Consider the following 55,870-nt stretch of genomic DNA (forward strand, 5'->3'; position numbering starts at 1 on the left):
CCGCGTCGGTCGTCGCCGACGCGGCCACCAGCCGCAGCTCCGGCCGCAGCGTCTCGCGCACGTCCCACAGGAACGCCGCCGCCGTGTCCGCGTCGAGGTGCCGCTCGTGGCACTCGTCGAGCACCACCACGTCCACCCCGGCCAGCTCCTGGTCGCGCTGGAGGCGCTGCAGGAGCACACCGGTCGTGACGACCTCCACCCGCGTGCGCCGGCCGACCGCGCGCTCCCCGCGCACGGTGAAGCCGACCGACTCCCCGACCCGCTCGCCCAGCAGCCACGCCATCCGCCGGGCCGCCGCGCGGACCGCGATCCGCCGCGGCTCGGCCACCAGCACCCGCCGCGCGGGCCCCGCACCGAGCAGCCCGGCCAGGACCAGCGGTACCAGGGTCGTCTTGCCGGTCCCGGGCGGCGCCACCAGCACGGCGGTGCCGTGCGCGTCGAGGGCGCCGGTCAGCCCGGGCAGGGCGTCGCGTACGGGAAGGGCGTCCAGGGCGTCGTGACGGATCACGCACTCAGTCCCGTTCGCACACGAAGATCGCCGTACCCGGGATCAGGTTGCCGCGCAGCGGGGACCAGCCGCCCCACTCCGAGGTGTTCCACACCGGCCACTCCGGCTCCACCAGGTCCACCAGACGGAACCCCGAGGCGACGACGTCGCGCACCCGGTCGCCGAGCGTCCTGTGGTGCTCCACGTACACCGCGCGGCCGTCCTCGTCCTGCTCCACGTACGGCGTGCGGTCGAAGTAGGAGCCGGACACGCTCAGCCCCTCGGGGCCCGGCTCGTCCGGGAACGCCCAGCGGATCGGATGGGTCACCGAGAACACCAGCCGGCCACCGAGCCGCAGCACCCGCCGCACCTCGCGCAGCACCAGCCGCGGATCGGCGACGAAGGGCAGCGCCCCGTACGCCGAGCAGGCCAGGTCGAAGGAGCCGTCGGCGAACGGCAGCGCGCCCGCGTCGGCGCACACCAGCGGGAACGGCCCGCCGATGCGCAGCGCGTGCTGCAACTGCCGGTGCGAGATGTCCAGGGCCACCGGGCGCGCCCCCTGGGCGGCCAGCCAGCGCGAGCACTGCGCCGCGCCGGCGCCCAGCTCCAGGACGTCCCGCCCCTTCAGCTCCTCCGGCGGGCCGAGCAGCTCGGCCTCCACCTCGTCCAGCCCCTCGGGCCCCCACACGAAGCGGTCGTCGCCGAGGAACGTGCCGTGCTCGATCTGGTACTCGTCCGCATTGCGGTCCCACCACCCCCGGTTGGCTCGTGAGCTTTCCGTGACTCCGGCGTCCCGCCGGGTCGCCTCCGGTTCGGGCGCTTCGGGCTCTTGGATGATCGGCTCCCTCGTCGTACTCTTCCGTCCAGCCGGCCCCCGGCGTGTCGCCGAAGGGCGCCACGGGCCCCTACATGGCCTCGGGAGACGGGAATTGTGCCGGTTATGCGGCGATCCGCCCCGGGTGGGCGGCTTCGCGCATTGACCCTGCCCGGCTGCCCCCGTATGCTACAAGTTGCGCTGCGGGCCTGCGCACCTCAGACGTAGCAGGCTGCGCTCGCATCTGTTGTATGTCCCCTCGGTTCTCGAGGCGTCATCACCAGTTCGACTGGTTCGACGCTTCCTTGGCTGTCCGGCTTCTGCAGAGCGAAACGGGCTCCCGGCGTAGCAGTACCTACGACTTCAATGTCCGTACCGGAGCCCTTTCCCACATGACGAGCAGCACCGAGACCACCGCCACCACCCCGCAGGTAGCGGTCAACGACATCGGTAACGAGGAAGCATTCCTCGCCGCGATCGACGAGACGATCAAGTACTTCAACGACGGCGACATCGTCGACGGCGTCATCGTGAAGGTCGACCGGGACGAGGTCCTGCTCGACATCGGTTACAAGACCGAAGGTGTCATCCCGAGCCGCGAGCTCTCGATCAAGCACGACGTCGACCCGAACGAGGTCGTCGCCGTCGGTGACGAGATCGAGGCCCTGGTCCTCCAGAAGGAGGACAAGGAAGGCCGCCTGATCCTCTCGAAGAAGCGCGCCCAGTACGAGCGTGCCTGGGGCACCATCGAGAAGATCAAGGAAGAGGACGGCATCGTCACCGGTACCGTCATCGAGGTCGTCAAGGGTGGTCTCATCCTCGACATCGGCCTCCGCGGCTTCCTCCCGGCCTCCCTGGTCGAGATGCGCCGTGTCCGCGACCTCCAGCCCTACGTGGGCAAGGAGCTCGAGGCGAAGATCATCGAGCTGGACAAGAACCGCAACAACGTGGTCCTGTCCCGCCGTGCCTGGCTGGAGCAGACCCAGTCCGAGGTCCGCCAGACCTTCCTCACCACCCTCCAGAAGGGTCAGGTGCGGTCCGGCGTCGTCTCCTCGATCGTCAACTTCGGTGCCTTCGTGGACCTGGGTGGCGTCGACGGTCTGGTCCACGTCTCCGAGCTGTCCTGGAAGCACATCGACCACCCGTCCGAGGTCGTCGAGGTCGGTCAGGAAGTCACCGTCGAGGTCCTCGACGTCGACATGGACCGCGAGCGTGTCTCCCTGTCGCTGAAGGCGACCCAGGAAGACCCGTGGCAGCAGTTCGCCCGCACCCACCAGATCGGCCAGGTCGTGCCCGGCAAGGTCACGAAGCTGGTTCCGTTCGGTGCGTTCGTCCGCGTGGACGAGGGCATCGAGGGTCTGGTCCACATCTCCGAGCTGGCCGAGCGCCACGTGGAGATCCCGGAGCAGGTCGTCCAGGTCAACGACGAGATCTTCGTCAAGGTCATCGACATCGACCTCGAGCGCCGTCGCATCAGCCTCTCGCTGAAGCAGGCCAACGAGGCCTTCGGAGCCGACCCGTCGACGGTCGAGTTCGACCCGACCCTCTACGGCATGGCCGCGTCGTATGACGACCAGGGCAACTACATCTACCCCGAGGGCTTCGACCCCGAGACCAACGACTGGCTCGAGGGCTACGAGACCCAGCGCGAGGCGTGGGAGACCCAGTACGCCGAGGCGCAGCAGCGCTTCGAGCAGCACCAGGCGCAGGTCATCAAGTCCCGCGAGGCGGACGAGAAGGCCGCTGCCGAGGGTGGCGAGGCCGCCGCTCCGGCCGCGTCCGGTGGTGGCTCGTACTCCTCCGAGGGCCCGGACAACTCCGGTGCGCTGGCCTCGGACGAGGCGCTCGCCGCGCTCCGCGAGAAGCTGGCCGGCGGCCAGAGCTGATCGCTCGCCGCTGAGGCCTGGCCCGTAACCGAGGGGCCGCACCTTTCGAGGTGCGGCCCCTCGGTGCTGCCCGGAAGACCCCCGGGCGGGCCGGGCGCCTGCCGCGAGCGGCGGTCGCGCCACGAGGCGGACACCGCACAGCGATACGCCCCCGCCCCTCGGGAGTGATTCCCGGGAGTTGCGCCGCGCCCGGGAATGCCGGTGCCGCATGCCACGTTGTGCAGTACGGACACGAGGAGGAGCGGTCACTGTGCTTGATCCGCAGGGTTTGTACGCATGGGAGCCGAAGGGACTCGGCGTCGTCGACATGGCGCTCGCCCAGGAATCGGCCGGACTTGTCATGCTCTACCACTTCGACGGATACATTGACGCGGGCGAGACCGGGGACCAGATCGTCGACCGGCTGCTCGACTCGCTGCCCCACCAGGTCGTCGCCCGGTTCGACCACGACCGGCTCGTCGACTACCGCGCCCGGCGTCCGCTGCTGACCTTCACCCGCGACCGCTGGACCGACTACGACGTCCCCGCCATCGAGGTGCGCCTCGTCCAGGACGCCACGGGGGCGCCCTTCCTGCTGCTGTCCGGGCCCGAACCGGACGTGGAGTGGGAGCGCTTCGCCGCCGCCGTGCAGCAGATCGTGGAGCGGCTCGGCGTCCGCCTGTCGGTGAACTTCCACGGCATCCCCATGGGCGTCCCGCACACCAGGCCCGTCGGCCTCACCCCGCACGGCAACCGCACCGACCTCGTCCCGGTGAGCAGCAACGTCTTCGACGAGGCCCAGGTCCCGGGCAGCGCCGAGGCCCTCGTCGAGTACCGGCTCATGCAGGCCGGGCACGACGTCCTGGGCGTCGCGGCGCACGTGCCCCACTACATCGCCCGGTCCCCCTACCCGGACGCGGCCCTGACCGCCCTGGAGGCCGTCACCGCCGCCACCGGACTGGTCCTGCCCGGCGTCGCCCACGCCCTGCGCACCGACGCCCACCGCACCCAGACCGAGATCGACCGCCAGATCCAGGAGGGCGACGACGAGCTCACCGCCCTCGTCCAGGGCCTGGAGCACCAGTACGACGCCGCCGCGGGCGCGGAGACCCGGGGCAACATGCTCGCCGAACCGGTCGAGATCCCGTCGGCGGACGAGATCGGCCGCGAGTTCGAGCGCTTCCTGGCGGAGCGCGAGGGAGACGGCTAGGCGGTTCCGGCCGGATGCGTCGGACGGACGAGGTGCCGGGACGAAACCCGGAAACCGACGACAACGCGGCAGACACGGGTACCGGATCCCGCGACCGAGGCAGGCAGGCGTACCCGGTCCCCCGACCGCGGCAGGCAGGCGCCGGGCAGGCCGCACCGCCCGGAGCCTGCGCCCGCCGCCGGGCGGGGTCGACCGGTGCGCCTAGGGTCTGTCGTTCGGATCAGGTCGGCTGACAGAGGCTGCGCCTCTCAGCCCACCCGCCCCGCGACGCCGACATGATCCGAACGACAGGCCCTAGGTCGTGTCCGCAAAGTGCCTCGGTCGTTGTTCTGTTTGTGGTGCGTCGTCATGAGCTGACTGATGAGTCGTGGGCGGTGATCGAGCCGTTGCTGGCTCCGCCGCGGATGGGTCGTCCGGTGCGGGATCGCCGGCAGGTGGTCAACGGGATCCTGTGGAAACTGTCCACCGGGGCTGCCTGGCGGGACCTGCCCGAGCGGTATGGCCCGTGGAAGACGGTCTATGAACGTTTCCGCCGCTGGTCTGCAGACGGCACCTGGGACCGCCTTCTGGCCCACGTCCAGCAGCACTCGGACGCGGTCGGTGCGGTCGACTGGACCGTTGTCTGCGTGGACTCCACGACCGTGCGGGCCCATCAGCACGCTGCGGGAGCCCGAAAAGGGGGCAGGACTGGCCGGGCGAGGCACTCGGCCGGTCCCGTGGCGGGCTGACCACGAAGATCCACCTTGCCTGCGACGGTGAAGGCCGCCCCCTGGCCTTCACCCTCACCGCCGGCAACGTCAACGACTGCACCCAGTTCGAGCAGGTCATGGCCCGCATCCGCATCCAGCGGTGCGGACCCGGCAGACCGAGAACCAGGCCCGAGCGGGTCGCGGCGGACAAGGGCTACTCGTCCATGAAGATCCGCACCTACCTGCGACGTCGCGGCATCAAGGCGGCGATTCCCGAGCGGATCGACCAGATCAACGGCCGCATCCGCAGGGGCGAAAGCCTCTGCCGACTCGACCGGGCGGCCTACCGGCGACGCAACGTCGTCGAGCGCTGCTTCAACAAGCTCAAGCACAACAAAGCCCTGGCCACCCGCTACGACAAACGCGCCCGCCACTACCAGGCCCTGGTCACCCTGGCCTGCCTCAGACTCTGGCTGCCCTGACTTTGCGGACACGACCTAGGCTTCCTTCCATGCTGACAGTGGGCCTGACCGGCGGGATCGGCGCCGGCAAGAGCGAGGTGTCGCGGCTGCTCGTCGAGTGCGGAGCCGTACTGATCGACGCCGACCGCATCGCGCGTGAGGTCGTCGAACCGGGGACCCCCGGCCTGGCGGCGGTCGTGGACGCCTTCGGGGAGGAGGTCCTCGCCGCGGACGGTCGTCTCGACCGGCCCAAACTGGGCTCCATCGTCTTCGCCGACCCCGAGAGACTGGCCGTCCTGAACGCGATCGTCCACCCGCTGGTGGGCGCCCGCTCCAGGGAACTGGAGCAGGCGGCCGCCGCGGACGCCGTCGTGGTCCACGACGTCCCCCTCCTCACGGAGAACGGCCTCGCCCCCCTCTACGACCTCGTGATCGTGGTCGACGCGAGCCCCGAGACACAGCTCGACCGGCTCGTGGGCCGGCGCGGCATGAGCGAGGAGGACGCACGGGCGCGGATGGCCGCCCAGGCGACACGCGAGCAGCGCCGGGAGATCGCCGACATCGTCATCGACAACGACGTCCCCCTCGACGAGCTGGAACGGCGTGTCAAGGACGTGTGGGCCGAGCTCGTCCGCAGGGCACGGACGCCCCGGGAGTCCCCGCAGGAATAGCGGCCCCCGGACGGCGCGTTGAACCCCTTCAGCAAGGGAAGGATGTCGCCGTGCCCGAGACCAGTGGTTCGACCGGACGTACGCCGGAGACGCATGTCATCGACTTCCGTGCCGCCGAGCACCTGCTCGCCTCCCGGGACCCGAGGGGCGCGGTGAAGCTGCTCGACGGTGTCATCGACGTCCACCCCGAGAACACCGCCGCCCGGCTGCTGCGCGCGCGTGCCTTCTTCGCGGCGGCCCAGCTGCGCCCCGCCGAGCTCGAGTTCTCCCTCGTCCTGGAGCGCGAGCCGGACAACGCCTTCGCCCACTTCGCGCTCGCCCGCACCTACCAGCGGCAGGGCCGCCCGCACCCGGCCAAGCGCCACTTCCGGCTGGCGGCCGCCCTGGACCCCAACCCGGAGTACCTGAAGGCGGCCCGCTTCGAGGCGTGACGGCTACGGCCGGCGCCTCGGCGGCTGGTACGGCGGGACGTCGGGGCCCGGCTGGTAGTGCGGCCCCTGGCGGATGTGCCGCAGGACGACGACCAGGTCGACCGTGATGATCAGCCACAGCAGCCCGCAGGCGAGCGCCCAGCCCGGATGCCCCGCGAGCGCGAACGCCACCGTCCCGGCGACCGTCCAGACCACCCCCCACACGCTCAGCCAGAACCGCATCCGCAGCGCACTGCGCGCGGTCGTCGGCTCACTGCCCGTACGCATCACGCTCACCACTCCCGGCTGCGACCTGCGGCTTCATGGATCCGAGTGCCCGGAAACGGAGCGGTTCACCGCCCGGACCGAGCCCGGGGCTCACTCGGTCGGGTGAACCTGTGGGCCGGAGGGAACGGGTGTGCGGACGCGGTCCGTTGGGCGGGCATGGAGCGGAAAATGCGTGAGGGGTACGAGGGGACGGGACCGGGGGCGATCACCCCTGACGGCTGCGCGGTGGAGCTCTACTCGCGGCTGCCCGTCGGCGCGGAGCCGGACATCATCGCCGCCGCGGTGCCGGCGGGGGCCCGGGTCCTGGAGCTGGGCAGCGGAGTGGGGCGGGTGACCCACGCCCTGCTGGAGCGCGGATTCGAGGTCACGGCGGTGGACGAGTCCGCCGAGATGCTGGAGCGCGTGCGCGGGGCGCGGACGATCCGGGGCTCCATAGAGGAGATCGACCTGGGCGAGACCTTCGACGTGGTGCTGCTGGCCTCCTTCCTGGTGCACGTGGGGGACGTCGAGGTGCGGCGGGGCATGCTGCGCACCTGCGTGCGGCATCTGGCGGAGGGCGGGTGCGTGCTGATCCAGCGGGAGGGCGAGAACTACCACAGCGATGTGCCGCGCGAGCGGGTCGACCCGGCCGGTTTCACCGTGCGGATCGTGTCGGCGGAGCCGGTCGGCGACGGGGTCGACGCGGTGCGCGCGGAATACGAGTTCCCGGACGCGGTCTGGACCCAGACGTTCCGGGCGTGGCCCTTGACGAAGCAGCAGTTCGAGGACGCGCTGGGGGAGGAGGGGCTGAGGGTGGACCGCTACCTGACGGCGGACCGGACATGGGTGAGGGCCGTGCCGGTGGCCACCGGCTGAGCGCGCGAAATCCGCGTCGGCGGCGATGAGTTCGCGGGCGGGAAGCGGTCTACCTCTGTGACAGCATCACGGACCGCTTCCCCAGGAGACCTTCATGTCGGAGACCACCGCCCCCGCCGCGACCGCCGCCTCTGCCACCGGGACCACGGGCGTCACCGGAACCGGCGGGACCGCCCTCGCCGAGTCCGCGACCGTCGGCGGACGGCGTGCCCGTATCGCGCTGCGCGCCCTGCAAGCCCTCCTCGCGCTCTTTTTCGCCGTCCCGAGCGCGCTGCCCAAGCTGATCGCGCACTCCTCGGCGGCCGAGACCTTCGACGAGATGGGCTGGGGCAGTACGGGCATGTACGCCATCGGGGTGCTCGAACTGGCGGGAGCGATCGGCCTGTTGATCCCGGTGCTGCAGTCGGCGGCCGCGACGGGGCTGGCCGCGCTGATGGTCGGCGCGTTCGTCGTGCAGGTCACGATGCTCGACGGCCAGTACGCGGCGACCCCGCTCATCCTCCTCGTCCCCCTCGCGCTCATCGCCTGGACCCGCCGCAGCCACAACACGGACCTGCTGCGACTGCTGCGCCGACAGAGCTGAAGGCTCATTCCCCGGCGCGGGGGTGACGAGGGCGGCGGGGAAGCCGCTCACCGTACGGTCACGGCCGAGCCGTGCCGCCGCCCGGCGCACCCTGGCCGCCGCATCAGCCCCGGTTGCCGGATCAGCCTCGTCCGCCAGTGCCGCCGGCACGCCCGCCTCTCCCACGGGACCGGCCGGCACCTCCGCCGCGTCCCCCCGCTCCACCGCCCGCACTCCGGCCAGCGGCACCACCGGGCGCTGCGCCCAGGTCGCCCGGCCCGCCCGATCCGCCCGGGCCACCGGGCCCGCCGAAGCCACCCGGTCCTGCGGGCCCGCCCGGTCCGCCCAGTCCGCGCAGACGCTCGAGTTCCCGGCGGTCGCGCTTGGTCGGGCGGCCCGCGCCGCGGTCGCGGATTCCGGCAGGAGCGACGGCCTCGCGCGGCGGGGGCGGCGGCGAGTTGTCGATGTAGCACTGGGCTGCCACCGGGGCGCCGACCCGCTTACGGATCAGTCGCTTGACGACGACGATCCGCTCCCGGTTCTCGTGCCGCAGGCGCACCTCGTCGCCGACGCGGACGGAGTGCGCGGGCTTGACCCGCTCCCCGTTCAGACGCACATGACCGCCCCGGCAGGCGGCGGCGCCCAGGGATCGCGTCTTGACCAGGCGCACCGACCAGATCCAGCTGTCGATGCGGACGGACTCACCGCTCTGCGGCCCGGCCGCCTCCGCAGCGGCCACAGCCGCGGCGACCTTCGGATCCGCCGGCACGGAAGCCGATGCCGATGCCGAGGCCGATGCCGATGTCGGCTCCTGGGCAGTCCCCTCGGGACCCTCGGGCCCCTCGGTCCTGTCAGCACCAGCAGCACCACCGTCATCAGTGGCAGCGCCGTTCACGGGCACCCCACCGCCGAACGGCTGCTCTCCGTCCGCGGCGCCACCCGTCATGTCGTACTCCGCACCCTCCGCACCCATGTTCCCGACCTTACGGCCTGTGGTCCGGATCAGGTGAGGACAGGCGGATCGATGTACGGAGAAGCCGGGTCCGACCGTCGCCCGGTACATGGCCTCAGTCCAAGGGCATGGGAATGGGCACGGGTACGGGCATGGGCATGTTTCAGAAGGATGCGCCTCAGCTCGGTGCGGTCCCTGACGCCTACCGTGGAGGTATGGATTCCAGCGGTCTCGCCCGTCTCGACCGGCGCATCGCCGGCTGCCGTGCCTGCCCCCGGCTGGTCGACTGGCGTGAGGAGGTCGCCCGTACCAAGCGCGCGGCGTTCGCGGACTGGACGTACTGGGGCAGGCCGGTACCCGGGTTCGGGCCCCCGGACGCCCGGCTGCTGATCGTCGGACTGGCGCCCGCGGCACACGGCGGCAACCGCACCGGCCGGATGTTCACCGGGGACCGCTCGGGGGACGTGCTGTACCAGGCGCTGTACGACGTGGGCCTCGCCTCCCAGCCGACCTCCGTGCACGCCGGGGACGGCCTGGAACTGCACGGCGTACGCGTCACCGCACCCGTGCACTGCGCCCCGCCCGCCAACAAGCCCACCCCCGCGGAACGGGACGCCTGCCGTCCCTGGCTGGTGCGGGAGCTGCACCTGCTGCGGCCGACGGTGCGGGCCGTGCTCGTGCTCGGGGCCCTCGGCTGGCAGGCCACGCTGCCCGCCTTCGCCGAGGCGGGCTGGACCGTGCCCCGCCCGAAGCCCCCCTTCGCGCACGGCGCCCACGTCGTCCTCGACGCCCCCGACGGGCCCGGCCTCCACCTCTTCGGCTGCTTCCACGTCAGCCAGCGCAACACCTTCACCGGCCGGCTCACCCCCGCCATGCTCCGGGAGGTGCTGCGGACCGCGGCCGAGGCGGCCGGGCCGGCCGCACGGAATTGAGATGAGTCCCGGGCCCCACGGGCGTTACGGTGCGTCGATGGGCCTGTATCCGGAGATCGAACCGTACGACCACGGCATGCTCGACGTCGGCGACGGCAACCACGTCTACTGGGAGACCAGCGGGAACCCACGGGGCAAGCCCGCGCTGGTGCTGCACGGCGGTCCGGGGAGCGGCGTACGCCCCAATTACCGACGCTACTTCGACCCCGCCGCGTACCGCATCGTGCTGCTCGACCAGCGCGGCGCCGGACGGTCGACTCCGCCCGCGAGCGACCCCGCGACCGACATGGGTGTCAACACGACCGCCCACGTCATGGCGGACCTGGAGCGGCTGCGCGCCCACCTGGGCATCGAGAGGTGGCTGGTGTGGGGCCTGTCGTGGGGCTCGATCCTGGGACTGCGCTACGCGCAGACGCACCCCTCAGTCGTGTCGGAGCTGGTGCTGACCGGAGTCGCCACCGGTTCCAACGCCGAAGTGGCCCTGCTGACCCGGGGATTGGGGAAGATCTTCCCCGAGGCCTTCGAGCGGTTCCTCGCGGGACTGCCCGCCGGTGAGCGCGACGGCAGCCCGGCCGCCGCGTACAACAGGCTGCTGGAGTCGCCCGACCCGGAGGTCCGCGCACGCGCCGCGCGGGCCTGGACGGACTGGGAGACGGCGACGATTCCCGCGCCGCCGGGCTCGGTCGCCCGGTTCGAGGACCCGGAGTTCCGCTTGGGCTTCGCGCGGACCGTCACGCACTACTGGGGCAACGACCACTTCCTCGGCGAGGGCAACGACCAGGGCGTGGTCCTGCGGGACGCCCACCTCCTGAAGGGCATCCCCGGCACCCTCGTCCAGGGCAGCCTCGACTTCGGCAACCTCCTCGGCACCGTCTGGCGGCTCCACCACGCCTGGCCGGACAGCGAGTTGGTGATCGTCGACGACGCCGGCCACGACGCCGGAGCGGTCGGCGACGACGCCCTGATCGCGGCGACGGACCGCTACGCGCGCGGCGCCTGACCGCCACGCGCGCGGCGCGGGACGCGTACGCCCGGGGCGCCCGACAGTTCCACGCCGGGCGCCGGACAGCTCGCCGTCGCACCGACGCGACCGCACCACATGCGTCCCTACGGCCGCCACTCGTACCGCACGTCCGGTTCCCGCTCCTCGTTGCCGGAGCCGTCCGTCCACTCGACGGCCGCGAAACCGTGCCGCTCGTAGAAGCGGCGGGCGGGCGTGTTCACCTGGAACGTCCACAGGCTCAGCCCCCGAGGGCGGCGCTCCTTGGCGAGCCGGACGAACCGGTCGCCGATGCCGTGCCCGCGCCGGTCCGGTGCGAGGTAGAGCTGGGACAGCTCGTCCCCTTCCAGCACCATGACCCCGACGACCGCGCCGCCGCCCGCCGGTCCGGCCCCGGCCACCCACGTCTCCGCCGCCGGGAGCACCACGTCGCGGAAGTAGGCGCGCACCTCCTCGTCGGAGTGCGGTCTGACGACCGTCGGCAGGGCGGCGGTGAAGGACCGCAGCCAGACGTCGGCCACGGCCCGGGCGTCCGCACCCGTGGCCCGGCGCAGCACCACCTGCGCCATCGGCCCCGGTGCGTCGGGCGGCGGGAACAGGCCGGGCACGGGGACACGCTGGATCATCGGGGGCTCCTGGGGGCCGGAGGGCGGGCGATCGGTCGCCCGCCGATCGTCCGCCCTCCTGGCCCGTCGCCGCACCCGGATTTCCCGGCCGCCCGGCGCCGGACCACGGCTGCACGGGTGTGCTGCGGGTGTGCTCGGGGTGTACTACGGCTGCACTACGGGTGCAGCACCACCTTGGTGTAGCCCTCGATCCGCTTGTCGAACTTGTCGTAGGCCGACGGCGCCTGGTCCAGGGGCAGTTCGTGGGAGACGACGAAGCTCGGCTTGGCCCTGCCTTCGATGATCATGTCCCGCAGGTACCGGTTGTAGCGCTTCACGTTGCACTGCCCCGTCCCCATCCGCAGGCCCTTCTCGAAGAGCTTGCCGATCGAGACGAGGAGCATGCCCTGCTTGGCCTGCTCGTCCGGTCCGCCCGGATCGGACGGCACGTAGAGGCCGGGCACGCCGAGCGCTCCGGTGGCCCGGACCGTACGGACGAGGGAGTTCAGTACGGTCGCCGGTTCCTCGCGGTCCGTGCCGCGCGCCGTCGCCTGGTAGCCCACGGCGTCGATGCCCTTGTCGGTGCCGGTGCCCTTGGTCTGCTCGTGGATCTGCTCGACCGGGTCGCCCTCGGCGAAGTTGACCGGCACCGCGCCGATCTCCTCGGCCTTCTGCAGCCGCTCCGGGACCCGGTCCACGACGAACACCTTGCTCGCGCCGCGCAGCAGCGCCGAGTAGGCGGCCATCAGCCCGACCGGTCCCGCGCCGTACACCGTGACGCTCTCGCCGGGCCGGACCTGGGCCAGTTCACAGCCGTGGTAGCCCGTGGGGAAGATGTCGGCGAGCAGCACGAAATCGGTCTCGTGCTCCTTTCCCGGCGGCAGTTTCAGGCAGTTGAAGTCGGCGTAGGGGACGCGGAGGTATTCGGCCTGGCCGCCCTTCCAGGGTCCCATGGCGACATAACCGTAAGCCCCGCCCGGAAAACCGGGATTGACGGTCAGACAGTAACCGGTGAATCCCTCGACGCAGTTGGTGCAGAATCCGCAGGCGACGTTGAAGGGCATGACCACGCGGTCGCCCTCCTTGAGCGAGGTCACGCCCTGGCCGACCTCCGCGACGGTCCCCATGTTCTCGTGGCCGAAGGTGATGCCGGGCTCGGCGGCCGTGCGGCCCTCGTACATGTGCAGGTCGGAGCCGCAGATGGCGGTGGAGGTGACTTGTACGATCACGTCGTTCGGATGCTGGATGGTGGGGTTCTCGACGTCTTCGACCGCTACTTCGAACGGTCCCTTGTACACGACGGCCTTCATGACTTCGACCTCCGCTCGATGATGTACACGTCCGGTTGTCGCGTCCCTCCCGACGTTCCGCGTGACCGATATCTCATGATTCTCCGGTCTGCCTTATAGGGCAAGCCGGTAATATCCACGGCAATGGCATGGGATGCCTGGGGATGCCTTACCGGGAAAGGAAGGGGCGGACATGGCGGCGCAGAGGCTGGGAACGCTCCTCGTTCCCGTGCCGGGACTGTCCGGCACCACGTACCCGCCGGGCACGACCGTCACGGTGCGTGGTCGCGGTGCGACGGTCGACGCCTTCGTCGACGGTGACTGGCTGCCGCTGTCCTGGTGGGAGTTCTCCGACGGTCTGCGCGAGGACATCGCCGACCGCTGACCCCGTCAGCCGACCCTGACCCAGTCCAGGGTGCGCTCCACGGCCCGCTTCCAGTCCTGGTAGCCGTCCTGGCGCTGCTCCTCGCTCCACTGCGGGCTCCAGCGCTTCGACTCCTGCCAGTGCGAGCGCAGTTCGTCGGTGTCGCGCCAGAACCCGGTCGCGAGCCCGGCGGCGTACGCGGCGCCCAGCGCGGTGGTCTCGGCCACCACGGGGCGGCTGACCGGCACGCCCAGCACATCGGCCTGGATCTGCATGCACAGGTCGTTCGCCGTCACCCCGCCGTCGACCTTGAGCACGTCCAGGTGCACGCCCGAGTCCTGCTCCATGGCCTCGACCACGTCACGGCTCTGGTAGCAGATCGCCTCCAGCGTGGCCCGTGCGATGTGCCCGGCGGTGTTGTACCGGGCCAGCCCCACCATGGCGCCCCGGGCGTCCGAGCGCCAGTAGGGGGCGAACAGGCCGGAGAACGCCGGCACGAAGTACATCCCGCCGTTGTCGTCCACCGTGCGCGCCAGCTGTTCGCTGTCCGGGGCGCTGCGGATGATCTTCAGCTGGTCGCGCAGCCACTGCACGGCCGCGCCGGTGACCGCGATGGATCCCTCCAGCGCGTAGATCACGGGGCTGCCCGCGAACTGGTACGCCACCGTCGTCAGCAGCCCGTGCCGCGAACGCACCAGCTCCGTACCCGTGTTGAGGACCAGGAAGTTGCCGGTGCCGTAGGTGTTCTTGGCCTCGCCGGGGGAGAAGCAGACCTGGCCGACGGTCGCGGCCTGCTGATCGCCGAGTACGCCGGTGATCGGGACGGCGGCGCTCAACGGCCGGGAGGAACGCGCCTGGCCGTACGCCTCGGGGTCGGACGAGGGGCGGATGGCCGGGAGCATCGCACGCGGGACGCCGAACATGTCCAGCAGCTCGTCGTCCCAGTCGAGGGTCTCCAGGTTCATCAGCATGGTGCGGCTGGCGTTGGTCACGTCGGTGGCGTGCACTCCGCCGTTGGGGCCGCCGGTGAGGTTCCACAGCACCCAGGCGTCGGTGTTGCCGAACAGGGCGTGGCCCGCCTCGGCGGCCTCGCGCAGTCCGTCCACGTTCTCCAGCAGCCACTGGATCTTGCCGCCGGAGAAGTAGGTGGCCGGCGGCAGACCGGCCTTGTGGCGGATGACCTCGCCCCGCCCGTCGCGGTCGAGGGCCGCGGCGATGCTGTCGGTGCGGGTGTCCTGCCAGACGATCGCGTTGTAGTACGGGCGGCCGGTGCGCGGGTCCCAGACCACGGTCGTCTCACGCTGGTTGGTGATCCCGATGGCCTTCAGGTCGGTGGCCGACAGCCCTCCCTCCCGCAGGGCGTTCTGGATCACCGTGTTGGTGCGCTCCCAGATCTCCACCGGGTCGTGCTCCACCCACCCCGAGCGGGGCAGGATCTGCCGGTGCTCGAGCTGGTGCTTCGCCACCTCGGTCCCCGAGTGATCGAAGATCATGAAGCGCGTGCTGGTGGTGCCCTGATCCACCGCGCCGACGAATTCGGGCATCGTGCCACCTCTCCTCGTGACCGGGCGGGCCTGTGTGCGCCCGGGACCCTAGGGCTGTTCCGTGGCGGGGCCTTCCTCGGCCGCCTCCGCCCTGGCCTTGATCACCGGACTGATGAGCAGGTCGTACACCCAGGTACCGAGAACTCCGCCGATGAGGGGGCCGACAATGGGAATCCACCAGTAACCGCTGAACCATCCGAATGTGCCGGGCAGGGCGATCGAACCCCAGCCTTCGAAGAACGTGAACAGCCGGGGACCGAAGTCGCGTGCCGGATTGATCGCGTATCCGGCGTTGGTGCCGAACGTCAAACCGATCGCGACGACCACCAGACCGATGAGGAACGGATGGAGATTCGACATCGGCGCCGTATTACGGGTGTCGATGAGGGCGCAGACCAGCATGAGGAGAATTCCGGTCCCCACGATCTGGTCGAGCAGGGGGCCCCACCAGGAATCCCCGAAGTATTCGGCGGGGAAGGTGGCGAAGATCGAGTACGTCGCCAGGGATTCGTCCCGCGGGACCCCCGCATCGGTGTCCGCCGCGACGATCGCCCACCGGTAGCAGGCGTAGACGAGCGCGGCGGCGACGAAGGCGCCGACGACCTGCGCCAGCCAGTACGGCAGGACCTTCCGCCACGGGAAATCCCTCCGCACGGCGAAGGCCAGCGTCACCGCGGGATTGATGTGCGCGCCGCTGATACCGCCGGCCACATAGATGGCGAACACCACCGCGAGACCCCAGCCCCACGCGATGATCAGCCAGTTGGCGGGCCCGAACTCCACCACCTGCCGGCCCGATCCCGGCAGACCGACGACCGCGACGGCAACCGATCCGACGCCCAGCAGAATCAGGACGAATGTCCCCAGGAATTCGGCGAGCATCTCACCGCCGAGGCCTTTTCGATAACCCCGTCGACGTGCAACGCGTTCAGCCATCGGCTCTCCTCGGCTGGAATGGCACGGGCATTCCCTCCCACAACGGAAGCGTAGGTGCGCCGGGGGGATCGGGCGCGCCGAGGGCCGCATTTCCTCCCAACAGAGCAATGCGCCGGCGCTCACTCCCGGGCGCGCGGCCATCGGCGTCCGGCCTCCCGCGTACGCTGGCGGGTCCGCCGTGTTCCGCCCCGACCGACAGGAGCCCGCAGCCCCATGCACTCCCGTACGGACCAGGCGTCCCTCGACGCCACCGCCGACCGCCTCGCCGCCCTGCCCGCCGTCCGGGCGGTAGCCCTCGGCGGTTCCCGCGCCCAGGGCATCCACCGCCCCGACAGCGACTGGGACCTGGCGGTCTACTACCGGGGCGCCTTCGACCCGGACGACCTGCGCGCCCTCGGCTGGGAAGGGGAGGTGTCCGAGATCGGCGCCTGGGGCGGCGGCGTCTTCAACGGAGGTGCCTGGCTGACTGTCGACGGGCGCCGGGTCGACGTCCACTACCGCGACCTCGACGTCGTCGAGCACGAACGGGCGGAGGCGGAGGCGGGCCGCTTCCGCGTCGAACCGCTGATGTTCCACCTGGCGGGCATCCCGACCTACCTGGTGGTCGCCGAACTCGCGCTCAACGAGGTCCTGCGCGGCGAACTGCCCCGCCCCGCCTACCCCGACGCGCTGCGCGCGACCGCCCCCGAGCGCTGGCACGGAACGGCCACCGCGACACTCGCCTACGCACGGGCGCACCACGCCCCGCACGGCCGTCTGACCGAGGTCGCCGGGGCCGTCGCCACAGCGGCCCTGCACACCGGGCACGCCGTGCTGGCCGCGCGCGGAGAATGGATCACCAACGAGAAGCGCCTGCTCGACCGGGCGGGCCTGCGGGCCGTGGACGGCATCCTCGCCCGCCTGCGGGACGACCCGAGGTCACTCACCACGGCCGTCACCGACGCGGAGACCCTGTTCGCGGCGACACTGCGCTGACGGCGCCGACCGTAGTGACCGAGACCGGCCGTACTGACGGCGCCGACCGAACGGACGGCGCTGACCGCGACCGGCCGTGCCCGCGGGCGTCAACGGCATTGCTCACGGCGCGGGTTGGGCCACGGTGGGAGCATCGTGACGGCCGGGGGAGCGGAGCGGGCCTCCCGGTGGATCGGACGCTTGAGGGCTCGGATGGACTCCACTCCGCTCACGCCGGCCGGTACCGCGGGCACATTCCTGGTGACGCTGCTTTCTTCACCCCTCTCGGCTGGCCGGGTCCGGCCGAGCGTGGGGACGGGGCATCGTGTCCGCCGTGGGCCTGACGGGGTAGCCACCGGCCACCGTCCGCCCCCGTCGTCACCTCCGGGAAACACGCCCGTTCACTCACCAGCATCACCGTCGCTTACGGTGGAGACGCGTCCCCTTCCGGCCCGGTCACCGTCGCCCGCGAGCTCACCCCGCCCTCGATGCGACCACTGGAGCCCCGTGACCCGCCCCGCCCGCGCCGTACCCCCGTGGCTGGCCCATGCCCTGCGAGCCCAACGCGGACCGGTCCCCTGGAGCGCGGTCGTGCGGGGCGCGCTGGGCGGTGGGCCCCTGCTGCTCGCGGCCGTCCTCGGCGGGCGGCCCACGCTCGGGGTCGCCGCCGCCATCGGCGCCATGTTCGCCGGGATCAACGACCGGCCGGGCAGCCGGCGGGCCTCCGTCGGCCGGATCGGCGGGCCCGCCCTGGCCGGGGCGGCCGGGCTGGCCGCGGGGACGTACGCCGGGGACCACGTCCCGGCCGTGCTGCTCACCGTGCTGCTGACCGGTCTCGGCCTCGTCGCCGGCGCAGTCAGCGCGCTGGGGCCCGTGGGATCCGCCGTAGGTGTCCAGCTGCTGGTCGGCACGGCCGTCGGAGCCGGGATGCCGCTGCCCGAGCCGGGCTGGCAGCGGGCGCTCGCCTTCCTCGCCGGTGCCGGATGGCTGCTCCTGCTGCGGCTGGCGCTGCCCACACCGGGCTCGCTCGCCGGGGCCCGGCTCGACTTCCGCTTCGACGGGGAACGGCACGCCGTCGCCGGGGTGTACGAGGCGATCGCGGCGCTCCTCGACGCGGCCGGCTCGGAGACGGCCACCGCACGCCGGGCCGCGCTCACCGCCGCCCTCGACCAGGCGCAGGACGCCCTCGCCGGACCCCGGCTGCGGCGGTACGCCTCCTCCGCGGCCGAACGCCGGCTGCACGCCCAGTACGCCGCCGCGCTGCCGCTCGCCGAGGCGGCGACCGCGCTGGCCTGGGCGGAGGAGGCCGTACCCGCCCGCGCGGCCGAGGGACCCCGCCGTCTCGCCGCCGCCGTGCGGGGCAGTGCCCCCACCGGGCCGCTGCCCGCGCCCACCCGGTCCGCGCCCGCGCTGCGCGCCCTCGACGACGCCCTCCTGCACGCCGCCGAGGCGTTCGACCGGGCCGAGGGCGGCGACTTGCACAGCCGCAAGCGGTCCAGGACCGCCCGGACGCGCACCGTCCTCGGCGCCCGGGGCCGCGAGTACGGGCTGCGGGTCGCCCTCTGCTTCGGGGCGAGCGCCGCCCTCGCCCAGGCCCTGCACCACGCCCGCTGGTACGGACAGCACGACCACTGGTACTGGCTGCCCGCCACCGCCGTCTTCCTCGTCAAGCCCGACCTCGGACCGCTGGCCTCCCGGGTGCTGTCCCGGGCCGCCGGAACGGTGCTCGGGGCCCTGCTGTTCGCCGGCTTCGCCGCCGTGCTGCCCCGGCCGGAGGGGCTCGTCGCGCTGGTCGCCGTCAGCGGGGCGCTGATCCCCGTGGCCACCCGGCACTTCGCCGCGCAGACCGCCGTCGTCACCGTCCTCGTGCTCGCCCTGGTGATGGTGGGCGGCGAACCCCAGGCCTCCGTCGGCCGGATCGCCGAGACCCTGCTGGCCTGCGCCGTCGTGCTGGTCGTCGGCCACCTCCCGATGCCGGGACAGCGCGGCGACGCCATCCGCGCCCGGCTCACCGAAGCGGGCGGGGCCGCCCAGGCGTACCTCGACCACGTGCTCGGCGGGTCCGGGGACCGCGCCGCCCGCTGGACCCTGCGCCGCGAGGCCTACCGCACCCTCGCCGAGGCCCGTACCGCCATCGCGCTCGCCTCCGCCGAACTGCCGACGCTCGCCCGGCACGCCGACGGCGCCGACGAGCTCGCCGCCACCCTCGAACGGCTCGTCGACACCACCACCGCCTGCGCCGTCCACCTCGACGACACCGGCGGCCTCGACCCCCGGCACACCGCGCGGCTCGCCGAGCTGCGGGACGAACTCGCCCGCCGCCGCGACCGCGTGGGCCCGCGCCCACCGGACCTGCCCGTCGCCGGGTGAGCCGGCGCCGGTCTCACCCGACGCGCACCCACACCGGCGCGTGGTCCGAACCCGCCACCCCGCGCCGCTCCGCGGGATCCGCGCCGATGGACGGCAGCCGCGGCGGGCCCTCGTCCGGCAGGCCCGTGCCCGCCACCGTCACCCGCCGCACCAGCCGGTGACTGAGCAGCACGTGGTCGATCAGCTCCCGGCGGCCGGAGTTCACCCGCGAATAGCGCTGCGCGGCGGGGATGAGCGGAGCCACGTCCCACAGCCGCAACGCGTCGCCGTCGTCCGGGCGGTCGTGGCCGGGGGTGCCGATCTCCGACCCGGGCGGCCCGAGCAGGATCTGGGTGGTCGCCGCCTGCACCTCGTCGTTGAGGTCGCCGAGCACCGCCACGTCCCGCTCCCGGCCGTCACCGTCCAGCAGCTCGTCCGCCAGCGCGCGCAGGGCCGCCGCCTCCGCCGCCCGCCGGTACAGGGCGTAGGCACCGTAGCGGGCCCGTTCCCCCTCGTCCCGCGGGTGGAAACGACCGTCCGGATACGACAGCAGCTTGGACTTCAGATGGCACACCGCCGCCCGCAGCGGCGGGCCGTCGCCGTCGCCCGCCACCTCCACCGCCAGGAAGCCGCGGCCCGCCCGTCCGGCCGCCGGGCCCGCGTCGTCCGCCTGCACGGGATGCAGCCCGGCCGGGAACGCCGCGGTGTCGGCGACCACCGTCACGTCCGTGCGGCTGAGGAAACCGACCCGGGTGCCCCTGCTGTCCGTGTGCCCGGACAGGGCGATCCGCCAGTCGTCGTCCAGCATTCCGGCCAGGTCTTCCAGCGCGCCGGGGTCGCCGACCTCCTGCACACCGAGCAGCGCCGGGTCGAGTTCCGTGATCACGGCGGCGAGCGAGGCGAGCTTGGACTCGTACGCGGCCCGGTCCCCGGGCCCGAAGGGGCCGCCGGGCCGGTAGAGGTTCTCCAGATTCCAGGTGCCGAGGAGCATGGCGCCCCTTTCAGCCGTGGGCGGGCCCGCGCTCGGGCCGGGGTGCGTGTCCGGCCCGCCCCGCGACGGAGCCGCGACGGGATGTCGCGGTTCGGCTCACCCCGGGCGAGGAGCGCGTCGTACGTTGACCCGATGACGCCTTCTGCCGTGGAGAGTCCCGCCGGGCTCATCATCACCGGATGCACCGTCCTCACGCACGACGATCAAGAAGCGGTCGGCTTCGCGCACGACGCGGCGATCGTCGTACGCGACGGGATCGTGACGGAGGTGACCGGCGCGGACGCGGTCGCCGGCCGGGCGGCCGACGAGTGGATCGACGCCCGCGGGCAGGTCGCGCTGCCCGGCCTGGTCAACTGTCACACGCACGCGCCGATGGTGGCCCTGCGCGGCCTCGCCGAGGACCTGCCGACCGAGGAGTGGTTCAACGACGTCGTCTGGCCGGTGGAGTCCAACCTCACCGAGCGGGACGTCGAACTGGGCGCCCGGCTCGCCTGCGCCGAGATGATCCGCGGCGGCGTCACCTGCTTCGCCGACCACTACTTCGCCATGGACGCGGTCGCCGCCGTGGTCGCCGAGTGCGGCATGCGGGCGCTGCTGGGGGAGGCGTACTTCTCCTCGCAGGGCGTGCGGGGACGGGAGCGGTCACTGGAGTTCGCGCTGCGCCACCGCGACACGGCCGGCGGCCGCATCACCACCGCCCTCGCCCCGCACTCCCCCTACACCGTGGACGAGGCCGACCTCGCCGCCACCGCCGAACTGGCCCGTGCGCACGGGCTGCCCGTGCATCTGCACGCCGCCGAGAACCGCGACCAGACCGAGACCAGCCGGGCCCGGCACGGCGTCACCCCCGTCGAGGTCCTGCACCGCACCGGCATCCTCGACACCGATGTGCTCCTCGCCCACGGCACCGGCATCGTCGACAGCGACCTGCCGCTGCTGGCACGCGCGGCCGGCCGTACCGCCGTGGCCACCGCGCCCCGCGGCTACCTCAAGTTCGCCTGGCCCACCACGACCCCCGTGCGCGCGCTGCGCGACATCGGCGTCCCGGTCGGACTCGCCACGGACGGCGCCGCCTCCAACAACTCCCTCGACGTGTGGGAGGCGATGGCGCTCACCTCCCTGATCCAGAAGTCGACGGAGGGCGACCCCCGCTGGCTGACCTCCCGTCAGGCCCTGCACCACGCCACGCTGCAGAGCGCACGCGCGGTCGGCCTCGGGGAGAGCGCCGGCAGCATCGCGCCCGGGCGCCGCGCCGACATCGTCCTCGTCGACCTGACCGGCCCGCACACCCAGCCGGTGCACGACCTCGCCGCGACCCTGGTGCACAGCGCCCGCGCCGCCGACGTCCGTACGACCGTCGTCGACGGCCGGGTCCTCATGCGCGACCGGGAACTGCTGACGATCGACGTCCCCGAGGTGGTGCGGGAGCTGGACGAGCGGCTGCCCGCGCTCGTCGACCGTAGCCACGGCCGGCGGATCCAGGAGTACGACACCTGAGGCCCGGAAAAAGACGGTGCGCGAGCGATGAGTTCCGCACGGCCCGGAAGTCACCTCCTGCAACGGGACCGTCGTACAGGAGGATCCATGTCGCTTCCGGAGATCGTCTCCCGCGCCGAGTGGCGCGCGGCGCGGGAGGAACTGCTGGTCAAGGAGAAGGTCGTCACCCGCGCCCGGGACGCACTGGCCGCGGAGCGGCGCGGGCTGCCCATGGTCCGGATCGACCGGGAGTACGTGTTCGAGGGCGGCGACGGCAAGGCCACGCTGCTCGATCTGTTCGAGGGACGGCAGCAGCTAGTCGTCCACCACTTCATGTTCGCCCCCGAGTGGGACGCCGGGTGCCGCGGCTGCTCCGCGTTCCTGGACCAGATCGGGCATCTCGCCCACCTCAAGGCGCGGGGCACCACGTTCGCGGCCGTCTCCCGGGCGCCGTACACCAGGATCCTGCCGTTCAAGGCGCGGATGGGCTGGACGGTGCCCTGGTACTCCGCGCCCTCCGGCGACTTCAACGTGGACTTCGAGGTGACCCTCGAACAGGACGGGGAGCTCGTCGAGCGGCCCGGCCTCAGCTGCTTCCTGCGCGACGGCGACCAGGTCTTCCACACCTACTCGACGTATGAACGCGGTCTGGACGGGCTCGGCTCGACCACCGGCCTGCTGGACCTCACCGCGCTCGGCCGGCAGGAGGAGTGGGAGGAACCCGAGGGGCGCGCGTCGGCTCTCGGGACGCCTGCGGGAAGTGAGCCCGTCCGCTATCACGACGAGTACGACGACTGATACGGAAGGTGACGGATTACTCCGAAAAGCTGAGAGCCCGCTCACACTTGGCGGTGAACGGGTGTCAACTACGTCTCAGTACCGTCACCGGGCGAGGTGTTCACCCCATGGTTGGCGTTTAACTCTACGAGTACGACGCGGCATGGAGGTGGCAGGGTGAACGGGCGAACGGTGCTCGAACGCTTTCCCGCGGGTGGACCGCGCGGGTCCTGGCCCGCGGAGGAGTTCGCGCACGCGCGGCGCCTGGAGGGCCTGCCCGCCGAGGTCGTCATGGACCTCGCCACCGACATGTTCCTGGTGATCGTGCGCGGCGACGGCGCCGGTGACGCGACGGCGTGAGCGGACGCCGGCGCGGAGGGAGTCCGGTGCCGGTTACGCGGTGACCGGGCGGGACCAGGCGGGGGTCGTCCCCGTCAGCCGGCACAGGGCGAGATACAGCGGTATCGGCGGCGTGTAGGGGAGCGTGCCGTCGGGACGGTGTATCAGCGGCGGCAGGTCCGGGGCGTCGGCGTCGGCGAGGACCGCGCCGGCGGCGTAGCGCGCGGGGGACGGCCACTCCAGGGCGTAGTCGGAGTCGGAGGGGACCAGCCACCACCAGTGCGCCTCGTCGGCGTAGACACAGCCCACGCGCGGCAGCCGGGGTATCACCAGCGGGCCGAAGCGGGCGGGGACCGCCACCGCGTCGCAGCCCATGGGGGCCGTCATCCCGTCGGGTACGGGCAGTCGCCGGGGGGTGCCGGGGGCCTGTCGTCCGCGCCGGAGGCGGACCAGCGAGTCGAGGCTCAGCACACGGGCGCCGGAGGGACCCGTCACGCCCGTCCTCCGTCGCGGTGGGCGCGCTGAGCCGGGGGCCTGGCCCGGTTCCCGGCCGGCCGGTGCAGCCGGCCGTCCTCGTCCGCGTCGTCGCCCTCGTCCGAGCCGCCGGGCGGCGCGGGCTTCGGGCGCGCGCCCCAGCCCAGGTCGCCGCGGGGGGCGGTGGGGCCGGTGGGGTCGTGCGGGGTGTCCGCGGGCCGGGCGGGGGCGTGCGCGGGGTCGCGCGGGGTGTCCGTGGGGGCGTGGGGGGCGTCCGCCGTGCGGGGCAGGTCGGCCCAGACCAGCAGTCCGGGGCCGTTCTCGTGGGCGCCCCACGAGTGGCACAGGGCGTCGACGAGGAGCAGTCCCCTCCCGTGCTCCTCCTCCGGCCGCTGCCGGGTGTTCGCCCGCGGCCGGTCCGGGGCGCAGCCCTCGTCGCGCACGGCTATGCGCACCAGCTCGCCGCTGTCGTGCAGCTCGCAGACTATGTGGCTGCTCGCCGTGTGCACGATGGCGTTGGTGACCAGCTCGGAGACGACCAGGGCCGCGGTGTCGCAGGTGTCCTCGCACACCGACCAGCCGGTCAGCCGCGCCCTCGTCAGGCGTCTGGCCTGAGCCGGGGAACCCGGATGGGCGGCCAGTTCGAAACGGAACCGGCGTTCGGTGGCGGCCCCCGAAGGGACGGCTCCCGAGGCGGCACCGAGGCCGATGGAACCAGCGGCGGCGGCGTCTGTTCCTAAGGGCGCGGACGGAATCACGCTTGCCACTATCGCCCCGCCGTGAACACTTGGCAAGTGTCACTCTGAAAAATGCAGAGTGCGGTATGACGGTCTGTACGGCCGTGGCACACTGCTCGCAACAGCACTTCGCGCGGCGCCAGTTGGGATCGCCGAAGATCCGTTCGAATGGACATTCGAGAGAATGTTCGACCGGATGGGCCCTCGGACGGATCTCCGCATGGCGCCGCCGGGCTGTCAGGAATTGTTCGAGGGAGGTGGAGCGTGAGCGAACCCCGGTCCGCGCCGACGGTCGGACAGGTCGTCCTCGGCAGGCGCCTGCTGGACCTGCGGGAGCGTGCGGGACTCAAACGCGAGGAGGCCGCCCGCATCCTCCGCGTCGCGCCCGCCACCGTCCGCCGCATGGAGATGGCCGAGGTCGCGCTCAAGATCCCGTACCTCCAGCTCCTGCTGAAGGCGTACGGCGTCTCCGACGACGAGGCCGACGCCTTCGTGCAGCTCGCCGAGGACGCCAATCGCCCCGGCTGGTGGCAGCGCTTCCACGACATCCTGCCCGGCTGGTTCTCGATGTACGTCAGCCTGGAGGGCGCGGCCTCCCTCATCCGCAGCTACGAACCCCACTTCGTCCCGGGACTGCTCCAGACCGAGGACTACGCGCGCGGCGTGCTGCGCTCCGGTGCCGTCGGGCAGACCCAGCCCGAGGACATCGCGCGCCATGTCGACCTCCGCATGCAGCGGCAGGAACTGCTGACCCGCGAGGACGCGCCCCGGCTGTGGGTCGTGATGGACGAGACCGCGCTCCGCCGCCCGGTCGGCGGTCCGGAGGTGATGCGTGCCCAGATCGACAAGCTGCTCGAGGCCACGAAGCTGCCCCATGTGACGCTGCAGGTCGCGACGTTCGCCGGCGGGCCGCACCCCGGCACGTACGGGCCGTTCGTGCTGTTCCGATTTGCCATGCCCGAACTGCCGGACATGGTCTACAGCGAGTACCTGACCGGCGCCGTCTACCTGGACGCGCGCACCGAGGTGGCGACCCACCTCGAGGTCATGGACCGCATGGCGGCGCAGGCCGCCACGGCACATCGCACGAAGGAGATCCTCCGGGATCTCCGCAAGGAGCTGTGAATGGAACTCATGAAGCCCCTGAAATCCCTGCCCCAGCAGCGGGTCCGTACCGGGCGGATCTACAACGGGATGCCTGCGCGGGAGCTGGGCAGCGAGGGCTGGCACAAGCCGTGGAGCGGCGGCAACGGGGGGAACTGCCTGGAGGCGATGAAGCTCGACGACGGCCGGATCGCCGTACGCCAGTCCACCGATCCGGACGGACCGGCACTCATCTACACCTCCGCCGAGATGACGGCCTTCATTGAGGGAGCGAAGGCGGGAGAGGCGGATTTCCTGCTGTCCTGAGGCCCATTGTTCGCCCTACCTTTTGTTTCACTCTTCCGCTCTTCTCATGTGGCACTGACTTGATCACTAACTTTTGCAGAGACTTATGGAGTCCGTCATGACCGGGCAGCACCCCGTGGAGATCGACACGAGCAGGCCGCACCCCGCGCGGATGTACGACTGGTACCTCGGAGGCAAGGACAACTACCCGGTCGACGAGGCCATGGGCCGGCAGATGCTGGCCCTCGACCCGAGGGTCCCGGTGATGGCGCGCGTGAACCGCGCGTTCATGCAGCGGGCCACGCGCTGGCTGGCCGGCCAGGGCGTCCGCCAGTTCCTCGACGTCGGCACCGGCATCCCCACCGAGCCCAACCTGCACCAGGTGGCCCAGGAGATCGCGCCGGACGCCCGCGTCGTGTACTGCGACAACGACCCCATCGTGCTGGCCCACGCGGCGGCCCTGCTGCGCGGCACGGACGAGGGGGTGACCGAATACCTCCAGGCCGACGTGCGGGAACCGGACGCCATCCTGGAGGGCGCGCGGAAGGTCCTCGACTTCACCCGGCCGGTCGCGCTGTCGCTCATCGCGCTGCTGCACTTCGTCTCCGACGAGGACGGGGCGCACGAGCTGGTCGGGCGGCTGCTGGACGCACTGCCCTCCGGCAGCCATCTGGTCGTCACCCACGCGACGGCCGACTTCACGCCCGAGGAGTCGAAGGCGGCCACCGAGAAGCTCAAGGCCGCCGGCGTCACGCTGGCGCTGCGCTCCCGGGAGGAGTTCACCCGCTTCTTCGACGGCCTCGACCTGGTCGACCCCGGCGTCCAGGTGCCCCACCTGTGGCACCCGGAGCTGGGGGAGCCGGTCCCGGGGCAGGACGACGGGGTGATCCCGGGCTACGGGGCGGTGGCCCGCAAGCCGTGAACCCGGCGGAGTGGTGGGGCCCGCTCGACGTCCTCGTCCGGGTCCTTCGTTCCGGCACCACTCCGCCCCGGCGGCCCGCCGTGTCCCGCACGGCGGGCCGCCGTCGTGTGCGGGCGCGGCGCCGTCCGTGAGCGCCGGGGCCGCGCATCCCGGCCACGGGTGACCGGCACCGCCGGGCTTCGCGTCCCGGCCCTGGCACGACCCCTTCGAGGTGGTCGTCGTCGGCCCGAGACAGCACGGCCGGGCCCCGCCCGTCCGGTGAGCGACGCCCCAGCACGTCACCGCCGTACGGGGACGGTCAGGCCGTCATCGGCCGGTCGTACGGGCTGATCGGGGCGGGGAGCAGCGTGGTGCCGCCGGTCAGATGGCGGTCGACCGCCGCCGCCACCGCACGGCCCTCCGCGATGGCCCACACGATCAGTGACTGCCCGCGCGCGGCGTCCCCGGCCGCGAAGACGCCCGGCACGTTGGTGGCGAAGTCCGCGTCCCGCGCGATCGTGCCGCGGGGCTCCAGCTCCAGGCCCAGCTGATCGATGAGCCCGTCTCCCCGGCCGGGCCCCGAGAAGCCGAGCGCGAGCAGCACGAGATCGGCGGGCAGCGTCCGCTCGGAACCGGGCACGGACCGGCGCCCGGCGTCCACCTCGACCAGGTGCAGTGAGCGCACCCGCCCGTCCGCGTCCCCGGTGAGGCGCAGCGTGGAGGCCGCGAACAGCCGCGCGTCCGCGTCCGCCGCCGGGGCGGTCCGCAGGTCGCGGGCCTCCTCGTGCGCGGCGGACAGCCGGTACAGCTTGGGGTACGTCGGCCAGGGTTCCGCGTCCTCGTCGCGCTCGTCGTCCGGCCGGCCGTAGATGTCGAGCTGGGTGACCGACGCCGCCCCCTCGCGCACGGCCGTGCCCAGGCAGTCGGCGCCCGTGTCACCGCCCCCGACGATGACGACGTGCCGGCCCGCCGCGGACAGCGGCGACGACTCCAGATCCCCCTCGCGCACCCGGTTGGCCAGCGGCAGGTACTCCATCGCCTGGTGGACACCGGCGAGCTCCCTGCCCGGAACGGCCAGTTCGCGCCACGCCGTCGCCCCCGTGGCGATCACCACCGCGTCGTAACGGGCCCTCAGCTCCGCCGCCTCCACGTCGCGCCCGACCGTCGTGGACGTACGGAACCTCGTCCCCTCCGCCCGCATCTGCGCCACACGCCGGTCCAGATGGTGCTTCTCCATCTTGAACTCGGGGATGCCGTACCGCATCAGCCCGCCGATCCGGTCGTCCCGCTCGTACACGGCGACCGTGTGACCGGCCCGGGTCAGCTGCTGAGCCGCGGCCAGCCCGGTGGGACCCGAGCCGATGACCGCGACCGTCCGGCCGGAGAGCCGGTCCGGCGGGGCCGGCGGCGCGAGGCCCTCCTCCCAGGCACGGTCGGCGATCGCACACTCGACGTTCTTGATGGTGACCGCCGGCTGATTGATGGCGAGCACACACCCCGCCTCGCAGGGCGCCGGGCACAACCGGCCGGTGAACTCGGGGAAGTTGTTGGTGGCGTGCAGCCGTTCCGCCGCCGCCCGCCAGTCCTCCCGGGACACCAGGTCGTTCCACTCGGGGATCAGATTGCCCAGCGGACAGGCGTCGTGGCAGAAGGGGACACCGCAGTCCATGCAACGGTCGGCCTGTCCGCTGACGAGGGGCAGCAGCGCCCCGGGGACGTAGACCTCGTTCCAGTCGCGGACCCGTTCCGCCACGGGCCTGCGCGGCCACTCCTGGCGGGGCGTGGTCAGGAAACCCTTGGGGTCGGCCATGGCCGTCTTCCTTGCGTGCGCGGGGTGACAGGCCGTGCGTCGTCGGGCGGCACTCTTCCGGCCACGATACGTCCGCCCGGCCGCGCCCGCAGAGTGCCCGGACGGCGCTTCCCGCAAGCCGCCGGGCACGGGTGCGGCGGGTTCGTCAGGTGGTGAGGGCGAGCAGGTACGCCAGTGCCGCTCCGGCCGAGGCGAGCGCACGGACGTGGTTCCACATGGTCCACTCGCGCACATAGACGGGCCAGTACGCGGCCGCCTGCGGACTGCCCGGTTCCAGCCCGGCCAGCGCGTCGTTGCGCGGTATGTTCGCGACCGCGGTCAGCCCGAACGATCCGATCAGGTACAGGACGCCACCCACCAGCAGTTCGACCGTCCCCTCCTCCGGCCACAGCACGAACGTCACCACCGTGATCACCGCGCACAGCACGGTCGAGCCGAGGAACAGCAGCATGAAGGCGGGACGCACCGCCGACACGTTGACCGCCTGCATCGCGGCCACGCCCTGCGCGGGCGGCAGGGCCGCGAGCCCTCTCATCACGAACGCCGAGAAGGCGTAGAAGGCCCCGGCCGTCAGCCCGGTCCCGAGCACGCCCAGCACCGTCAGCACGAAGTACGGCCCGTCGATCATGTCCTCACCCCCGTCCGGTGACCGAGATCCCTTCCCGGCCACCATCGTTACCGCTGTCACCACTGTCACCGCCGTCATCCCAGTGCACTCCACCCGGGCCCGCCGGGCCATGGCCGAGCGGCGCGGACCCATGCGCGAGCGTCCAGGGGACCTCCGCCCGGGCGACGCTTCGGGCGAGGGGCCGGACGAGGCTCCGGGTGGTACCCGGACGGAGCGCGATCCGCGTCACCCGGTGGAGCCCAGCCCGCCCTCGGACCAGCCCCGCAGTACGGTCTGCACCGCCGCCGCGATCCGCCGCCGCGCCTCGTCCCTCGGCACCCCGCTCATCAGCAGCCGGTCGTACGGCGTGTCCAGATGCCGCACGGACGCCGTGAGCGCCGCGGTCACGGCCCCCTCGGACAGTGCCCGCCCCGCCGCGCTCCGGCCCACCCGCCCGCTGCCCCGGACCGAGGCGTGCGTGGCCACGGCCCGGGCGCGCTCGGCCGGGCAGCCGGGGAACAGCCGCCGTATCTCCGCCGCGAACGCCTCCGCGAACCGCGCGTCCTCGGCGGCCCGCCGCCGGGCGTCCCGGGACCGGCGCCGACGACGCGCCTCCGCGTCCGCCAGACAGCGCCGCTCCGCCCGGGCCAGCGCGTCCTCCTCCACCAGCACGCCCTGCCGCTCGTACCGGCCCCTGCGCCGGTTGAACCGCACGACCACCGCCGACAGCGTGCTCTCCTCCCGCGATCTGCGTGTGAGCGCCGTGTCGCCGCGCGGCAGGAGGACGAGGTGGCCCAGATCGGCGCAGTCGAGGCAGCGCGGCACTCCGTTCTCCATGACCAGCAGGGGGAGCGGGCCACGACGGCAGCCCGCGCAGTGCCGACCTCTGAGCGGCTGGTGGACGACAATCCCGTTGGCCGGGAGCGGAGTTGTGCGGGGCGCCATGCCTGGTTCCTTCCCCCCGACGGGACCCGAGCCACGCACCGCCCGCCGAACCGTCCGCCGACTGTCGAATCGCCCGCCGGATCGCTCGCCGTCGGCCGGATCGCTCGCCGGATCGCCTGCCGCCGGCCGGATCGCTCGCCGGATCGCCCGCCGACCACCGGACCGCGTTCGGTCATGTGCCGGCCGTCGGGCCGGTCCGCATCGTCCGGACATGTGACCCGAGTGGCTGGACCGTTTCTGATCCGTTCCTGATCAACTGACCCGAGCGCCCCGACCGGCCGCTGGCGCATCATGGCCGTGTGCGACTCGAAGCGATCACCTGGGACCGGCTCGGCGACCTCCTCGCCGAGCGCCTGCTGGAGCTGAAGACGGCCGACGGCGGCCCCTGGCCCCGGGTCGCCCTCGACGGCGCTCCGGCCGCCCGTCCGGGAGACCTCGCCGAGCGGGTGGCCGAGGCGCTGCGCATACGCGGCCGCCCCTCCCTGGTCGTGGGCACCGAGGGCTTCCTGCGGCCCGCCTCCGTCCGGCTCGAGTACGGCCACCGGGACGTGGAGTCCTACTACAGCGGCTGGTACGACACCGGAGCCCTCTGGCGCGAGGTGTTCGGTCCCCTCGAACCCGGCGGCAGCGGACGGGTCCTGCCCGACCTGTGGGATCCCGTCACCGACCGCGCCACCCGCAGTCCCTACGCCGAACTCCCGCCCGGTGGTGTCCTGTTGCTGCACGGTCCCCTCCTCCTGCGGCACTGGTTCCCCTTCGACCTGACCGTCCACGTCCTCCTCTCCCCGGCCGCCCTGCGCCGCCGTACCCCCGAGGCCGAGCACTGGACCCTCCCCGCCTTCGCCCGCTACGCCGAGGAGACCGACCCGGCCGGCTCCGCCGACGTGCTGGTGCGGGCCGACGATCCCCGCCATCCGGCGTGGCGCGGCTGAGGCCGGCGGGGAGGGCGGGCGGTGGTCCCGGTGCGGACCGTCCTCCGGGTGCCGTCCCCGGACGGCACGGCGAGAATGAAGAGCGCCGGTACTCGCGGTGCGCCCCGCGCCGCGCCGGCCGTCCGGCACCGGGAGGTAGCCCATGACCACCGCCGGAGACATCATGCACCGCGGTGCCCAGTGGATCCCCGCGCACGAAACCCTCGACCGCGCCGCCCAGTTGATGCGTGAGCTGAACGTCGGCGCGCTGCCCATCAGCGACGAGAACGAGCGGCTGTGCGGCATTCTCACCGACCGGGACATCGTCGTCGGCTGCGTCGCCCTGGGGCACGACCCCTCCCGGGTCACCGCGGGGGAGATGGCCAAGGGCACCCCGCGCTGGATCGAGGCGGACGCCGACATCGGCGACGTCCTCCGGGAGATGCAGACCCACCGGATCCGCAGGCTGCCCGTCATCGACGGCAAGCGCCTCGTCGGCATGATCAGCGAGGCCGACCTCGCCCGGCACCTGACGGAGGACCAGATCGCCACCTGGGCCGAGAACGTCTATGCCAGGACCACCGAAGGCTGATCCCCGCCCGCACCGGGGTGGCCCTCAGAGCCAGCCGCCGCGCCGGAACGCCCGGTACAGCACCGCACAGGCCACGGATATCACCCCGATGACCATGCCGTAGCCGTACCGCCAGTGCAGCTCGGGCATGTGGTCGAAGTTCATGCCGTACATCCCGCAGACCATCGTCGGCACGGCGATGATCGCCGCCCACGCGGTGATCTTGCGCATGTCCTCGTTCTGCGCGACCGTCACCCGCGCCAGGTGCGCCTGGAGGATGGAGTTGAGCAGTTCGTCGAAGGCCGCTATCTGCTCCTTCGCCCGCTGCAGATGGTCGGAGACGTCACGGAAGTACGCCTGTATCTCCGGGGCGACCGCCCGCACGGGCCGGGTGGCGAGCTCCTCCAGCGGCCGGCCGAGCGGCACCACCGCCCGCTTCAGCTCGAGGAGTTCCCGCTTGAGCTGGTAGATGCGGCCCGGATCGACCCGGGCGCCGTGCTCCGCGAACACCTCCGTCTCCACCTCGTCCATGTCCTCCTGGACCGAGTCGATGACGGTCAGGTAGTCGTCGACCACATGGTCCGCGATCGCGTGCAGCACCGCGGACGGGCCCTTGGCGAGCTGCTCGGGATCGGACTCCAGCCCCTCGCGCAGCGGCCCCAGCGAGCCGTGCCGTCCGTGCCGCACGGTGATCACGAAGTCCTCGCCGAGGAACACCATGATCTCCCCGGTGTCCACCACCTCGCTGGTGGCGGTGAGCTCCTCGTGCTCGACGTAGCAGACCGTCTTGAACACGGCGAACAGCGTCTCTCCGTAGCGCTCCAGCTTGGGCCGCTGGTGGGCCTCGACGGCGTCCTCGACCGCCAGCGGATGCAGGTCGAACAGCTCGGCGATGCCCGCGAACTCCCGGTTGGTCGGCTCGTGCAGGCCCAGCCAGACGAAGCCCTCCCCGCTCTTGCGCACGTGCTTCACGGCGTCCACCAGGTCCCCGCGCGCGGCGGTGCGGTGACCGTCCCGGTACGTCACGCAGTTGACCACCGAGGAGCCCAGTGGGGAGCGCGCCGGGTGACTCAGGTCCACCCGGGGACGCCGCCGGGCCAGCCGGGCCACCCGGCGCAGTCCGCCGGCCCTGCCCAGACTCGTGACCTTCCGCAGATTCCCTGCCATGGACATCTGGCTCTCCTTGCGTGGTTCCCCCGCGCCGTACCTGTTTCCCGCGCCTGGCGCGCCAGTCTGCCAGTCCTGGACGAGTCGTGCGCGACCCTGTGGGAATCACTTATTCCGCTTGGTTCCCGCCTGTGGACAAAGGGAGTTCGGGTGGCGGGGCGCCCGTTCGTCAGGCCGGAGCCGGCGGGCGGCCCCCTATCTGTTCCACCGCCAGCGCGCCCGCCCCGCACCCCTCCGCCGCCGCCCGCTCCGGGTCGGCGCCCGCGAGCAGGGCCGCCAGGAACGCGCCCGTGAACGCGTCACCGGCACCCGTGGTGTCCCGCGGCGTCGCCGGTACGGCGGGGACACGGGCGTACACCTCGCCGGACCGGGCGAGCAGCGCACCCCGAGCGCCCTGCTTGGCCACCACCAGCGGCACCAGCCGGCTCAGCCGCGCGGCGGCCTCCGCCGCATCGGACACCCCCGTCAGCAGGCGGGCCTCGTCGCGGCTGGGCAGCAGGACGTCCACGCCCTCGACGAGTGACCGGAAACGGCCGGCCCCCAGCTCCCCGAGGAACCCGGCCGACGCCGGATCCAGACTCACCGGCACCCCCCTCGCCCGCGCCGCCTTGACCGCCACCGCGACGAACGCCCGGCTCGCCTCGGTGAACAGGAGATAACCCGACAGATGCAACCGCGCCACTCCGTCCAGCAGCGCGTCCGACCAGTCACCGGGGCCCAGCCGCAGCGAGGCGCCGCTGTCGGTGAGAAAGGTCCGCTCGGCGGCCGCGCCCTCGTCGACCAGGCAGATCACCGTCCCCGTGGGAGCCTGTTCGTCCACCACCAGCAGGGGCAGGACCCCGCAGGCGGCCAGCTTCCGCTCGTGCCAGGCAGCCGCGTCCGCACCCACCCGCCCGAGGAGCCGCACCTCGGCACCGCCCCGACGGGCGGCCCAGCAGGCCACGTTGGCGCCCGCGCCGCCCGGCACCGTACGGATCGCCGCCGCCGTGTCCGTCCCCGGGGCGAGCGGCCCCCGGTGCCGGGCGACCACGTCCGTGATCACGTCACCGACGACCAGTAACGCCCCGTCCCGCACCGCCCCGTCCCCCACCGCCCCCGTCACTCCCCGCCGGCCCACGCCGCCGCGACGCGCGCCGCCAGCCGCACGTTGCCCCGGACCGCCGCCAGGTTCGCGGCGAGCGAGGCCCCGTCGGTATGGCGGACCAGATAATCCAGCAGGAACGGCGTGACCCCCTGACCGGTGACGCCCTCCGCCTCGCACGCGCGCAGCGCCTCGTCGAGCACCCGCGCGTGCACCCGCGGATCCAACTGCTCCGCCTCGGGCACCGGGTTGGCCACGATCAGCGCCGACCTCGGCCCGCCGAGCGCGTCCTGCGCCCGCATGACATCCGCCACCTGCCCCGGGGTGTCCAGCCGCCAGTCCACGGGATGACCCGAGTCGGACAGATAGAAGCCGGGAAAACGGTCCGTGCCGTACCCGGCGACCGCGACACCCAGCGTCTCCAGCCGCTGCAGGGTCGCCGGCACGTCCAGGATCGACTTCACCCCCGCGCACACCACGGTGATCCGCGTACGCGCCAGCAGCCCCAGGTCGGCCGACTCGTCCTGGGTCACCGTCCACTCCCGGTGCACCCCGCCGAGCCCCCCGGTGGCGAACACCCGCACGCCCGCGAGCGCCGCCAGCAGAGCGGTGGCCGACACCGTGGTCGCCCCGCTCGCCCCCGAGGCGGCCGCGAGCGGCAGATCACGATGGCCCAGCTTGCGGATGCCGTCCTCGTTGGCGACCCGCTCCAACTCCCCCTTGTCCAGGCCGATCCGGGGCCGGCCGTCCAGCACGGCGATCGTCGCCGGGACCGCGCCCTCCTGCCGCACGGCCGCCTCCAGCTCCAGCGCCACCCGGAGATTGCGCGGCCGGGGCAGCCCGTGCGCGATGATCGTGGACTCCAGGGCCACCACCGGCCGACGCGCGGCGACCGCCTCCCGTACCTCTTCGGACACCCTGAGCATCACGCGCCTGTCTCCTGTCTGCCGGTTCTCCCTCATCTCTGGCGGCCCGTGCCCCGGACCAAACCCCTTGCGCGCCGTCACGGACATCACGGAGGCTGGCAGCCATGACGGACAACACGACTCGCTTCGACCACGTAGTCCTGTGGGTGCGTGATCCCATCGCCGCCGCCGGCTTCTTCGAGAAGGCCGTGGGCCTGGAGCCGGTCAGGCTCGCCGCCTTCTCCGTGGGCGAAGCGCCCTTCCCCTCCGTACGCGTCAACGAGGAGACCATCCTCGACCTCATGCCGCTGGCCATGGCGGAACGCATGACGATGCTTCCCGGCGCCGCCGAGAGCTCCGGACACCCCGTCAACCACGTGTGCCTGTCGCTGCCGGCCGACCGCTTCGACGCCCTCCGCAGTCGCCTCGAGGAGCACTCCGTACCCGTGACGGACCTCTCGTACGACTCCTTCGGCGCGCGCGGACCGGCCAAGCGCAGCTTCTACTTCCGCGACCCTGACGGCAACGTCTTCGAGGCGCGGCACTACGACTGACCGAGGACCCGGTGCCTGGAGTGCCGTGCCGCCCGGACCGTCAGAACAGCGGCTCGGGCAGCACGCCCTCCAGCGCGAGCAACTGTCTCTTGGTCTCCAGACCGCCCCCGAACCCGCCTATGCCGCCGCCGCTCTCCACGACCCGGTGGCAGGGCACCACCACCGGCAGCGGATTGGCGCCCATCGCCATACCCACCGCCTGGGCGGCGCCGGGCTGACCGACCCGGCCGGCCAGATCGCCGTACCCCACGACCGTCCCGAACGGCACACCGGAGGCCAGCTCCCGCAGAACCTCGCGGTGGAAACCGGAGATCAGCGACCAGTCCAGCGGCAGATCGAACCCCTGCCGACGGCCCGCGAAGTACGCCTCGACCTGACGTATCGCCTCGGCCAGCAGCGGGGAGCCGGGCTCCTCGACGGGCTCGGCGCCGAGCCGGGACGCCAGCCGCTCCAGGGCGCTGTCACGCACCTCGTCCGTGGCGTGGAACACGACGTTGACCAGGCCCTCACGGGTCGCGGCCAGCAGCAGCGGGCCGATGCCGGTGCCGACGACGGCCCACACGACCCGCTGCCCGTACTGCCCATGGCTGTCCATGCGCCCCACCGTACGACCCGCCACTGACAACGCCGGGGCGAAGGGGACGGCGGCACGGCCGGACGCTCCAGCCGCCTCAGCCGCCCACCGCGTCCCGCACCACGTCGGGCGTGTTGGTGATGATCCCGTCGACCCCGAACCCGGCGACCTTCCGGGCGGTGTCCGCGTCGTTCACGGTCCAGGTGAACACCTCCAGCGGCTTGCCGTGCGGCCCCCGGAAGGCCTGCACAGCGGCGACGTAACCGGACGAGAGCGAGCCGTGCGACGGGTTGACCTGATCGGTGAACGCCGCGTACGCGGGCAGGTCCGCCACCGGCGGCGTCCCGAGGAACCCGGTCTTCACCCCGGGCTCGAGGTCATGGACCGTCCGTACGCTGTCCGCGCCGAAGCTCTGCACGATCAGCCGGTGCCGCACATGCGGGCGGTCCAGCCACCCCTCGTTGCTCAGCACCTTGAGGGTCTGCCGCTCTATGCCGGGATACAGCTGCGGGTTCTTGATCTCCAGCAGCAGTTTCTGGTCGTACCGCTCGACACGGCGCACGAACTGCTCCAGCGTCGGCACGCGCGCGCCCGCGTACGCGGGGTCGAACCAGCTGCCGGCGTCCAGCCGGGCGATCTCCGCGGCGGTGAAGTCCCTCACCTTCCACGGGGCCCGGTCGGGGAAGACCTCCTCGACGTCCGTCGTGCGCTGCAAGCTGTCGTCGTGGACGACGACGAGTTCACCGTCCTTGGTGCGCTGGACGTCGTTCTCCACCCAGTCCACGCCGAGCGCGGCCGCCTTGTCGACGGCCGCCAGGGTGTTCTCGGGCGCGTAGGCGGAGGCGCCCCGGTGGGCCACGACCACGGGGCGGGCACCGCTGTCGGCGGCCCGCGCGGGGGAGAGCGGAAGCAGGAGGGCGGCGGTTCCCAGGAGTGCGGTGGCCGAGGCGGCGACAGCGCGTGCGTGCATGCGTACTCCTCGCGTCGGACGATCACGGTCAGCTCAACTGTGACAGCGGATCGTCAACGCGAGGCGGGTACGGAATGGCCACAGATTGAACGCCGTTGCCCGGACTACGCACACTGGTGCCACACACCTGGGGCAAGGGCGTGTTTCTTTGCCGGAAAGTCGTTCGACCATTCCGGTGGGGGTCATACTCTCTGCGTCAACCCTGGCCGCCGTCGCGGTCCTGGGGAGGGGGCTCACTCCGGGAAATCGAGGGACGCACAGGGCGGGAAGGGCAGCCGCGCATGCAGAGCACGGTCGACGGATTCAGCTACGGCCTGGTCACACCGCTGGTGGCCTACCTGATGGCCTGCCTCGGCGGTGCCCTGGGCCTGCGCTGCATCACCAGGGCCATGGTGGTGCCCCGGTCCTGGCGTCCCGGCTGGCTCGCCCTGGGCTCCGGGGCCATCGGCTCCGGCATATGGACGATGCACTTCATCGCGATGATGGGCTTCACCATCGAGGGCACACCGATCCACTACGACCGGACGATGACGCTGGCGAGCCTGGCCGTCGCCGTCGTCATGGTGGGCACGGGGGTGTTCATCGTCGGCTACCGGGGTGCCTCCGGAACGGCCCTGTTCACCGGGGGCACCGTCACCGGCCTGGGCATCGCCTCGATGCACTACCTCGGCATGGCCGGCATGAGCCTCGACGGACGGCTGGAGTACGACACCGTCACCGTCGCCGCCTCCGTGGCCATCGCCATGGCCGCGGCCAGCGCCGCCCTGTGGGCCGCCGGACAGGCGAGGGGCTTCCTGTGGAGCGTGGGCGCGAGTCTCGTCATGGGGCTCGCGGTCACCGGCATGCACTACACCGGCATGGCCGCCCTCGACGTCCACGTCCACGGCACGGCGGACCCGGTCACGGGGGAGTCCGCGGCCGCCCTGCTCGGGCCGATGATGGTCGGCCCGCTCGCCCTCCTCGTCCTCGCGGGCGTCGTGGTGGTCTTCGACCCGCTGATCGTCGCGGCCGGACCCCCCGCGCCCCCGGCCGAGCACAAGCCCGGCATCCCCGCCCACTCCCCGGTCGAGCGCTCACGGCTGCGGGCCCGCGGTCCCGTGGAAGACCGCCCCAGGACCCCGCAGCGACGCTGATCCGGACCGGTTGTCAGTGGGGGGTCGTACGGTGGATGGCATGCGGCCCGTTTCCCAGATCGAACGCTCGGTGGCGCCCTTCGAGGTCGTCAGCCCCTACCAGCCCAACGGCGACCAGCCCGCGGCCATCGCCGACCTCGCCCGGCGCATCGAAGCCGGCGAGAAGGACGTCGTCCTGCTGGGCGCGACCGGCACCGGCAAGTCCGCCACCACCGCGTGGATGATCGAGAAGCTCCAGCGGCCCACCCTGGTCATGGCGCCGAACAAGACTCTGGCCGCCCAGCTGGCCAACGAGTTCCGCGAGCTGCTGCCGAACAACGCCGTCGAGTACTTCGTCTCGTACTACGACTACTACCAGCCCGAGGCGTACGTCCCGCAGTCGGACACCTACATCGAGAAGGACTCCTCGGTCAACGAGGAGGTCGAGCGGCTGCGCCACTCCGCGACCAACTCGCTGCTCACCCGCCGGGACGTCGTCGTGGTCGCCTCCGTCTCCTGCATCTACGGCCTCGGCACGCCGCAGGAGTACGTGGACCGCATGGTCCCCCTCCGCGTCGGCGACGAGTTCGACCGGGACGAACTGCTGCGCCGCTTCGTGGACATCCAGTACACGCGCAACGACATGGCCTTCAGCCGCGGCACCTTCCGCGTCCGGGGCGACACCATCGAGATCTTCCCGGTCTACGAGGAGCTCGCCGTCCGCATCGAGATGTTCGGCGACGAGATCGAGGCGCTGTCCACGCTGCACCCGCTCACCGGCGAGATCATCAGCGACGACCAGCAGCTGTACGTCTTCCCGGCCTCCCACTACGTCGCGGGCCCCGAGCGCCTGGAGCGCGCGGTCAACGACATCGAGAAGGAGCTCGGCGAGCGTCTGACCGAGCTGGAGAAGCAGGGCAAGCTCCTGGAGGCCCAGCGCCTGCGGATGCGCACCACGTACGACATCGAGATGCTCCGCCAGATCGGCTCCTGCTCCGGCGTGGAGAACTACTCGATGCACTTCGACGGCCGCGCGCCCGGCTCGCCGCCGAACACGCTGCTGGACTACTTCCCGGACGACTTCCTCCTCGTCATCGACGAGTCGCACGTCACCGTCCCGCAGATCGGCGCCATGTACGAGGGCGACGCCTCCCGCAAGCGCACCCTCGTCGACCACGGTTTCCGGCTCCCCTCCGCCCTGGACAACCGCCCGCTGAAGTGGGAGGAGTTCCAGGAGCGCATCGGCCAGACCGTCTACCTGTCGGCCACCCCCGGCCAGTACGAGCTCTCCCGCTCGGACGGTGTCGTGGAGCAGATCATCCGCCCCACCGGCCTGGTCGACCCCGAGGTCGTGGTCAAGCCCACCGAGGGCCAGATCGACGACCTGGTGCACGAGATCCGCACCCGGGTGGAGAAGGACGAGCGCGTCCTGGTCACCACGCTCACCAAGAAGATGGCCGAGGACCTCACCGACTACTTCCTGGAACTCGGCATCCAGGTGCGCTACCTGCACAGCGACGTCGACACCCTGCGCCGGGTGGAGCTGCTGCGGGAGCTGCGCAGCGGCGAGTACGACGTCCTCGTCGGCATCAACCTGCTGCGTGAGGGCCTCGACCTGCCCGAGGTGTCCCTGGTGGCGATCCTCGACGCCGACAAGGAGGGCTTCCTGCGCTCCGGCACCTCCCTGATCCAGACCATCGGCCGCGCCGCGCGCAACGTCTCCGGCCAGGTCCACATGTACGCCGACAAGATCACCCCGGCGATGGAGAAGGCCATCGACGAGACCAACCGCCGCCGGGAGAAGCAGGTCGCGTACAACCGGGCCAACGGCATCGACCCGCAGCCGCTGCGCAAGAAGATCAACGACATCGTCGCGCAGATCGCCCGCGAGGACATCGACACCGATCAGCTGCTCGGCTCGGGCTACCGCAAGGCGAAGAAGGACGGCGGCGGCACCAAGGCGCCCGTGCCCGCCCTCGGCGGCAAGGCGGCCAAGGGCGCGAAGAGCGCCAAGGGAGCCAGGGGCAAGACCGCGGAGACGGTGCCCACCGATCGCCCCGCCGCCGAACTCGCCGAGCAGATCGAGGAACTCACCGCGCGGATGCGGGCCGCCGCGGCCGACCTGCAGTTCGAGATCGCTGCCCGGCTGCGCGACGAGGTGTCCGAGATGAAGAAGGAACTGCGGCAGATGCGGGAGGCGGGCCTGTCCTGACGGCCCCGCACGGGATGTGTTGCAAGAACGACACAAAGTGCGGACCTGGGTACGTCACTGTCAGTGCCCCTGCGTAGTGTTCTGGTCAACCGCGGTTCCGCGGTAACAGGGGACAGTCCGAGAGGGGAATCAGCACGTGACCGTCAACATGACCAAGGGTCAGGCCATCAGTCTGCAGAAGAACGACGGCGGCAGCCTGACCGCGGTGCGCATGGGTCTCGGCTGGCAGGCGGCTCCCCGTCGGGGCCTGTTCGGCTCGCGCACCCGGGAGGTGGACCTGGACGCCTCGGCCGTCCTGTTCGCCGACAAGCAGCCGGTCGACGTCGTCTTCTTCCGCCACCTGGTGAGCGACGACGGCTCCGTGCGCCACACCGGTGACAACCTCGTCGGCGGTGTCGGCCAGGGCGGCGACGACGAGGCCATCCTCGTCGACCTCTCGCGCGTCCCGGTCCACATCGACCAGATCGTCTTCACCGTGAACTCCTTCACGGGCCAGACCTTCCAGGAGGTGCAGAACGCGTTCTGCCGCCTCGTCGACGAGACCAACGGCCAGGAGCTGGCCCGCTACACGCTGGCCGGCGGCGGCGCCTACACGGCCCAGATCATGGCGAAGGTGCACCGCACGGGCACCAGCTGGACGATGACGGCCCTGGGCAACCCGGCCAACGGCCGCACCTTCCAGGACCTGATGCCGGCGATCCTGCCGGTCCTCTAGGCACCGTAGGCGGCGCCGCCCCGGGGTGGGTCCGGCGCGAGCCACACGACACATCACAGCGACACAGGGGGACGAAGGCGATGACGGCCGAGCTGGTGCGGGGACAGAACCACCCGCTCTCCCAGTCCCGTCTGGAGATCAGGATCTCGGCCGGCACGCCGATCGTGGCCGTTGCCGCGCTCGGCGACGAGGACGGCCGGATCCACGGGGTGGAATGGGTGGCCCATCCGGGCGCCCCCACCCAGCCCGGTCTGGAGGTGTCGCGTCAGGCGGCCGCCGACCACCGCCTCGCGGTGGACCTGGACGCCATGACGGACGCGGTCCACCGCGTCAGTGTGCTGCTCGCCCTGCCCGCCCCGGACGGCGGCCCGGGCCCCGCCCGGTTCGGCGCCGTGGCGGCCCCCTTCGTCGCCGTCACCGGCCTGGACGGCGACGAGGTCGCCAGCTACACCATCACCGGCCTGGAGGCCGAGTCGGCAGTCGTCGCGCTGGAGCTCTACCGGCGGCAGGGCGCCTGGAAGGTGCGCGCCGTCGGCCAGGGCTACGCGGGCGGCCTGGCCGACCTCCTCACCGACCAGGGCCTGCCCCGGGCCGCGCAGCTCGCGGGCAGCATCCACGAGGCCGTCGCGCGCGGCCTCGCCCGTTCCGTGCAGGCGCCCCCGCCCCGCCCGTCCGACGGCGACCGCTCCCGGCAGGCGGCCGCCCCCGCGCTCGGCCCCGACCAGGGAGGCACGGCGCCCCAGGGCGCCCCGGCTCCCGCCCAGCCGACGTACGGCGGACAGCCGGCCGGCGGACCGCAGCCCGCCTACGGAGGCGCGGGCGGCACCGACCCGTCCGCGGCCACCGGCGGCGGCCCGGTCGACTACAGCCACCCCGGCCGGCGCACCTCGGCCCCGCCGCCCCCTCCGCCGGCCGTGCCGCCGACCCGGCCCGGTCAGCCGGCGCAGCCCGTCGCGGGGGACGCGACCGGCTGGTCCATGGAGGAGCGGCTCTACAACCAGGTCTGGGGGATGTTCGAGGACCTGGCCCGCACCACCGCCGCCTACCGCAGCGCCGTCGACTTCGCCGAGTCGCGCATGGACAAGGAGCTGGAGCAGGCCCTGTCCGACCCGCGCAGCCGGATCGGCGGCCAGGGCGACGCCGCCCGCGAGGCCGCCCGTGCCCGGCACTCCCAGCTCGTCGGCCAGGCGCGGGACGTCCTCGACCGGGACCTCGCCCAGCTCGTCGCCGAGGCCGAGGTCGTCGAGCCCGCCCTGCCCGCGGCCTTCGCCCGCTGGGACAACCCCGTCTGGCACGCCTACCGGGTGCCGATGGAGATCCCCATGGCGTTGCGCCTGGGCGACCTGCGCCTTCCCGAGGCCGAGCGGATCCGCATACCGATGCTGCTGAGGCTGCCGCTGGAGCGCGGTCTGTGGATCGACAGCGGACGGACCGACTCGCTCGACGGCTCGTTCACCGACTCGCACGACATGCGGCGTCTCGCGATGGAGACGGCGGTGGCCCACGCGGCCCGGCTGCTCGCCGTGTACCCGGCGGGTGAGTTCACCGTGCACGTCATCGACCCCGCGGGCTCCGGTGCGCAGGCCCTGGCGCCGCTGACGCAGACCGGTGTGCTGGCGGCCCCGCCCGCCCAGGGCGCCGCGGGCGTGACGGAGGTGCTGGGCCGGCTCACCCAGCGGGTCGACCTGGTGCAGATGGCGCTGCGCGGAGGCGCGCCGGACGCGCTGCCTCCCGGTTTCGACACCTCACAGCAGCTGCTGATCGTCAACGACTTCCCGCACGGTTTCGACGACCGGGCCGTGAACCAGCTGCGCTACCTCGCCGACGAGGGACCGTCCGTCGGTGTCCACCTGATGATGGTCGCCGACCGGGAGGAGTCCGCGGGCTACGGTCCGCTCCTCGACCCGCTGTGGCGTTCGCTGCTGCGACTGACCGCGGTGGCCGACGACCATCTGGCCGACCCGTGGGTCGGGCACGCCTGGACCTATGAGCCGCCCCTGGTGCCGCCGGGCAGCCAGGTGCTGCACCAGGTGCTCACCCAGGTCGCGGCGGCCCGTCGCACCTGGAACCGGTGACCTCCTCGCCCGCCTGGACCAAGCGCACGTAAAGCCCCGTGAACAGGGGCTTTGTATGTTCCTTTACCCAGCCCTTTACCAATCCTTGGTGATTGGGGTATTCTCGACCGCACGGAGGGGAGTACTCCCTGTCTGTGCGGCGACCCCGTCAATACGGATCAGGCCAGATCCCGGGGCGTCGGCCCGACGGATCGTCCGGACGCAGCCAAGCGCCGGAGACCCGGGTGGAAGAGACCTCCGGCAGCGACGACGCTGACATTTGCCGTGTGACGTATCTGCCGGAGGCGCAGTGGATGTTTCCCTGACCCTATGGGTCCTGACGATCGTGGGCCTTGGCGCCCTCATCGCGGTCGACTTCTTCATCGGCCGCAAGCCGCATGACGTATCCATCAAGGAAGCCGGTATTTGGACCGTCGTCTGGATCGTCCTGGCCGCGCTCTTCGGGCTCGGCCTGCTGGTCTTCGGCGGGGGCCAGCCCGCCGGCGAGTTCTTCGCCGGCTTCATCACCGAGAAGTCGCTGAGCGTCGACAACCTCTTCGTCTTCGTCCTGATCATGGCGAAGTTCGCGGTGCCGTCGCAGTACCAGCAGCGAGTGCTTCTCATCGGCGTCCTCATAGCGCTGGTGCTGCGCGCGATCTTCATCGCCGCGGGCGCCGCGATCCTCGCCAGCTTCTCGTGGGTGTTCTACCTCTTCGGAGCCTTCCTGATCTGGACCGCCTGGAAGCTCATCCAGGAGGCCCGGGCCGACGAGGACGACGAGGAGTACGAGGAGAACAAGCTGCTCAAGGCCGCCGAGCGCCGCTTCGGCGTGGCCGACCGCTACCACGGCACCAAGCTGTGGATCGAGCAGAACGGCAAGCGGGTCATGACCCCGATGCTGGTCGTGATGCTCGCCATCGGCACCACGGACGTCCTGTTCGCGCTCGACTCGATCCCCGCGATCTTCGGTCTGACGCAGGACCCGTACATCGTGTTCACGGCGAACGCGTTCGCGCTGATGGGTCTCAGGCAGCTGTACTTCCTCATCGGCGGCCTGCTGAAGAAGCTGGTCCACCTGTCCTACGGCCTGTCGATCATCCTGGGCTTCATCGGCGTGAAGCTGGTGCTGCACGCGCTGCACGAGTCCGGGGTGCACGTGCCCGAGATCAGCATCCCCGTCTCGCTGGGCGTGATCTGCTCGGTCCTGATCATCACGACGATCACCAGCCTGCGGGCCTCCCGCAAGCAGGCGGAGGCCGAGGCGGCCGCCGGCCGTGGCGAGAGCGCCGAGAAGGACAACATCGACGTCTGACCCCGTCGGACACGGGAACACCGGCGCCGGGAGCAGAGGTCAGCACATCGCCGACCACCGCTCCCGGCGCCCGTTCGTTTCCACCCGCGCCGCCCGGCGGCGCCGACCGAACACGACTCGTACGAGGAGGCCATGCGTGACCATGATGACCCCGAGACGATCAGGATGGCGCAGCGGAGGGGCCCGCCGGCCGGCGGCGGCCCCCGGCACACCCATCGCGGTCGGCCCCCGGGCGGAAGACACCGACAAGGTGCGACGCCCCATCACGTCTGCGACGATCGCCCCATGACCGCTCGGCTCAGGCCACTCGCGGCACAGTGGACGGCCCTGGTGCCGGTGTTCGCCGTAGTCCTGCTGGTCCTGACCTGGGGACGCGACCTGCCCGGCTGGCTCGTCGCAGTCGTGACCCTGGTCCTGGCGGGGGCGGTGCTCGCGGCCGTGCACCACGCCGAGGTGGTTGCCCACCGGGTCGGCGAACCCTTCGGCTCCCTGGTCCTCGCGGTCGCCGTCACCGTCATCGAGGTGGCGCTCATCGTCACCCTGATGCTCGACGGCGGGGACAAGAGCGCGACCCTCGCCAGGGACACCGTGTTCGCGGCCGTGATGATCACTTGCAACGGCATCCTCGGGCTCAGTCTGCTCGTCGGCTCCCTGCGCCACGGCACGGCGGTCTTCAACTCGGAAGGCACCGGAGCGGCACTCGCCACGGTGGCGACGCTGGCGACCCTCAGCCTCGTTCTGCCGACGTTCACCACGAGCAAGCCCGGCCCGGAGTTCTCCACCGTGCAGCTCACGTTCGCGGCCGTCTCCTCGCTCAGTCTCTACGGGCTGTTCGTCGCGACCCAGACCGTCCGGCACCGCGACTACTTCCTGCCGATATCCCGGCAGAACGAGGCGGCCACCGCCGAGGAGGAGCACGCCCCGGCGCCGTCCACGCGCACCGCCCTGATCAGTCTGGGACTGCTGGGCCTGGCCCTGGTCGGAGTCGTCGGCCTGGCCAAAGGCGTGTCGCCCACCATCGAGTCCGGAGTGGACGCGGCCGGGCTTCCCCACTCCGTCGTCGGTGTGATCATCGCCCTGCTGGTCCTCCTCCCGGAGACCATCGCCGCGGTGCGCGCCGCCCGTCGCAACCAGGTGCAGACCAGCATGAACCTGGCGCTCGGCTCGGCGATGGCCAGCATCGGCCTGACCATCCCCGCCGTCGCGCTGGCCTCCCTGTGGCTGCCCGGCCCGCTCGTCCTCGGCCTCGGCAACACCCACATGGTGCTGCTCGCCCTCACCGTGGTGGTGAGCGCGCTGACCGTGGTCCCCGGGCGGGCCACACCGCTCCAGGGAGGCGTCCACCTGGTGCTGCTCGCGGCCTATCTGGAGCTGGCGATCAACCCCTAGCCAGGCTGACCGGCCCCCGGCGGCCGGTCGGTCCCGGAACGGCTGATCAACCGCGGACCGGACGGCGGGCGGCGTCAGTACGTGACGGTGATGCACCGGGCGGGTCCGTCCACCCGCACCAGCCCGCCGTAGGGGATGACCAGCTGCGGGTCGGTGTGCCCGAGGTCCACGTCGAAGACGACGAGGGCCTCGGGCGCGTAGGCCCGCATCGCCCGGGTCACGGCCGCGCGCTGCTCGGCCGCGTGGGCCGCGCCCTCCTCCGGGGCGAGGGGCCGCCCGAATGACCAGGTCTTGGGGCGACCCATGAGGAGCGCCGAGAAGCGCGCGAGCAGTCCGCGCTCACCCATGTTCCGCAGGGTGCGGAAGACCTCCTCGGCGCCCGGCAGTTCCTCCGAGGTCTCCAGGAACAACACACCGCCGTCGTACTCCGACAGGTCCCGGGCGAGCCCGCGGCCGGCCATCAGCATCCAGCCGACGATCTCCAGACAGCCGCCCCAGGTGCGGCCCTCGACCACGCGGTGGGCGTTCAGCCAGGTCCAGCCCGTGCCCGGCCGGGTCTCCGGCTCCGCGTCGAAGGTCGCCGGGTCCGCCCAGTCCCGGTCGACGTCGCGCCATCGTTCCGCGGGGCGCAGCTCGTACGGGCCCGGGGTGAACAGTGCCGCCCGCAGGGAGTCGGCGGTCTGCGGGTGCATCGCCCCGGGACGGCCCAGCTCGACCATCACGCTCGCGCCGTGGAACCCGACGATCCCCGTCTCGCGCAGGAACGCGAGCAGGTTGGTGTTGTCGCTCATGCCGAAGAACGGCTTCGGATGGGCGCGGATCACCTCCCGGTCCAGCAACGGCACCACGGTGATCTGGTCGTCGCCGCCGACCGAGGCGAAGACCGCCTTGACCGCGGGGTCGGCGAAGGCGGCGTGGAGGTCGTCGGCGCGCTGTTGGGGCGTCGAACCCATGGTGCGCGTCGCCGGGTACTCGACCGGCTCCAGCCCGTACTCCTCCCGCAGCCGCTTCAGCCCCAGCTCGTAGGGGAGCGGGAAGAGACCCGGGAGACCGGAGGACGGCGAGATCACGGCGACACGGTCGCCCGGCGAGGGCTTGGGCGGATACAGGACGTCGGCCATGCGCAGAGGCTATGGCCTGGCGTTCGGCCGGGGCACGGGAAATGGGGGCTGCTTCTTGCCGGCACGGGATCCGGGGCCGCGGCGTGATCCCCCGGACAGGACTGAGGCGCCCGGTGGCCGCGCGGCACACCGTGATAGACCGGGGGCGAGCGGCGGTTCCGGCGAGGACCGCCCACCCCGACGGACCGGAGGAACCGTGCCCCGCACCCTGGCCAACGCACCGATCATGATCCTCAACGGCCCCAATCTGAACCTGCTCGGACAGCGCCAGCCGGAGATCTACGGTTCGGACACGCTCGCCGACGTCGAGCGGCTGTGCGCCAAGGCGGCGGCGGCCCACGGCGGCACGGTGGACCTGCGCCAGTCCAACCACGAGGGCCAGCTGGTGGACTGGATCCACGAGGCGCGGCTGGACCACTGCGGCATCGTCATCAACCCCGGCGCCTACTCGCACACCTCCGTCGCGATCCTGGACGCCCTCAACGCCTGTGACGGACTGCCCGTGATGGAGGTCCACATCTCCAACATCCACCGCCGCGAGTCCTTCCGGCACCACTCCTACGTCTCACTGCGCGCCGACGGGGTCATCGCGGGGTGCGGAGTGCAGGGATACGTCTTCGCGGTGGAGCGGATCGCGGCGCTGGCCGGCCCGGGACTCGCCGAGGCGTAAGCCCCGTCCGCCAAGCGGGCCTTCCTTACCGGCGCCGGCGGCCGGCGCTCACCAGCCCCGCGCGTGCCACTCCGGCAGGTGCGGGCGCTCGGCGCCCAGGGTGGTGTCGTTGCCGTGCCCCGGATAGACCCAGGTCTCGTCCGGGAGCACGTCGAAGATCTTCGTCTCGACGTCGTGGATCAGACTGGCGAACGCCTTCGGGTCCTTGCGGGTGTTGCCCACACCGCCCGGGAACAGACAGTCCCCGGTGAACACATGGGGATGCCCGTGCGGGTCGTCGTAGACGAGGGCGATGGAGCCGGGAGTGTGTCCGACCAGATGACGGGCGGTGAGCTCCACCCGCCCCACCCGGATCGTGTCGCCGTCGTCGACCAGGACGTCGGTCGGCACCGGGATGCCCTCGGCGTCGTCGCGGCCGGCGTGGGTGCGGGCGCCGGTGGCCGCCACGACCTCGGCGAGCGCCTGCCAGTGGTCGCCGTGCTGGTGGGTGGTGACGACGGACGCGATGCCGTCGTCACCGATCGTGCCCAGCAGGGTCTTCGCGTCGTTGGCCGCGTCGATCAGCAGTTGTTCGTCGGTGGCCCGGCAACGCAGCAGATAGGCGTTGTTGTCCATGGGGCCGACCGCGACCTTGGTGATCATCAGGTCCTTGAGCTCGTGCACGTCGGCTGGGCCGCCGACCGTCACCCGACCGCTGTACGTCATGGCCGTCAGCCTATAGCGGGAAGCCGCGCCGGTCGTCCCGGCCCCGGGACCGAACGGGGGCTAGAGAGGAGGAAGCGCCGGAAGTGCGCCGCCCTTCACCGCGAGGGCGGAGCCGTCCCGGCGGCCGGCCAGCCAGCCCAGCAGGTCCGCGGCCGTCCCCTCGACCGAGACCGGGCCGCCCTCCGCCCCGCCGCCGGTCGTCCAGGTCCGGCCGTCCGCGGCGGTCAGGGTCGTCGCGGGCACCTCCGGGTGGCCGTCGAACCGTGCCGCCAGGAAGCCGATCTCCCGCTCCGTGAAGGCGGACGGCAGGTCCTCCAGCTCGTAGCCGATCCCGAGGTCCACGTGGTGCAGCTCCACCTCGATCCAGCGCCGGAACGGAACGCGCTCCGCCCGGTCCGTGACCCCGTTGCGCAGCTCCACCGTGCGCGACCAGTCGGCCGGGGCCGTGCCCACCGCGCGGAAGCGCTCCGCGCTCTGTCGCAGGTCGGCGAGGTGCGCGTCGAGGGGACGCGGCGCTCCCTGCTCGATCTCGGCGTCCCGGGCCTCGCCGGAGACGTACATGGGCCGCCCCTCCAGGACGTTCACCAGGGCGTCGGCGTTGCGGGCGAGGTGGGCCAGCACATGACCGCGGGTCCAGCCGGGAAGGCGTGACGACTGGGTCACAGCCGCGTTGTCCAGTGCGGCGACCGCGGTGAGCAGCCGCTCCGTCGCTGCTTGTACAGACGCCAGGTCATCAGCGTGATCAATCATGGTGCTGACCCTAGTCCCGTCACACCTTCGGGTGAAGGTGGCGAACCCGTGCCCAGAATCGAATGCACGTGCTATATGGTCGGGGGCGGCGTCGGGCATGCTGGAGAGCCGGGGTTTGTTGACAACCCGTGAATCCGAACCGGCGTTGTCAGTGGCTCCCCCTAGTCTGAGAAGGACGGGGGCCCCGCCCCTGTCACTTCTCCAAAGAAAGGTGCGGACCGGCGTGGCCGACCGTCTCATCGTCCGTGGAGCGCGCGAGCACAACCTCAAGAACGTCTCGCTCGACCTCCCGCGCGACTCGCTCATCGTCTTCACGGGCCTGTCGGGGTCGGGCAAGTCCTCGCTGGCCTTCGACACCATCTTCGCCGAGGGGCAGCGGCGCTACGTGGAGTCGCTCTCCTCGTACGCCCGGCAGTTCCTCGGCCAGATGGACAAGCCCGACGTCGACTTCATCGAGGGCCTGTCCCCGGCGGTCTCCATCGACCAGAAGTCGACCTCGCGCAACCCGCGCTCCACGGTCGGCACCATCACCGAGGTCTACGACTACCTGCGCCTGCTCTTCGCCCGCATCGGCAAGCCGCACTGCCCCGAGTGCTCCCGGCCGATCTCCCGCCAGTCGCCCCAGGCCATCGTCGACAAGGTTTTGGAGCTGCCGGAGGGGAGCCGCTTCCAGGTGCTCTCCCCGCTGGTGCGCGAGCGCAAGGGCGAGTTCGTCGACCTCTTCTCCGACCTCCAGACCAAGGGCTACTCCCGCGCGCGGGTGGACGGCGAGACCATCCAGCTCTCCAGCCCGCCCACGCTGAAGAAGCAGGAGAAGCACACCATCGAGGTGGTCGTCGACCGCCTCACGGTCAAGGACGGCGCCAAGCGGCGCCTCACCGACTCCGTGGAGACCGCCCTCGGGCTGTCCGGCGGCATGGTCGTGCTCGACTTCGTCGACCTCCCCGAGGACGACCCCGAGCGCGAGCGGATGTACTCCGAGCACCTGTACTGCCCGTACGACGACCTGTCCTTCGAGGAGTTGGAGCCGCGCTCCTTCTCCTTCAACTCGCCCTTCGGCGCCTGCCCCGAGTGCACCGGCATCGGCACGCGCATGGAGGTCGACCCGGAGCTGATCGTCCCCGACCCGGACAAGAGCCTCGACGAGGGCGCCATCCACCCGTGGTCGCACGGCCACACCAAGGACTACTTCGACCGCCTGATCGGCGCCCTGGCCGACGCCCTGGGCTTCCGCACCGACATCCCCTTCGCGGGCCTGCCGCAGCGCGCCAAGAAGGCCCTGCTGCACGGCCACAAGACCCAGGTCGAGGTCCGCTACCGCAACCGCTACGGACGCGAGCGCCGGTACACCACGGCCTTCGAGGGCGCCGTCCCCTTCGTCAAGCGCCGGCACAGCGAGGCCGAGAGCGACGCCAGCCGCGAGCGCTTCGAGGGCTACATGCGCGAGGTGCCCTGCCCCTCCTGCGAGGGCACCCGGCTCAAGCCGGTCGTCCTCGCCGTCACCGTCATGGGCAAGTCCATCGCCGAGGTCTCCGGGATGTCCATCAGCGACTGCGCGGACTTCCTGGGCGAGCTGAAGCTCACCGCCCGCGACAAGAAAATCGCCGAGCGCGTGCTCAAGGAGGTCAACGAACGGCTGCGGTTCCTGGTCGACGTGGGGCTCGACTACCTCTCGCTCAACCGCGCGGCGGGCACCCTCTCCGGCGGCGAGGCCCAGCGCATCCGCCTGGCCACCCAGATCGGCTCCGGACTCGTCGGCGTGCTCTACGTCCTCGACGAGCCGTCCATCGGCCTGCACCAGCGCGACAACCACCGGCTGATCGAGACCCTGGTCCGGCTGCGCGACATGGGCAACACGCTCATCGTCGTCGAGCACGACGAGGACACCATCAAGGTCGCCGACTGGATCGTCGACATCGGCCCCGGCGCGGGCGAGCACGGCGGCAAGGTCGTGCACAGCGGCTCCCTGAAGGAACTGCTCGCCAACGCCGAGTCGCAGACCGGCCAGTACCTGGCCGGCAAGAAGGCCATCCCGCTGCCCGACATCCGCCGCCCGCACGACCCGTCGCGCCGGCTCACGGTGCACGGCGCCCGCGAGAACAACCTCCAGGACATCGACGTGTCCTTCCCGCTGGGCGTGTTCACCGCGGTCACCGGCGTCTCCGGCTCCGGCAAGTCCACGCTGGTCAACGACATCCTGTACACGCACCTGGCCCGCGAGCTGAACGGCGCCCGCAGCGTCCCCGGCCGGCACACGCGCGTGGACGGCGACGACCTCGTCGACAAGGTCGTCCACGTCGACCAGTCGCCCATCGGCCGCACCCCGCGCTCCAACCCCGCGACGTACACCGGCGTCTTCGACCACGTCCGCAAGCTGTTCGCCGAGACCACCGAGGCGAAGGTGCGCGGCTACATGCCGGGCCGTTTCTCCTTCAACGTCAAGGGCGGCCGCTGCGAGAACTGCGCGGGCGACGGCACCATCAAGATCGAGATGAACTTCCTCCCGGACGTGTACGTCCCGTGCGAGGTCTGCCACGGCGCCCGCTACAACCGGGAGACCCTGGAGGTCCACTACAAGGGCAAGTCCATCGCCGACGTGCTGAACATGCCGATCGAAGAGGCCATGCACTTCTTCGAGGCGGTCCCCGCGATCTCCCGCCACCTCAGGACGCTCAACGACGTCGGTCTCGGCTACGTCCGGCTCGGCCAGTCCGCGACCACCCTGTCCGGCGGTGAGGCGCAGCGCGTCAAGCTCGCCAGCGAGCTGCAGAAGCGCTCCACCGGCCGCACCGTCTACGTCCTGGACGAGCCGACCACCGGCCTGCACTTCGAGGACATCAGCAAGCTGCTCAAGGTCCTCGCCGGCCTGGTCGACAAGGGCAACACGGTCATCGTCATCGAGCACAACCTCGACGTGATCAAGACCGCCGACTGGGTCGTCGACATGGGACCCGAGGGCGGCTCGGGCGGCGGCCTGGTCGTCGCGGAGGGCACGCCCGAGCAGGTCGCGGGCGTGCCGGCCAGTCACACCGGCAAGTTCCTGCGCGAGGTCCTGGGAGCGGAGCGGATCAGCGACGCCAGCCAGGTGCCCGCCCCGCGCAAGACGGCCGCGAAGAAGACGGTCGCCGCGAAGGCGACCACCAGGAAGACGGCCACCAAGGCGGTCGACGGCACGGCCGCCAAGAAGACGGCCACCAAGACCACCGCGAAGAGGACGACCCGGGCCACCAAGGCCTGACCGGCGACAGCGACACGCGCCGTGCCGCGCGGGGACCGATCTCCCCGCGCGGCACGGCGCGTCCGCGTTCAGGCGTCCTTCGGCTCCAGCTCGTGGGCGTACGGCGGTTCCGCGCCGGCGCGTGAACAGGTGATCGCCGCCGCGCGCGCCGCGAAGCCGAGCAGGTCCTCCCACCCCTCCGCGCCCAGCGAGTCGAGGCCCTCGTCACTGAGCGCGTCGCGGGCCGCGAGGCGGTGCAGCAGCGCCGCGTTCACCGTGTCACCGGCGCCGATCGTGTCCACCACCTCGACCCGCTCACCCGGAACGGCGTACTCGCCGCCCCCGCGCGTGAACACGGTCAGACCGTCCCCGCCCTTCGTGACCACGACCGCCGCCGGACCGGCCGCCAGCCACTCCCGGGGGGAACCACCGAGCCACTCGGCGTCCTCCGCCGACACCTTCAGCAACGACACCGACGGCAGCCACCTCATGAACCGGGACCGGTAGGCGTCGGCATCCGGTATCAGTCCCGGGCGGATGTTCGGGTCCAGCGCCGTGAACACACCCCGCGCGGAGGCGGTGCGCATCAGCTCCTCGTACGCGCTCGCGCCCGGCTCCAGTACGAGCGAACAGGTCCCGAAGGACACCGCGCGGGCACCGGCCGGCAGTCCCTCCGGCGCCGTGAACAGCCGGTCCGCCGTCCCCTCCACATAGAACGAGTACGCCGCCGAACCGTCCGTGCCGACCGTGGCCACGGCGAGCGTCGTCGGCTCGTCACCGCGCTGCACCGACGACACCTCCACCCCGGTCTCCCGCAACCGGTCCAGCAGCGCCTCACCGAAGGCGTCGCGGGACACCCGGGAGCAGAAGGCGGCGGGGGAGCCGAGGCGTCCCAGCGCCACCGCCGTGTTGTACGGGCCGCCGCCGAGCGCCGGCGTCAGCGCCGCGAGCGCGCCGGCGCCCTGCGGCACCAGGTCGATCAGTGCCTCACCGGCTACGACGATCACGAGGAACTTCCTTTCGGGGGACGCTCGGAATGCATGGCTCGCCCGGGACGGTCCGGGCGCTCGGGCTGCTGCTGAGGCCGCTCGCCCGGTCCGGGCTGCGGGTCGTCCGGGCAGCCGCAGGACGTGCGGTGCACGAAGGCGCACGGCAGCCGTTCGGTCCGCGCGGGACGCTCCGGTGCGTCGAGGCGGTCCAGCAGTACCTGGACGGCCCGGGCGCCGATGTCCCGGCTGGGCTGGGCGATCGCCGTGAGACGCGGCGAGAAGAGGTCCGCCCAGGCGAAGTCGTCGAAACAGCACAACGCGATGTCCCCGGGCACGGACAGTCCCTCCGCTCGCAGGGCACGCAGCGCGCCGATGGTCATGGCGTTGTTGGCGGTGACCAGCGCCGTGGGGCGTGAGCCGAGGGAGAGCAGGCCGGCGGTGGCCCGTTCGCCACCGGTCGACTCGGAGTAGCCGTGCACCAGGAGCCGTTCGTCGAACGGCAGCCCGGAGGCCGCGAGACCGTGCCGGTAGCCGGTGATGCGCTCGGACGTGGTGCTGAGCCCCGGCCGGCCCGCGACCAGGGCGATACGACGGTGGCCGAGGCCGGCGAGATGGGTGACGAGCCGGGCCGTCGGCTCCGTGCTTTCCGCGCACACCTGGTCGAAACGCGGCCCGCCGCCGTCCCCGGGCGCGTCGACCAGCCGGTCCAGGAACACGGCCGGCACCTGATGGCGCCCGAGGTAGGCGAGCAGCTCGCGCGGTTGCGCGGAGGGCGCGACGATCATGCCCTCCACCCTGCGCTCGTGCAGCAGCTGGACGACCTTCCGCTCATGCTGCGGGTCGTCGTGCGGATCCGCGATGAGCAGGCTGTACCCGTGCTCCAGGGCCGCTGCCTCGACGCCCTGGAGGATCTCCGTGAAGTACGGGTTGCTGATCGCCGACACGGCCAGCCCGATCGACCGGGTCCGGGACGTCACCAGGGAGCGCGCCAGGGTGTTCGGCGTGTAGCCGAGCTCCTCCACCGCGTCCAGTACCGCCTGGCGGGTGTGGGGCAGCACCGGGCGGGTGTCGTTCAGGACGTGGGAGACGGTCGCGACCGAGACACCGGCGCTGCGCGCCACATCGGCCATGGTCGCCATCGTGCGGTCTCCTCGGGTGCGGCGTCGGGGGCTGCTGGCTGGGGAGGGTATCCCATCGAGTGGGGTGGCATAAACGTTTACGTAAGCGTTTACGGGAGGCGCTTGCGTGATCGATTGCGCGAGCGCTTGCGTGCCTGTTCGCGGAAGCGCTTACGTATGCGGTTACGCAAGCGTTTGCGCAACCGCTTGCGCAGACGTTTACGCGATCGCTTGCGCCGACGTTTGCGCAATCGTTTACGCCCACTCTCCACGCAGCCATTCCCGCCGACGATCACGCAGCGACGCACGTGACTCCCACCCAAAGCCGCCCGGCGAGCCTCCCCCAACCCCACCCAACCCCACCCGCGATCACCCCGGTATCGTCCCGATGTCTGCTGATGCACTGCCGTCCGACCAGTGGAGTCCCCATGTCCGCCCGCCCCGCCGCGAGCCGTCGTACCGTCCTGCGAGGCGTGGCCCTCACCCCCGTCGCCGGACTGGGGCTCGCCGCGTGCGGGGGAGTCGAGGACGACACGGTGGAGCCGTTGGCCGAGCCCGTGGAGCTCGGTCCCGAGAGCGAGGTCGCGGAGGACGGCGCGAAGCTGTACCGGGACCCGAATGTGGTGGTCAGTCGGGGGGAGGACGGCTCCCTCAAGGCGTACAGCTCCCTGTGCACGCACGCGGGGTGCCCCATCAACAAGCTGGAGGGGGCGAAGCTGATCTGTCCCTGCCACGGCAGTGAGTTCGACGCCGTCACCGGGAAGGTGCTGCGCGAGCCGGCGGTGGCTCCGCTGAAGCCGCTGGCCATCGAGGTGAAGAACGGGACGATGGTGGCCGGGCCGCAGACCTGACCGGGTCAGTCCCAGTCCCAGGCGATTCCCAGGTACCCCGACCGCACGCGCGGTTCGACCAGGTGCACGGAGCGGTGCAGCCCGCTGAGCGTCAGTTCCTGATGGCCGCTGCGCGGTGCCGCCGCCGAGTGCTGGGTGAACCGGTGGCAGCGCACCGGGAGCGTCCCGGAGCCGAAGCGGACCTGGAGCGCGTACTGGCCGCCCGTGGAGTCCGCCCCGCGCACGTACTCGTGCGAGACCCCGGCCGTGCCGTCCTCGACGGCGTAGCGGAAGAGGAAGGTGTCGCCGGCGCGCAGGCGGGTGCCGAAGAGCAGCTCGACCGCGAGCATCCCGGTGTCGTGGTGCCGGCGGACGCGTCCGGTCCGGCAGTTCTCCAGGGCGTGCACGGTCATCCGTTCCGGTGTGGAGCCGGGGTCGCCGTGGTGGACGGCCACATAGCGGTCGACGCCGTCCCGGTGGGCGCGCACTATGTGGTGCGACTCGCGCTCCGCGAGCTCGCGGTGCGCTCCGATCCGCACCCGTTCGTGATGCCCCAGGGTGTGCAGCCCGCCGTCGCGCGGTGCGCCGAAGTCGGCCAGGAGCCGGTCCAGCACGTCCGAGGCCTCCACCAGGGAACGGTGTGAGCGGCCCGCGGAGCGGCGGTCCGCCGGGGGGCCGTCGGGCTCGGCGAGCAGCCGGATCAGTGACTCCTCCGGCAGGCGCAGGATCTCTTCCAGCGCGCGTACGGCGCGCAGCGACTCGGGGCGTTGCGGGCGGCGGGCGCCCTGCTGCCAGTAACTCAGGCTGGTGACGCCGACCTTGACGCCGCGGCACGACAGATGGTGCTGCACCCGCTGCAACGGCAGTCCCCGCGCGGCGATCGCGGCGCGCAGGGCGACGTGGAACGGGCCACCGCGCAGAGCCGAGTCCAGTTCCCCGGGGGCGGCGTCGGCCTGCTGTGTGGTGTCCGCCTGCTGTGTGGCGTGCGGCATGCAGGGGCCTTTCTGTGAATGTCCACAACGGCTGGTCAGACCGTTTCGCGCGGGTCACCCCGGAACCGCCCCCGCCGGCGCGGCGGAGCCTTCACATCCGTATGCCGTCGTTCAGGGCCCGGAGTTCCCCCGCATTGAAGCGTGTTGACCAAGCCCCGACAACACCTCGTGCCCAACACCTGGTGACCGGACGGCGGCGCACGCCGACGGGGCCGCACCGGCCCCGACGGCCGGTACGGCCCCGTGGCCCGTACGGTGATGAGGTTCT

The 55,870-nt window shown here is 72.0% G+C and carries 55 protein-coding genes (1 of these 55 only partly in view); 30 read left to right on the forward strand and 25 right to left on the reverse strand.

What is annotated here, in order from left to right; all coding sequences use genetic code 11:
• Both FHX78_RS26450 and FHX78_RS26455 read right to left on the reverse strand, forming a co-directional pair.
• Positions 1-508: the start of an ATP-dependent RNA helicase gene (locus FHX78_RS26450; RefSeq protein WP_145869901.1), read on the reverse strand. 2,150 nt of this gene lie to the left of the window's left edge; only the first 508 of its 2,658 coding nucleotides appear in the window; its start codon is at positions 506-508; its stop codon lies off the left edge, out of view.
• A gap of 4 nt (positions 509-512) precedes the next feature.
• Positions 513-1,325, reverse strand: a complete 813-nt coding sequence (locus tag FHX78_RS26455; protein WP_145869902.1) for a class I SAM-dependent methyltransferase — start codon at positions 1,323-1,325, stop codon at positions 513-515.
• 368 nt (positions 1,326-1,693) lie between these two features.
• Here FHX78_RS26455 and rpsA point away from each other — a divergent pair, with 368 nt between their 5' ends.
• The 5 genes from rpsA (at position 1,694) to FHX78_RS26480 (ending at position 6,628) form a co-directional block, all read left to right on the forward strand.
• Positions 1,694-3,187 carry a 30S ribosomal protein S1 gene (rpsA, locus tag FHX78_RS26460; RefSeq protein WP_145869903.1) on the forward strand — a complete coding sequence of 498 codons (1,494 nt, stop codon included), beginning with the start codon at positions 1,694-1,696 and terminating at the stop codon, positions 3,185-3,187.
• A gap of 250 nt (positions 3,188-3,437) precedes the next feature.
• Positions 3,438-4,376: a PAC2 family protein gene (locus FHX78_RS26465; RefSeq protein WP_145869904.1), complete on the forward strand. Its 939-nt coding sequence runs from the start codon at positions 3,438-3,440 to the stop codon at positions 4,374-4,376.
• Between the two features lie 338 nt (positions 4,377-4,714).
• Positions 4,715-5,547, forward strand: a protein-coding gene (locus tag FHX78_RS26470) for an IS5 family transposase (protein ID WP_225252626.1) whose coding sequence is annotated in 2 segments (ribosomal slippage) — positions 4,715-5,054 and positions 5,054-5,547 — 834 coding nt in all. Because the reading frame shifts where the segments join, the coding sequence is not laid out codon by codon here.
• Between the two features lie 29 nt (positions 5,548-5,576).
• Positions 5,577-6,197, forward strand: a complete 621-nt coding sequence (coaE, locus tag FHX78_RS26475) for a dephospho-CoA kinase (protein WP_145869905.1) — start codon at positions 5,577-5,579, stop codon at positions 6,195-6,197.
• 50 nt (positions 6,198-6,247) lie between these two features.
• Entirely contained in the window at positions 6,248-6,628 is a 381-nt protein-coding gene (locus tag FHX78_RS26480; protein WP_145869906.1) for a tetratricopeptide repeat protein, read from the forward strand.
• A gap of 3 nt (positions 6,629-6,631) precedes the next feature.
• Here the strand turns inward: FHX78_RS26480 and FHX78_RS26485 are convergent, their stop codons facing one another.
• Positions 6,632-6,895 carry a DUF6343 family protein gene (locus FHX78_RS26485; RefSeq protein ID WP_189908678.1) on the reverse strand — a complete coding sequence of 88 codons (264 nt, stop codon included), beginning with the start codon at positions 6,893-6,895 and terminating at the stop codon, positions 6,632-6,634.
• 168 nt (positions 6,896-7,063) lie between these two features.
• On the opposite strand from FHX78_RS26485, the gene FHX78_RS26490 reads away from it, so the two are divergent.
• Complete coding sequence (locus tag FHX78_RS26490) at positions 7,064-7,750, forward strand: class I SAM-dependent methyltransferase (protein WP_145869908.1); 687 nt, start codon at positions 7,064-7,066, stop codon at positions 7,748-7,750.
• Between the two features lie 94 nt (positions 7,751-7,844).
• Complete coding sequence (locus tag FHX78_RS26495) at positions 7,845-8,333, forward strand: DoxX family protein (RefSeq protein ID WP_145869909.1); 489 nt, start codon at positions 7,845-7,847, stop codon at positions 8,331-8,333.
• A 121-nt stretch (positions 8,334-8,454) separates the two neighbouring features.
• Here FHX78_RS26495 and FHX78_RS26500 read toward each other — a convergent pair whose 3' ends face one another.
• On the reverse strand, positions 8,455-9,213 hold the full coding sequence (locus FHX78_RS26500) for an RNA-binding S4 domain-containing protein (RefSeq protein WP_373313081.1): 759 nt from the start codon (positions 9,211-9,213) through the stop codon (positions 8,455-8,457).
• A gap of 266 nt (positions 9,214-9,479) precedes the next feature.
• Between FHX78_RS26500 and FHX78_RS26505 the strand changes: the two genes are divergently transcribed.
• Together FHX78_RS26505 and pip are read left to right on the forward strand one after the other, a co-directional pair.
• Positions 9,480-10,196 carry a uracil-DNA glycosylase gene (locus tag FHX78_RS26505; protein WP_145869910.1) on the forward strand — a complete coding sequence of 239 codons (717 nt, stop codon included), beginning with the start codon at positions 9,480-9,482 and terminating at the stop codon, positions 10,194-10,196.
• 37 nt (positions 10,197-10,233) lie between these two features.
• A complete protein-coding gene (pip, locus tag FHX78_RS26510; RefSeq protein ID WP_145869911.1) occupies positions 10,234-11,196 on the forward strand; it encodes a prolyl aminopeptidase in 963 nt (320 codons plus the stop codon).
• A gap of 107 nt (positions 11,197-11,303) precedes the next feature.
• Here the strand turns inward: pip and FHX78_RS26515 are convergent, their stop codons facing one another.
• Both FHX78_RS26515 and FHX78_RS26520 read right to left on the reverse strand, forming a co-directional pair.
• On the reverse strand, positions 11,304-11,765 hold the full coding sequence (locus FHX78_RS26515; protein WP_145872171.1) for a GNAT family N-acetyltransferase: 462 nt from the start codon (positions 11,763-11,765) through the stop codon (positions 11,304-11,306).
• Between the two features lie 212 nt (positions 11,766-11,977).
• Positions 11,978-13,111 (reverse strand): glutathione-independent formaldehyde dehydrogenase, encoded by a 1,134-nt coding sequence (locus tag FHX78_RS26520; RefSeq protein ID WP_145869912.1) that lies wholly within the window; start codon positions 13,109-13,111, stop codon positions 11,978-11,980.
• Between the two features lie 172 nt (positions 13,112-13,283).
• Here FHX78_RS26520 and FHX78_RS26525 point away from each other — a divergent pair, with 172 nt between their 5' ends.
• Complete coding sequence (locus tag FHX78_RS26525; RefSeq protein WP_145869913.1) at positions 13,284-13,475, forward strand: hypothetical protein; 192 nt, start codon at positions 13,284-13,286, stop codon at positions 13,473-13,475.
• A 5-nt stretch (positions 13,476-13,480) separates the two neighbouring features.
• Here FHX78_RS26525 and glpK read toward each other — a convergent pair whose 3' ends face one another.
• Both glpK and FHX78_RS26535 read right to left on the reverse strand, forming a co-directional pair.
• Positions 13,481-14,998, reverse strand: coding sequence for a glycerol kinase GlpK (glpK, locus tag FHX78_RS26530; protein ID WP_145869914.1), 1,518 nt, complete (start codon positions 14,996-14,998; stop codon positions 13,481-13,483).
• A gap of 48 nt (positions 14,999-15,046) precedes the next feature.
• Positions 15,047-15,934, reverse strand: coding sequence for an MIP/aquaporin family protein (locus FHX78_RS26535; RefSeq protein WP_145869915.1), 888 nt, complete (start codon positions 15,932-15,934; stop codon positions 15,047-15,049).
• Positions 15,935-16,147: 213 nt separating this feature from the next.
• On the opposite strand from FHX78_RS26535, the gene FHX78_RS26540 reads away from it, so the two are divergent.
• Together FHX78_RS26540 and FHX78_RS26545 are read left to right on the forward strand one after the other, a co-directional pair.
• Entirely contained in the window at positions 16,148-16,909 is a 762-nt protein-coding gene (locus tag FHX78_RS26540; protein ID WP_145869916.1) for a nucleotidyltransferase domain-containing protein, read from the forward strand.
• 486 nt (positions 16,910-17,395) lie between these two features.
• Positions 17,396-19,258, forward strand: a complete 1,863-nt coding sequence (locus FHX78_RS26545) for an FUSC family protein (RefSeq protein ID WP_145869917.1) — start codon at positions 17,396-17,398, stop codon at positions 19,256-19,258.
• 13 nt (positions 19,259-19,271) lie between these two features.
• Here the strand turns inward: FHX78_RS26545 and FHX78_RS26550 are convergent, their stop codons facing one another.
• Complete coding sequence (locus FHX78_RS26550; RefSeq protein WP_145869918.1) at positions 19,272-20,228, reverse strand: endonuclease/exonuclease/phosphatase family protein; 957 nt, start codon at positions 20,226-20,228, stop codon at positions 19,272-19,274.
• Positions 20,229-20,360: 132 nt separating this feature from the next.
• Between FHX78_RS26550 and FHX78_RS26555 the strand changes: the two genes are divergently transcribed.
• The 3 genes from FHX78_RS26555 to FHX78_RS26565 all read left to right on the forward strand — a co-directional run bounded on the left by FHX78_RS26555 (position 20,361) and on the right by FHX78_RS26565 (position 22,841).
• Positions 20,361-21,725: an amidohydrolase gene (locus tag FHX78_RS26555; protein ID WP_189908679.1), complete on the forward strand. Its 1,365-nt coding sequence runs from the start codon at positions 20,361-20,363 to the stop codon at positions 21,723-21,725.
• Between the two features lie 87 nt (positions 21,726-21,812).
• Positions 21,813-22,502, forward strand: coding sequence for a DUF899 domain-containing protein (locus FHX78_RS26560; protein WP_145869919.1), 690 nt, complete (start codon positions 21,813-21,815; stop codon positions 22,500-22,502).
• 156 nt (positions 22,503-22,658) lie between these two features.
• The gene (locus tag FHX78_RS26565; protein WP_145869920.1) at positions 22,659-22,841 is read left to right on the forward strand and encodes a hypothetical protein; all 183 of its coding nucleotides are present in this window, start codon (positions 22,659-22,661) and stop codon (positions 22,839-22,841) included.
• A 33-nt stretch (positions 22,842-22,874) separates the two neighbouring features.
• Here FHX78_RS26565 and FHX78_RS26570 read toward each other — a convergent pair whose 3' ends face one another.
• Both FHX78_RS26570 and FHX78_RS26575 read right to left on the reverse strand, forming a co-directional pair.
• Positions 22,875-23,315, reverse strand: a complete 441-nt coding sequence (locus tag FHX78_RS26570; RefSeq protein WP_145869921.1) for a hypothetical protein — start codon at positions 23,313-23,315, stop codon at positions 22,875-22,877.
• On the reverse strand, positions 23,312-24,061 hold the full coding sequence (locus FHX78_RS26575; RefSeq protein WP_145869922.1) for an ATP-binding protein: 750 nt from the start codon (positions 24,059-24,061) through the stop codon (positions 23,312-23,314). Before FHX78_RS26575 ends, FHX78_RS26570 begins: the two co-directional genes overlap by 4 nt.
• Positions 24,062-24,295: 234 nt before the next feature.
• Here FHX78_RS26575 and FHX78_RS26580 point away from each other — a divergent pair, with 234 nt between their 5' ends.
• The 3 genes from FHX78_RS26580 to FHX78_RS26590 all read left to right on the forward strand — a co-directional run bounded on the left by FHX78_RS26580 (position 24,296) and on the right by FHX78_RS26590 (position 26,342).
• Positions 24,296-25,156 carry a helix-turn-helix domain-containing protein gene (locus tag FHX78_RS26580; protein WP_145869923.1) on the forward strand — a complete coding sequence of 287 codons (861 nt, stop codon included), beginning with the start codon at positions 24,296-24,298 and terminating at the stop codon, positions 25,154-25,156.
• Positions 25,157-25,441, forward strand: a complete 285-nt coding sequence (locus FHX78_RS26585) for a DUF397 domain-containing protein (protein WP_145869924.1) — start codon at positions 25,157-25,159, stop codon at positions 25,439-25,441.
• A 97-nt stretch (positions 25,442-25,538) separates the two neighbouring features.
• Entirely contained in the window at positions 25,539-26,342 is an 804-nt protein-coding gene (locus tag FHX78_RS26590; RefSeq protein WP_145869925.1) for an SAM-dependent methyltransferase, read from the forward strand.
• Positions 26,343-26,640: 298 nt separating this feature from the next.
• Here FHX78_RS26590 and FHX78_RS26595 read toward each other — a convergent pair whose 3' ends face one another.
• The 3 genes from FHX78_RS26595 to FHX78_RS26605 form a co-directional block, all read right to left on the reverse strand.
• Positions 26,641-28,131 carry a glutamate synthase subunit beta gene (locus tag FHX78_RS26595; protein ID WP_145869926.1) on the reverse strand — a complete coding sequence of 497 codons (1,491 nt, stop codon included), beginning with the start codon at positions 28,129-28,131 and terminating at the stop codon, positions 26,641-26,643.
• A 145-nt stretch (positions 28,132-28,276) separates the two neighbouring features.
• On the reverse strand, positions 28,277-28,759 hold the full coding sequence (locus tag FHX78_RS26600; protein WP_145869927.1) for an anthrone oxygenase family protein: 483 nt from the start codon (positions 28,757-28,759) through the stop codon (positions 28,277-28,279).
• 225 nt (positions 28,760-28,984) lie between these two features.
• A complete protein-coding gene (locus FHX78_RS26605; RefSeq protein WP_145869928.1) occupies positions 28,985-29,683 on the reverse strand; it encodes a DUF2293 domain-containing protein in 699 nt (232 codons plus the stop codon).
• Positions 29,684-29,982: 299 nt separating this feature from the next.
• On the opposite strand from FHX78_RS26605, the gene FHX78_RS26610 reads away from it, so the two are divergent.
• Positions 29,983-30,615: a nucleoside/nucleotide kinase family protein gene (locus FHX78_RS26610; protein ID WP_145869929.1), complete on the forward strand. Its 633-nt coding sequence runs from the start codon at positions 29,983-29,985 to the stop codon at positions 30,613-30,615.
• Between the two features lie 142 nt (positions 30,616-30,757).
• Positions 30,758-31,186, forward strand: a complete 429-nt coding sequence (locus FHX78_RS26615; RefSeq protein WP_145869930.1) for a CBS domain-containing protein — start codon at positions 30,758-30,760, stop codon at positions 31,184-31,186.
• A 24-nt stretch (positions 31,187-31,210) separates the two neighbouring features.
• Here FHX78_RS26615 and FHX78_RS26620 read toward each other — a convergent pair whose 3' ends face one another.
• From FHX78_RS26620 to FHX78_RS26630, 3 genes are all read right to left on the reverse strand, one after another.
• The gene (locus tag FHX78_RS26620) at positions 31,211-32,338 is read right to left on the reverse strand and encodes a magnesium and cobalt transport protein CorA (protein WP_145869931.1); all 1,128 of its coding nucleotides are present in this window, start codon (positions 32,336-32,338) and stop codon (positions 31,211-31,213) included.
• A gap of 163 nt (positions 32,339-32,501) precedes the next feature.
• Entirely contained in the window at positions 32,502-33,449 is a 948-nt protein-coding gene (locus FHX78_RS26625; RefSeq protein WP_145869932.1) for a carbohydrate kinase family protein, read from the reverse strand.
• Complete coding sequence (locus FHX78_RS26630; protein ID WP_145872173.1) at positions 33,431-34,339, reverse strand: pseudouridine-5'-phosphate glycosidase; 909 nt, start codon at positions 34,337-34,339, stop codon at positions 33,431-33,433. The genes FHX78_RS26625 and FHX78_RS26630 overlap by 19 nt, the downstream gene beginning before the upstream one ends.
• A 104-nt stretch (positions 34,340-34,443) precedes the next feature.
• On the opposite strand from FHX78_RS26630, the gene FHX78_RS26635 reads away from it, so the two are divergent.
• Complete coding sequence (locus tag FHX78_RS26635) at positions 34,444-34,872, forward strand: VOC family protein (protein ID WP_145869933.1); 429 nt, start codon at positions 34,444-34,446, stop codon at positions 34,870-34,872.
• Between the two features lie 40 nt (positions 34,873-34,912).
• Here FHX78_RS26635 and FHX78_RS26640 read toward each other — a convergent pair whose 3' ends face one another.
• On the reverse strand, positions 34,913-35,467 hold the full coding sequence (locus FHX78_RS26640; RefSeq protein WP_145869934.1) for a methylated-DNA--[protein]-cysteine S-methyltransferase: 555 nt from the start codon (positions 35,465-35,467) through the stop codon (positions 34,913-34,915).
• A 76-nt stretch (positions 35,468-35,543) separates the two neighbouring features.
• Positions 35,544-36,416 (reverse strand): glycerophosphodiester phosphodiesterase, encoded by an 873-nt coding sequence (locus tag FHX78_RS26645; protein ID WP_145869935.1) that lies wholly within the window; start codon positions 36,414-36,416, stop codon positions 35,544-35,546.
• Between the two features lie 281 nt (positions 36,417-36,697).
• Between FHX78_RS26645 and FHX78_RS26650 the strand changes: the two genes are divergently transcribed.
• From FHX78_RS26650 to FHX78_RS26675, 6 genes are all read left to right on the forward strand, one after another.
• The gene (locus FHX78_RS26650; RefSeq protein ID WP_145869936.1) at positions 36,698-37,549 is read left to right on the forward strand and encodes an MHYT domain-containing protein; all 852 of its coding nucleotides are present in this window, start codon (positions 36,698-36,700) and stop codon (positions 37,547-37,549) included.
• A 40-nt stretch (positions 37,550-37,589) separates the two neighbouring features.
• Positions 37,590-39,740, forward strand: a complete 2,151-nt coding sequence (gene uvrB, locus FHX78_RS26655) for an excinuclease ABC subunit UvrB (RefSeq protein ID WP_145869937.1) — start codon at positions 37,590-37,592, stop codon at positions 39,738-39,740.
• Between the two features lie 136 nt (positions 39,741-39,876).
• Complete coding sequence (locus FHX78_RS26660; protein WP_145869938.1) at positions 39,877-40,455, forward strand: TerD family protein; 579 nt, start codon at positions 39,877-39,879, stop codon at positions 40,453-40,455.
• A gap of 80 nt (positions 40,456-40,535) precedes the next feature.
• Positions 40,536-42,530, forward strand: a complete 1,995-nt coding sequence (locus FHX78_RS26665) for a TerD family protein (RefSeq protein WP_145869939.1) — start codon at positions 40,536-40,538, stop codon at positions 42,528-42,530.
• A 289-nt stretch (positions 42,531-42,819) separates the two neighbouring features.
• Positions 42,820-43,821, forward strand: a complete 1,002-nt coding sequence (locus FHX78_RS26670; RefSeq protein WP_145869940.1) for a TerC/Alx family metal homeostasis membrane protein — start codon at positions 42,820-42,822, stop codon at positions 43,819-43,821.
• Between the two features lie 285 nt (positions 43,822-44,106).
• The gene (locus tag FHX78_RS26675; RefSeq protein ID WP_145869941.1) at positions 44,107-45,210 is read left to right on the forward strand and encodes a calcium:cation antiporter; all 1,104 of its coding nucleotides are present in this window, start codon (positions 44,107-44,109) and stop codon (positions 45,208-45,210) included.
• Between the two features lie 74 nt (positions 45,211-45,284).
• On the opposite strand, the gene FHX78_RS26680 is transcribed toward FHX78_RS26675, so the two are convergent.
• Positions 45,285-46,331 carry a S66 family peptidase gene (locus FHX78_RS26680; RefSeq protein ID WP_145869942.1) on the reverse strand — a complete coding sequence of 349 codons (1,047 nt, stop codon included), beginning with the start codon at positions 46,329-46,331 and terminating at the stop codon, positions 45,285-45,287.
• Between the two features lie 196 nt (positions 46,332-46,527).
• On the opposite strand from FHX78_RS26680, the gene aroQ reads away from it, so the two are divergent.
• The gene (gene aroQ / locus FHX78_RS26685; protein ID WP_145869943.1) at positions 46,528-47,001 is read left to right on the forward strand and encodes a type II 3-dehydroquinate dehydratase; all 474 of its coding nucleotides are present in this window, start codon (positions 46,528-46,530) and stop codon (positions 46,999-47,001) included.
• Between the two features lie 48 nt (positions 47,002-47,049).
• Here aroQ and FHX78_RS26690 read toward each other — a convergent pair whose 3' ends face one another.
• Both FHX78_RS26690 and FHX78_RS26695 read right to left on the reverse strand, forming a co-directional pair.
• On the reverse strand, positions 47,050-47,706 hold the full coding sequence (locus FHX78_RS26690) for an MBL fold metallo-hydrolase (RefSeq protein ID WP_145869944.1): 657 nt from the start codon (positions 47,704-47,706) through the stop codon (positions 47,050-47,052).
• A gap of 60 nt (positions 47,707-47,766) precedes the next feature.
• The gene (locus FHX78_RS26695) at positions 47,767-48,456 is read right to left on the reverse strand and encodes a maleylpyruvate isomerase family mycothiol-dependent enzyme (RefSeq protein WP_145869945.1); all 690 of its coding nucleotides are present in this window, start codon (positions 48,454-48,456) and stop codon (positions 47,767-47,769) included.
• Between the two features lie 223 nt (positions 48,457-48,679).
• On the opposite strand from FHX78_RS26695, the gene uvrA reads away from it, so the two are divergent.
• Entirely contained in the window at positions 48,680-51,694 is a 3,015-nt protein-coding gene (gene uvrA / locus FHX78_RS26700) for an excinuclease ABC subunit UvrA (RefSeq protein WP_145869946.1), read from the forward strand.
• Positions 51,695-51,762: 68 nt separating this feature from the next.
• Here the strand turns inward: uvrA and FHX78_RS26705 are convergent, their stop codons facing one another.
• Both FHX78_RS26705 and FHX78_RS26710 read right to left on the reverse strand, forming a co-directional pair.
• Positions 51,763-52,680 carry a carbohydrate kinase family protein gene (locus FHX78_RS26705; RefSeq protein ID WP_145869947.1) on the reverse strand — a complete coding sequence of 306 codons (918 nt, stop codon included), beginning with the start codon at positions 52,678-52,680 and terminating at the stop codon, positions 51,763-51,765.
• Positions 52,677-53,801, reverse strand: a complete 1,125-nt coding sequence (locus tag FHX78_RS26710; RefSeq protein WP_229924072.1) for a LacI family DNA-binding transcriptional regulator — start codon at positions 53,799-53,801, stop codon at positions 52,677-52,679. Before FHX78_RS26710 ends, FHX78_RS26705 begins: the two co-directional genes overlap by 4 nt.
• Before the next feature lie 407 nt (positions 53,802-54,208).
• On the opposite strand from FHX78_RS26710, the gene FHX78_RS26715 reads away from it, so the two are divergent.
• Positions 54,209-54,631 carry a Rieske (2Fe-2S) protein gene (locus tag FHX78_RS26715; RefSeq protein ID WP_145869948.1) on the forward strand — a complete coding sequence of 141 codons (423 nt, stop codon included), beginning with the start codon at positions 54,209-54,211 and terminating at the stop codon, positions 54,629-54,631.
• Between the two features lie 5 nt (positions 54,632-54,636).
• Here FHX78_RS26715 and FHX78_RS26720 read toward each other — a convergent pair whose 3' ends face one another.
• The gene (locus FHX78_RS26720) at positions 54,637-55,602 is read right to left on the reverse strand and encodes a hypothetical protein (RefSeq protein ID WP_145869949.1); all 966 of its coding nucleotides are present in this window, start codon (positions 55,600-55,602) and stop codon (positions 54,637-54,639) included.
• Positions 55,603-55,870 lie beyond the last annotated feature (268 nt).

The organism is Streptomyces capillispiralis (assembly GCF_007829875.1).
Classification (GTDB): Bacteria; Actinomycetota; Actinomycetes; order Streptomycetales; family Streptomycetaceae; genus Streptomyces; species Streptomyces capillispiralis.

Bases quoted from the DNA above. Each gene is read 5' to 3' on its own strand.
- coaE (WP_145869905.1), top strand. From the start codon at position 5,577: ATGCTGACAGTGGGCCTGACCGGCGGGATCGGCGCCGGCAAGAGCGAG.
- FHX78_RS26495 (WP_145869909.1), top strand. From the start codon at position 7,845: ATGTCGGAGACCACCGCCCCCGCCGCGACCGCCGCCTCTGCCACCGGG.
- FHX78_RS26490 (WP_145869908.1), top strand. From the start codon at position 7,064: ATGCGTGAGGGGTACGAGGGGACGGGACCGGGGGCGATCACCCCTGAC.
- FHX78_RS26540 (WP_145869916.1), top strand. From the start codon at position 16,148: ATGCACTCCCGTACGGACCAGGCGTCCCTCGACGCCACCGCCGACCGC.
- FHX78_RS26720 (WP_145869949.1), bottom strand. From the start codon at position 55,602: ATGCCGCACGCCACACAGCAGGCGGACACCACACAGCAGGCCGACGCC.
- glpK (WP_145869914.1), bottom strand. From the start codon at position 14,998: ATGCCCGAATTCGTCGGCGCGGTGGATCAGGGCACCACCAGCACGCGC.
- FHX78_RS26640 (WP_145869934.1), bottom strand. From the start codon at position 35,467: ATGGACAGCCATGGGCAGTACGGGCAGCGGGTCGTGTGGGCCGTCGTC.
- FHX78_RS26560 (WP_145869919.1), top strand. From the start codon at position 21,813: ATGTCGCTTCCGGAGATCGTCTCCCGCGCCGAGTGGCGCGCGGCGCGG.
- uvrB (WP_145869937.1), top strand. From the start codon at position 37,590: ATGCGGCCCGTTTCCCAGATCGAACGCTCGGTGGCGCCCTTCGAGGTC.
- FHX78_RS26695 (WP_145869945.1), bottom strand. From the start codon at position 48,456: ATGATTGATCACGCTGATGACCTGGCGTCTGTACAAGCAGCGACGGAG.
- FHX78_RS26515 (WP_145872171.1), bottom strand. From the start codon at position 11,765: ATGGCGCAGGTGGTGCTGCGCCGGGCCACGGGTGCGGACGCCCGGGCC.
- rpsA (WP_145869903.1), top strand. From the start codon at position 1,694: ATGACGAGCAGCACCGAGACCACCGCCACCACCCCGCAGGTAGCGGTC.
- FHX78_RS26595 (WP_145869926.1), bottom strand. From the start codon at position 28,131: ATGGCCGACCCCAAGGGTTTCCTGACCACGCCCCGCCAGGAGTGGCCG.
- FHX78_RS26715 (WP_145869948.1), top strand. From the start codon at position 54,209: ATGTCCGCCCGCCCCGCCGCGAGCCGTCGTACCGTCCTGCGAGGCGTG.
- FHX78_RS26710 (WP_229924072.1), bottom strand. From the start codon at position 53,801: ATGGCGACCATGGCCGATGTGGCGCGCAGCGCCGGTGTCTCGGTCGCG.
- FHX78_RS26675 (WP_145869941.1), top strand. From the start codon at position 44,107: ATGACCGCTCGGCTCAGGCCACTCGCGGCACAGTGGACGGCCCTGGTG.
- pip (WP_145869911.1), top strand. From the start codon at position 10,234: ATGGGCCTGTATCCGGAGATCGAACCGTACGACCACGGCATGCTCGAC.
- FHX78_RS26550 (WP_145869918.1), bottom strand. From the start codon at position 20,228: ATGCTCCTCGGCACCTGGAATCTGGAGAACCTCTACCGGCCCGGCGGC.
- FHX78_RS26485 (WP_189908678.1), bottom strand. From the start codon at position 6,895: ATGCGTACGGGCAGTGAGCCGACGACCGCGCGCAGTGCGCTGCGGATG.
- FHX78_RS26555 (WP_189908679.1), top strand. From the start codon at position 20,361: ATGACGCCTTCTGCCGTGGAGAGTCCCGCCGGGCTCATCATCACCGGA.
- FHX78_RS26605 (WP_145869928.1), bottom strand. From the start codon at position 29,683: ATGGCGCCCCGCACAACTCCGCTCCCGGCCAACGGGATTGTCGTCCAC.
- FHX78_RS26600 (WP_145869927.1), bottom strand. From the start codon at position 28,759: ATGATCGACGGGCCGTACTTCGTGCTGACGGTGCTGGGCGTGCTCGGG.
- FHX78_RS26585 (WP_145869924.1), top strand. From the start codon at position 25,157: ATGGAACTCATGAAGCCCCTGAAATCCCTGCCCCAGCAGCGGGTCCGT.
- FHX78_RS26620 (WP_145869931.1), bottom strand. From the start codon at position 32,338: ATGTCCATGGCAGGGAATCTGCGGAAGGTCACGAGTCTGGGCAGGGCC.
- FHX78_RS26630 (WP_145872173.1), bottom strand. From the start codon at position 34,339: ATGCTCAGGGTGTCCGAAGAGGTACGGGAGGCGGTCGCCGCGCGTCGG.
- FHX78_RS26525 (WP_145869913.1), top strand. From the start codon at position 13,284: ATGGCGGCGCAGAGGCTGGGAACGCTCCTCGTTCCCGTGCCGGGACTG.
- FHX78_RS26665 (WP_145869939.1), top strand. From the start codon at position 40,536: ATGACGGCCGAGCTGGTGCGGGGACAGAACCACCCGCTCTCCCAGTCC.
- FHX78_RS26690 (WP_145869944.1), bottom strand. From the start codon at position 47,706: ATGACGTACAGCGGTCGGGTGACGGTCGGCGGCCCAGCCGACGTGCAC.
- FHX78_RS26615 (WP_145869930.1), top strand. From the start codon at position 30,758: ATGACCACCGCCGGAGACATCATGCACCGCGGTGCCCAGTGGATCCCC.
- FHX78_RS26520 (WP_145869912.1), bottom strand. From the start codon at position 13,111: ATGAAGGCCGTCGTGTACAAGGGACCGTTCGAAGTAGCGGTCGAAGAC.
- FHX78_RS26680 (WP_145869942.1), bottom strand. From the start codon at position 46,331: ATGGCCGACGTCCTGTATCCGCCCAAGCCCTCGCCGGGCGACCGTGTC.
- FHX78_RS26590 (WP_145869925.1), top strand. From the start codon at position 25,539: ATGACCGGGCAGCACCCCGTGGAGATCGACACGAGCAGGCCGCACCCC.
- FHX78_RS26635 (WP_145869933.1), top strand. From the start codon at position 34,444: ATGACGGACAACACGACTCGCTTCGACCACGTAGTCCTGTGGGTGCGT.
- FHX78_RS26535 (WP_145869915.1), bottom strand. From the start codon at position 15,934: ATGGCTGAACGCGTTGCACGTCGACGGGGTTATCGAAAAGGCCTCGGC.
- FHX78_RS26505 (WP_145869910.1), top strand. From the start codon at position 9,480: ATGGATTCCAGCGGTCTCGCCCGTCTCGACCGGCGCATCGCCGGCTGC.
- FHX78_RS26645 (WP_145869935.1), bottom strand. From the start codon at position 36,416: ATGCACGCACGCGCTGTCGCCGCCTCGGCCACCGCACTCCTGGGAACC.
- FHX78_RS26650 (WP_145869936.1), top strand. From the start codon at position 36,698: ATGCAGAGCACGGTCGACGGATTCAGCTACGGCCTGGTCACACCGCTG.